Origin of the sequence: Streptomyces purpurogeneiscleroticus (assembly GCF_020024005.1) — a bacterium.
In the GTDB taxonomy this organism is placed as follows: domain Bacteria; phylum Actinomycetota; class Actinomycetes; order Streptomycetales; family Streptomycetaceae; genus Streptomyces; species Streptomyces purpurogeneiscleroticus.
Genome location: NZ_NHSG01000295.1, coordinates 1 through 52,296 on the forward strand (window position 1 = coordinate 1; position 52,296 = coordinate 52,296).

The following is a 52,296-nucleotide window of genomic DNA, read 5'->3' on the forward strand; positions in this document are numbered from 1 at the left end:
CCCCCCCCACATGAAAGGGAAAGCCCATGTCACTGGACCCCGTCGCGTACCTCCCCTACCAGGACCCGGACGACTTCATCCGTGAGGTCACCGACCGCATCTGGGTCGACCGGGATGTGTCGTACATCGTCGACAACTACGAGCCGGACTCCATTGTCCACGCGAGCCTCGGCACCGTCGTGGGCCGCGACGGTGTGATCGAAGGCAGCACGATGCGGATGGGCAGCACGCCGCAGCACATCGGCCAGGCCGAGGACGTGGTGTGGGAGGCCCGCGGGAACGACGCCTTCCTCAGCTCGCACCTGGTCTTCTCCGCCGACGAGCACCTCGTGAACGGCAAGATCATCCCCATCCGCAAGCGCACGGTCGCCAACTGCCGCTACCGCAGGGGCCGAATGGTCGAGGAGTGGGTCGTCCGCGACGAACTCGCCGACTGCCTCCAGCGCGGCTCGGACCCGGACGAGGCGGCCCGCGCCCTCACCTTCCAGGGCTACACCGGCTCGATGCTCGAAGCACCGCCGAAGGACGTACTTCTGGAAGGCGTCAGCGGCCCCCGTCCGGACGACTACCGGCCCGAGTGCGAGATGGTCCTCGAATTCATCGACGAGGTCTGGACCCAGCGCCGGCTGCAGAAGGTCAACGACTTCATGGTGCGGGACCTCTTCCTGCACACGATCGGCGACCGGACCGTCATCCGCCCCGACCGCTACCAGGCCGACCTGCTCTCGACCGTCGCCCCGTTCCCCGACGCACGCTTCGAAGTGCGCGACATCCAGACCAACTACGCCGAGCGTTACGCCGGTCTGCGGGTGGCCGTGCTGTGGACCATGCACGGCACCTACCGCGGCACCCCCGCATTCGGCCCCCTGACGGACCAGCCGATCACCATGCTCGGCGTCTCCCAGTTTCTGATCCAGAACGGCCGCATCGTACGCGAGTTCCGCGTCTACGACGAGATCGCACTCCGTGCCCAGATCAACAGCACCCGAGGCGACGGCCCAGCCGTCGAAGCCAACATCTACTGACCCGCGCCCGCCTTGTCGGACCGGAGGGGTTCCCGGCGACCGGGAACCCCTCTCAGGCACGGCAGCGCAGCATCACCAGCGGCGGGTGTGCGAGGAGGTCCGCCCAGAAGTCCTCGCCGAACTCATGGATGCCGGCCTCGGACACCTGCAGCGGGACCCACTCCACCGCACTGAACCCGGCCGTCCGCAGGCACTGCTCGTAGACCTCGCGGCGCGGGACCGTGCTGAGGATGCTGATCGGCTGCGGGTCGAGGAGCGCCGTGACCCGCGCCAGCGGACCGGTCTCGGCTTCCTCGCCGGTCGGCTCGCAGCGGAACCCGTACTTCTCCAGGGACGCGCAGTCGAACCGGTAGTCGGGCTTCTGGGCGAGCACGAAGAACTCGCCGCCCGGCACCAGGCTCCGGTGGATGTTGCGGCACATCCGCTCCATCGCCGCGATGTCCTCGGCGTAGTTGAGGCACTGCACTGCCACCGCGATGTCGAAGTTCCGCTCCAGAGGCCGCAGTTCGGCCACGTCGCCGACCTCGTAGCGGGCACCCAGCGGGTCACGCTGCTCGCTCTCCCGCGCGGCGGCGATCATCTCGACGGAGATGTCGACACCGAAGACATCGGCGGCGCCGCGCCGTTTGAACTCCCTGCTGTAGAAACCGGTGCCGCACGCCACGTCGAGAACCGACTTGCCGCGCACGTCCCCGACCATGCCCAGGAAGCTCGGCACCTCCCCGTAACGTGCCAGCGGCAGGGCCTTGAATCCCTCGAATGCCTCACCGATCTTGTCGTACTGCTGCACGCCCACGTGCTGCCCCTCTGCACTTCGTCCTGTACGTGGCCACACCGGCCCGCCGGCTGCAGAGGCTCGCCGGGCCGCGGTGGTGGCAGAAAGTCTCCACCCGCCCCGTCCGGACGCCGTACTGGCAGATGGCACAAGAGGTGGGCCGGGTCACCCTCGTAACATCCAACACCGCCTCGTGCCGGCCTGGGCGAAGCGGCCGGAGGTGCTGTGACGGTTGCTCTACGAGGCCACTGGTCCCATCGGAACCACTCATCTAGGCCGCGTCGGCGCCTACCGGCTCCGGCGCGGCGGCAGTGGGAACGACGGCGAGGAGCCGGCTCACACCGCTGTCTGCGAAGGCGGATACGACGGCGGGGGACGGTGCGACGATGAACAGGCGGCGGTGACGGAAGCGGGCCCGGCGGTCGGCTGCGATCAGTACTCCCAGGAGCTGCGCCGCGCAGTGCGTGACACCGGACAGGTCGACGTAGACGGACGCGCCGGGTTCGTCCGCACGCTTCATGAGCCGGTCGCGCAACTGCGGAGCGGTGGAAAAGTCCGGTGCGCCGCTGACGAAGACCGTAGCGGGGTGCCGCATTGGCTTGGGCAACGGCTCGGGCAACGGCATCGGCAGCTGGAGCGGCGGCGGAGTGTTGCGCTCGGAGGGCGAGTATTCGGTGGTCATCATGGACCCTGTCCCAGGCGCAGTGCGTGTGCGCCCGGTGTTGTGGTTCTTCGAGAACGAGGCCGGCACGGGCGCCGACTTTCGGGATGCCCTCTCTCGCCACTGTACTCTCCCGCCCTCCGCCGCCGACGGAGCAGCGCCCGCCCGCACCACCGCGTCACGGCACCGGGATCACCCGCCCGGCAGGGCATAGCGCAGGATGCGCCGCCAGGTGGCTGCGTACTGCTTGCGGAGGGGGCCCGTGGCATAGGGCAGGTCGTACTTCTCGCAGAGCTTGCGGACGGTGGGAGCGATCCGCGCGTACCGGTTGCTGGGCAGATCCGGGAAAAGGTGGTGTTCGATCTGGTGACTGAGGTTGCCACTGAGGATGTGGAAGAGCGTGCTGCCCTCGATGTTGGCCGAGCCCTGGATCTGGCGCAGGTACCACTGGGCGCGGGTTTCGTCGTCGAGCTGTTCCTCGGTGAAGGTCTGGACGCCGTCGGGGAAGTGGCCGCAGAAGATGATGGTGTGCGCCCAGACGTTGCGAGTGGTGTTGGCCGCGAGGTTGCCCAGCAGGCAGGGGAGTGCGGACGGCCCGGCCAGCAGCGGGAACAGCAGGTAGTCCTTGGCGAGTTGGCGTACCGCCTTGCCGGCCAGCCCTGCCACGTCGCGCAGGAAGGCGCGCGGTGTTTTGCGGCCGGCGGTGACGGCGTCCGCCTCCAGGTCGTACAGGGCGATGCCCCATTCGAAGACCGGGGCGAGCGCCAGGTTGTAGAACGGCTGGGCCAGGTGGACGGGGCGCCAGCGCTGATCGCCGCTCATCCGGAAGATCGTGTAGCCGAGGTCGCGGTCCCGGCCGACGACATTGGTCCAGGTGTGGTGCAGGTGGTTGTGGGTGCGCTGCCACGCCCTGGCGGGCGCGAGGAAGTCCCACTCCCAGGTGGTCGAGTGGATGGCCGGGTCGCGCATCCAGTCCCACTGGCCGTGCAGGACGTTGTGGCCGATCTCCATGTTCTCCAGGATCTTCGCCGCGGCGAGCATCGCGGTGCCCGCCGCCCAGGCGGGCGGGAACAGCGAGACCGCGAGGGCCACCCGGCCGCCCGTCTCCAGGCCGCGCTGGGTGGCGATCACCGTACGGATGTAACGCGCGTCGTCGGCGCCGAGCTCACTGAGGACCTCGGTGCGGATCCGGTCGAGCTCCGCGCCGAGTGCGTCGATGTCGGCGGGGTCGAGATTCGGGACGGTCACGGTCATGTCGGTCTCCTGGGAGTCGACGGACGGATCGGCGGAGGGAACGGTGGACGGATTGGCGGACGGAACGGTGGACGGATCGCCGGACGGATCCAGGGTGGATCGAGGGGCGGATCGGCGTACGGAGCGGAAGGCCATGGGCGTGGCCTGCCCGGCGAGGCCGACTAGACATCGAGGGCGACGCTTCCCGCGGCGGCCGAGACGCAGGTCTGGATCAACTGGCCGGGCTCGTCGTGCGTGTGACCGCTGCGCAGATCGCGTACGCGTCCTCTCGCCAGCGGGACGAGGCAGCCGAAGCAGATGCCACGGCGGCATCCGTACGGCAGGACCGCACCGGCGGCCTCGCCGACCTCCAGCAGGGGACGCGCCGGATCGGCGTCGGCCTCGATGCCCGACCGCAGGAAGCGGACGCGGCCACCGGACGACCCGTCGGCCGCTGCGTGGGAAGTGTCCGCCCGGGGGACGGGCGCGAGCGCGAATCGCTCGACGTGCAGCCGGTCCGGTGTTCCCGCCCGCGCCCAGTGGTCCTCCAGGGCGTCGAGCAGGGCGGCCGGGCCGCAGGCCCAGGTCTCGCGCTCGCGCCAGTCCGGGCACAGGCGCGTCAGGTGATCGAGGGTGAGTCGGCCGGCCCGGGCGGGGCCGTGTCGTGTGTGGTGTTCATGGAGCCGGAACCACGACAACTCGCTCTGCGCAAGACGGAGTTCGGTGCGGAAAATGACATCGGCGGGGCCGGGCGCGCTGTGCACGAGCAGCACGTCGGGGCGCGGGCCCGTCGCACGCCGCGCCATGAGCGTACGAAGAATGCCCATGACCGGGGTGATCCCACTGCCGGCAGTCACCATCAGCATGCGCCGCGGCAACGGGTCCGGCAGTGTGAAGGCGCCCTGAGCGGGCCCCAGCCGCAGCAGCGCGCCCCGGCGGATCCGATGCGCCAGATACGGTGAAACGGTCCCGCTGTCCGCGGCCTTGACCGTGATCGCCACCGGTCCACCGGGCCGCCCCGGTGGCGAGGTCAGGGAGTATGTACGCCAGTGCTGTACGCCGTCGATCTCCACCCCGACGGGGAGGTACTGGCCGGCCCGGTGCCCGTGCCAGCCCCTGCCGGGCGTGATGACCAGACTGGTCGCGTCCGCCGTCTCCGGCCGGATGGCCGTCACGCGTCCCGCCGGGTGGCGCGCACCGAGCAGCGGATCGACCAGTGCGAGGTAGTCGTCCGGGGTGCGCGGGCTGGTCAGCCAGCCGCAGGCCGCCAGGAGGTGATGGGCGGCTCGACCGGCCAACCGGTGAGCAGTGAGCGGGAGTTCGGGCATCGGCCGCCCCTTTCCTCGCGTCCCACGTCGGTTCGTCCCACGTCAGTGCGCTGTGCAGTTGCTCTGCTCCGCGTTGTCCCGGGCCCGGACGGTGCCGACCCTAACCGCGACCGCGTACCTGAGGGGAAGGCGAGGAGCCGCGTTCCCGCCACCCGTGGCAAGGCCGGGAGCATGGCGCTTCCGCGGCGGACAGGGAGGCAGGAGACACGCAGTGCCGTGATCTGAGCGGAAGCCACTGTTCAACGGCGACGGCGCGGGACGAAAACGACCGGATGGCAGCGGAACGCTTCAGAACGGTGACCGCCCCGCCCCACCGTGCCGCCCCCACCTACGACCGCAGCGCCTCCTACGACCGCAACGTCTCCGAAGCAGCGCCTCCTACGACCGCAACGTCTCCGAAGGCGACTCCCCGAACTGCTCGCGGTACGCGAGGGAGAAGCGGCCCGGATGGAAGAAGCCCCAGCGGGAGGCGACGGTGGTGACGGTCGTGGTGCCCGGGTCGGAGGCCAGGAGTTCCTTGCGCACGCGGTCCAGGCGGACCTCGCGCAGGTACGCGATCGGTGTCGTGTCGAGGTGCCGGCGGAAGCCCTCCTGGAGGGCCCGTACGCCGACGCCGACGCATTCCGCGATCTCCGCGACCGTGAGCGGCTCGGCGGCGTGCCCCTCGATGATCTCCATGGCGCGGCGGACCGCAGGCGGTGCGACGCGCGGTTGCTCGCCGAGCAGTGCCGGCGTGTAGTTGTTGGGCTGGGCCATCAACAGCTGGGTCATGAGGAGTGATTCGAGCTGTTTTGTCACGATGGGCTGGCTTGTCATGCCGCCGGGCCCCTCCGCCTCCCGGCGCATGAGGTCGACGATGTTGAGCCAGGAGCGGGAGTCCGGTGTGGTGAGGTTCATGCCGAGCGAGAAGACGATCGGGCGGCGCACGGTGCGGCCGAGCAGACTGCCCAGGTGCGATTCCAGCGACGATCGGTCGAACCACACGATCAGTTGCGGATTGCCGCCACCCCAGCGCATATCCAGCTTTCCGGTGGGAGAGGGGACAGAAGCGAGTTCGGGGGAGGAAATGATCTCTTCGCGGCCGCAGGTGATTTCGGCGTAACCGGCGAGCGGGATCTGGACGAGGAAAAAGCTCTCCAGGTCGCCCGGTGTGATCCGGACTTCCGTTCCGTAATCGAGGTAATACAGGCCCGTCCGGTCAAAGGGTGCGCCGTGCAGCCGGGCGTCGAGCGTCGCCGAGCGCTGCGTGATGCGCAGGTCATGCGGGCAGAAGGCGCGGCCGACCTCGGCCCGCGCCTCCCAAATGTCCGCTGTGTGGAACTGCTGGTGATTTGCGAGAGGGAGCTCTTCAGCGGCCATGTAAACCTCCACCTAAATCTCCACCGCCGAGGCGCGCGATCGGGACAGCGACCCGCGTGATCCGGATAGCGCAGATGATCTTGCCATACCAAAGTTGATCCCCGACCGCTGCGGACCCGAGAAGAAACCAGGGAATCAACGATGCAGGGAGTGCCGGGCCGGACTGCGCTCGTCACGGGCGGAGCCACGCCCAGCAGACAGCCCTTGCCTCCGCTGCCCCGGCTCGCCGGGTCCGCCGGGCCCCTTCAGCCCGCCGGGTGACCCAGGACCCATCCCCCGGTCGTACGGGTCACCCGGCTTCCCGCGGCTGCCCGCCGGATCCCCCCTCCGGCGGGCAGCCGCATTCCGCATCACCGCACCCCCACTCGTTGACGCCGCCACGTCCCCGGAACACCGAACCGGCGCACGGCACTGCACGGCACTGCACGGCATTACGCAGCGCTGCACAGGACAGCACTACACAGCATGGCACCACTCACAACCGCACAATCCGACCCCCCGGAGGTCCCCCTCATGCGCAAGATCACCATCGTCGGAGCCGGCCAGGCCGGCCTCCAGCTCGGTATCGGCCTGCTCGACCACGGTTACGACGTCACGATCGTGTCCAACCGCACCGGAGACCAGATCCGCGAGGGCCGGGTCATGTCCAGCCAGGCCATGTTCGGCACCGCGCTGGCCCACGAGCGCAACCTCGGCCTCGACTTCTGGGGCAACGCCTGCCCGCCCATCGCCGGGCTCGGCGTGAACATCGCCGACGGCCAGGGCGGCCGGGCGCTCTCCTTCGACGCCCGCCTCGAGGCCACCGCCCGCTCGGTCGACCAGCGCGTCAAGATGCCGATCTGGATGGGTGAGTTCGCGCGCCGCGGCGGCCGTCTGGACATCCGCGAGGCCGGCATCGCGGACCTGGAGCGCTACGCCGCCGAGTCCGACCTGGTGATCGTCGCGGCCGGCAAGGGCGAGATCGCCGGGCTCTTCGAGCGGGACGCCGAGCGTTCCCCGTACGGCGCTCCGCAGCGCGCGCTGGCCCTGGCGTACGTCAACGGCATGGCGCCGCTGCCCGACCGCCTCGGCGTCAGCTTCAACGTCATCCCCGGCGTGGGCGAGTACTTCACCATGCCCAGCCTCACCACCAGCGGCCCCTGCGACATCATGTTCTTCGAGGGCATCCCGGGCGGCCCGCTCGACTGCCTCGACGGGCTCACCCCCGACCAGCAGCTGGCGAAGTTCCAGGAGCTGCTGCGGACGTACGTCCCGTGGGAGGCCGAGCGCTGCGCCAATGTCACGCTCACCGACCAGAACGGCACCCTCGCGGGCCGCTTCGCGCCGACCGTCCGCAAGCCCGTCGCCACGCTGCCCTCGGGCGCGCAGGTGCTCGGCCTCGCGGACGTCGTCGTTCTCAACGACCCGATCACCGGACAGGGCTCCAACAACGCCTCGAAGTGCGCGGCCTCCTACCTCGCCACCATCCTGGACCACGGCGAGCACCCGTACGACGCGGCGTTCATGCAGCTGGCCTTCGGCCGCTTCTGGGACAACGTCCAGTCCGCCACGACCTGGACCAACGCGATGCTCGGCGCCCCGCCGCAGCACGTCCTGGAGCTCTTCGGCGCGGCGAGCGCCAACCCCCGTATCGCCGCCCGCTTCGCCAACGGCTTCGACGACCCGCGCGACTTCTTCCACTGGTTCATGGACCCGGCCGCCGCGAAGAACTACCTGGCCGAGGTCAGTGCCTGAGCGCCCGTCGGCATCGGCACTCTGACGGCGCGTCAGTGCTAGCACGTACGTAACGTAACGAGAGCAGGACAGCAGGACCATGAGAAGGATCGCGGTGATCGGCGCCGGGCAGGCGGGTGCCCAACTCGCCCTGGGACTCCAGGCGCACGGCTATGACGTCACCCTGGTCACCGACCGCGGCCCCGACGAAATCCGTCGCGGCCCGGTCATGTCCAGTCAGTGCATGTTCGACACCGCGCTGCAGAGCGAGCGCGAACTCGGCCTGCACCACTGGGAGGACCGGGCCCCGGACATCACCGGCATCGCGCTCTCTCTCATCGGTCCGCACGGCACTCCGGAAGTCTCCTGGCGTGCACCGCTGGAGGGGCCCGCGCACTCCGTCGACCAGCGGGTCAAGTGTGCTGCCTGGATAGAGCAGTTCGCGGAGGGCGGCCGCGGCGAGATCGTGCTGCACGAGGCGGGCGTCAACGACCTCGAGTGGTACGCCCGTACGCATGATCTCGTCGTGGTCTCCACCGGCAAGGGCGAACTGAGCCGGCTCTTCCCGCGCAACGCCGAACTCTCCCCGTACGACCGGCCGCGCCGCGCGCTGGCCCTGACGTACGTCACGGGAACGGCGCCGCGGGAGGGGGAGGCCGCCGTCCACTACCGCATGGTCCCCGGCGTCGGCGAATACTTCTCCTTCCCGGCCCTCACCACCACCGGACCCTGCGACATCATGGTCTTCGAGGGCGTCCCCGGCGGCCCGATGGACTGCTGGGACGACATCCGCACCCCCGAGGCCCACCTCGCCCGCTCGATGGAAATCCTCCACCGGTTCTTCACCGACGAATACGAGCGCTGCCGGCACGCCCAACTCACGGACGCAGGTGGTGTGTTGCGCGGCCGGATCACCCCGACCGTCCGCCACCCCGTCGCCCGCCTCGCCTCCGGCCGGCACGTCCTCGGCATGGCCGACGCCGTCGTACTCAACGACCCGATCACCGGCCAGGGTTCGAACAACGCGGCCCAGGCCGCGGCCCACTACCTCGACAGCATCCTCCGCCACGGCACCGCCGAATTCACCCCGCAGTGGATGCAGCGCACCTCCGACAACTTCTGGCGCGGCTGGGCACAATGGGCCGTCGGCTGGACCAACTCCCTCCTGGCCGACCTGAGCCCCCACCACCGCGAACTCCTCACCGCGGCAGCCGAAATACCCTCGGTCGCCGGCGCCCTCGCCGCAGGATTCGACGACCCGCGCACCCTCTACCGCTGGTGGTTCGAGGAGGCCGAGGCGCACCGCTTCCTCGCCGAGAAGCGCGCCCAGCACGCCGCCCGTTTCGACGGCCGCGAGCTGCGCCGCGCGCTGGGCCAGTACGCCACCGGCGTGACCGTGGTGACGGCCCGTGCCCCCGACGGCCGTAACGTCGGCATGACCGCGAACTCCTTCACCTCCGTCTCCCTGGACCCGCCCCTCGTCCTGTGGTGCCCCGGCAAAAACGCGCCGAGCCTCCCGGACTTCACCGACGCCTCGCACTTCGCCGTCCACGTACTGGCCGCCGACCAGCACCACCTCTCCCGTCAGTTCGCCACCCCGGCCGACGACAAATTCCGCGGCACCCCCACCACTCCCGGCATCGCCGGCACGCCTCTCCTCGACGGCGCGGTCGCCCGCTTCCAATGCCGCACCGTCCAACGCGTCGACGCCGGCGACCACATCATCTTCCTCGGCGAGGTCGAACAGTACGAGGCCGATGGCGGCGCTCCTCTGGTGTTCCACTCGGGCTACTACCACGTGGCGACGAAGCACCCGGATCTGTGAACGGGCGTGGCCGGATCTGTGCGGAGTGGTCATGCCCCGCAGGGATACCCGCACTGCAACGGCCTTCCGGCCGCGTTCGCTGCCCTGGCGAAGACGGTCGCGGCCTCCCCCAGTGGCATGAGGAGAAGCGATGAATTTTCCGATGCGGCGTCCCGGCGGTGGTCCGGAGCAGCGACAAGGAGCAGGGCTGTCCGCCTGGGATCCTTTCGCCGAATTCGAGAATCTGTGGAACCAGATGGGCCAGCTCTTCGGGCGAACCGTGAGCCCCGTCGGCCGCGAGGGCACCTGGATGCCGGCAGTCGAGGAGGAAGAGCTCGACGACGCCTACGTGGTGCGAGCCGAACTTCCGGGCATTCCTGAGCAGAACGTGAACATAGAGGTGGACGACAACGAGCTGCAGATCACGGGAGAGATCTCCGAAGAGCAGCAGGGGCAGACACTGTCGCGCCGCACCGGCAGGTTCTTCTACCGCACCAGTCTGCCAGGTGGCGTCGACAGCGAGCGGGCCGAGGCTGAGCTGACGGATGGCATCCTGCGGGTCCGCCTGCCCAAGTCGGGTTCGTCCAAGCGGCGCCGTGTCACTCTCGGCGGCAAGGAGTAGCAACCGGCCGTCGCGAGACCGTCCGTTGAGGCGCGAAGTGGCGACGCTTGAGGCGCGGAGTGGTGACACTTGAGGCGCGGAGTGGCGACGCTCCTGCCAGAAGGGAGACCCGGATGACTGAGCAACGTTCCTCCCTCGCCGGGGTCGACAGGCCGGTCGTGGGCTCGTACCCGACGTACGAAGGTGCCCAACGCGCGGTCGATTTTCTCTCGGACAACAAGTTCCCGGTGCAACACACTGCGATCATCGGTTCGGACCTGCGCATGGTCGAAACCGTGCTGGGGCGACTCACCCTCGGCCGGGCCGCTCTGGCCGGGGCAGGCACCGGTGCCTGGTTCGGCCTGCTGATCGGTCTGCTGTTGTCGGTGTTCGCCGCCGGCCGCCATGGCGTTCTGACGCTGGTACTCAGCGCTGTTGCCTACGGAGCGGTTTTCGGCACGGTGTTCGGCCTCGCGAGCCACGCCATGACCGGTGGACGCCGAGACTTCGCTTCCCGGAGCCAGATCGTCGCGGCCCGCTATGACGTCGTCGCCGACCACGAAGTCGCCGAAGAAGCCAAGAACCAGCTCATCAAGCTCGCCTGGCGAGAGGACTGAGCCCCGAGGCCGGTGCTGCCGGACTCGGTCCGGAACGCGTGCGCCCCGGCCCGGGGCCCGCCTCTTGACGTGCAGCTCGGCCGCGCTTCTCCCGCTACTTCGGGTCGCGGTTGAACAGTGACGTCGACCAGAAGTAGCCGAGCAGGGCCAGTCCCACGCACCAGGCGACGGCCAGCCACCCGTTGTGGCCGATCTCCGTACCCAGCAGCAGGCCGCGCAGGGTTTCGATGGCCGGGGTGAAGGGCTGGTATTCGGCGATCGGCTGGAACCAGCCCGGCATCGCGTCAATGGGCACGAAGGCGCTGGAGAGGAACGGCAGGATCATCAGTGGCATGGCGTTGTTGCTGGCCGCCTCGGCGTTCGGGCTGGACAGGCCCATCCCGACGGCGATCCAGGTGAGCGCCAGGGCGACGAGCGCGAGCAGCCCCAACGCCAGGAGCCAGTCCACGGCAGTGGCATCCGTGGCCCGGAACCCGATGGCCACCGCGACGGCCCCGACGAGTACCACGCTCATCACACACTGCAGCACGCTGCCGATGACATGCCCGACGAGCACCGACCCGCGGTGGATCGCCATCGTACGGAAGCGGGCGATGATGCCCTCGTTCATATCGGTGGCGACGGACACCGCGCTGCCGATCGTGGTGCCGCCGATGGTCAGCAGCAGGATGCCCGGGACGAGATACGCGAGGTACCTGGTCCGGTCCGCCCCGCCGGCCCCGATGCCGGCGCTCATCACATCACCGAAGATGTAGACGAAGAGCAGCAGCAGTATGACGGGCGTGAGCAGCAAATTCAGCGTCAGGGACGGGTAGCGCCGCGCGTGCAGCAGGTTGCGCCGCAGCATCGTGGACGAGTCGCGCACGGCGAGGGAGAGGGAGCTCATCGGACGTCCTCCTTGGGCTGGTCGGTCCGGCCGGGCGCGCCGGCGCCGGTCAGGGCGAAGAACACGTCGTCGAGGTCGGGCGTGTGCACGGTCAGCTCGTCCGCCTCGATGCCGGCCGAGTCCAGCCGGTCGAGGAGGGAACGCAGCTCGCGCTGGCTGCCGTCGCTGGGGATCTGCAGTGTGAGCGCCTCGTCGTCCGTGGTGGCCTCACGCAGCGCGAGGGCGGCGTTCTGGTACGCGGCCGGATCGGTGAAGCGGAGCCGTATGTGGCCGCCGGGGATGAGCCGCTTCAGCTCCTCGGCGCTCCCCTCGGCGGCGATCTTCCCGTCGTTCAGTACCGCGATACGGTCGGCGAGCTCGTCGGCCTCCTCCAGGTACTGGGTGGTGAGGAAGACGGTGACGCCGCCCGTGACGAGCTCGCGGATGATCTGCCACATGTTGTGGCGGCTGCGCGGGTCGAGGCCGGTGGTCGGTTCGTCGAGGAAGATGATCCGCGGGTTGCCGACCAGGGTCATGGCGATGTCCAGGCGGCGCTTCATGCCGCCGGAGTAGCTCTGAGCAGGCTTCTTGGCGGCGTCGAGGAGGTCGAACCGCTCCAGCAGCTCGGCGGTGACCCGCTGCCCCTCGCGCTTGGAGAGGTGGTGCAGGTCCGCCATGAGAAGCATGTTCTCCTCCCCGGTGATCAGCCCGTCGACGGCGGAGAACTGTCCGGTGACGCCGATCGCGGCACGTACCCCGTCCGGTGAGGTGGCGAGGTCGTGCCCCGCGACCTGGGCCTGCCCGCCGTCGGCGGTGATGAGTGTGGACAGGATCTTCACGGCGGTGGTCTTGCCGGCGCCGTTGGGTCCGAGCAGCGCGAACACGGACCCGGCCGGGATGTGCAGATCGATGCCGTCCAGGACGGTCTTGTCGCCGTACGACTTGCGCAGACCGAGAGCGGAGATGGCGGCGGCCGGTGACGGATGACCGTCATCCTGTCTGGATGTGGGCATGACAAAAGAAGGCATGGGCCCTCCCGTTCGAAGGCTGAAGGCTGAAGACTGAGGACTGAAGCGGCTGAGGTGGCCAAAGGCGCTGGGGGAGTGGGCGACGAGTTGCGACCAGTACTCCAGAGGTCACGCCTTGGCGCGGCGGATGTCGATGTTGCCGTACCGGGTGCGGGCGCGGATCTTGACGGTGTCCTCGGCCGTCTCCGGGCCCTCGGACGCGGTGAGCGCGTTGCGTACCTGACCCGAGCTCGAGCGGACGTCGAGCCAGGCGGCCGTACCCTCGCGGACGCCGACGTCGATGGCGCCGTATGAGGTCTCCAACTGGACGGTGCCGCCGGCCACTTCGTCCACCCGCACGGTGCCGTGGGCGGTCGTGGCGGTGACCGAATCCTCGGCACGCCGGATCTCGATGTCGCCGTTGGCATTGTTCACCCGCAGCTCGCCGGTCGCGGCGCCGACGGTCGTGGTGCCATGCGAGTTCTTCAGGACGGCGGGGCCGTCGAGGAGGCCGACGCGCAGGCTGCCGGTGCTGGTGGTGATCTCGGCCGTGCCCTCGACCCGGTCCACGGTGATGGAACCGTGCGACGCGGTCAACTGCAGCGGGCCGGTGGTGTCGAGGCGGACGTCGCCGGAGGAGGTCTTCACGCGTACTTCGCCGAGCCGGCCCTCGCCGAGCACCTGCGCCCAGGCGCCGGTCGTGTCGATGCGCGAACCCGTGGGCAGTTCGACCGTCACATCGACGGTTCCGATGCGACCGAGGCCGAACAGGTTGGGCTTGGGCGTCCTGACGGTCAGTACGCCACTCGCGTACGTGACCTCGGTCTGGTCGGCCGTCCGCACGTCCAGGTCCTTCTTCGGGTCGCGGGGCCGCACCTCGACGACCGTGTCGAGACGGTCGCCCGCGGTGAACTGGATGGAACCGGCCTCCACATGCGCGGTGGCCGAGATCGCTTCGGGAGTGTCGAAAGTAGGCATGGCTGTCCCGTCCTCTTGAGTCTTCAGGGCGTCCCCGCTGGTGGGACGTGGTGTGGGTGAAGTGGGCGAAGTGGTACGGACGGGGGCGCGGCTAGCGCACCCAGCCCGTGAAGCTCTGTCCGAAGGTCTGGGTCTTCTCCGTCGTGCGCGGCCGGGCGCCGCCGTCGACCGCTGCCGACACCGCGCGTACCAGCCACGCGTTGACCGACAGGCCCTCGCGGGCCGCGGCCTCCTCGGCGCGGGCCTTGAGGTGGGCCGGCAGGCGCAGGTTGACGCGGGCGGTGCCGCCCTCGTCGCCGTCGGCCGGGGCCTTGAGCGGTTCGGCGGGCGCGGCCGGCTCCGCGGGGGTGCCGCCGTCGGTGGGCGGCGGCGTCACCACGAAGTCGGGGTCGAGCCCGCGCAGCCGTACGTCGACCGAGCCGGGGGCGAGTTCGCGAGTGATCTCGTCCGCCGCGGCGGAGAGCGCATTGAGCATGGTCAGCCGGGCAGCCGACTCCAGGGGAGCGGTGAGCCTCTCGGCCAGCTCGCGGGCTTCGTCACCGCCGGCTTCGGCGGCCACCGCGAGTTCGCGGCGGAGGGTGTCGACATACGGGGTGAGGTCCATGACGCCATAGTGGCACCACAGTGGCGCCACGCGCAAGTCTTACGGTGACACCTCTGAGGCGTCAATCGATCCCAAGGCCCTGACCAGCGGAAACGTGCTGACGTCTAGCTGAGTCATAGTGGTGCCATGAGGTGGCACCGGAGGTGTCTAGTGGTGCCATCCGTCGCCGTGAATGGCGGCCCGCTCCGTCGGGCCCCAGGCGCCCCAGCCCTGCTGGCCCTCCGCTGGCCCTGCTGCTGACTCTGCTGGGAACAGATTTCCGGCACCGAACACCGGCAGAAATGGGCGTCACCCCATTGCAGGAAATCTGTCGTGGCGAGGGTAGACATGGGCGGGTCGCGGGGCTACCGTTCTGTCCGTAGCCACGAGGTCGAGTGAGGCGCGGCAGGGGACGAACTGCCGCGCACGCAGGTCCGATGAACAACGGCACGGCAGTGGAGTGAGGGAGCCGGAAGGCTGGAAGGGCTCCGTCACTGACTGCCGGGCCGGCGGCCCATCAGGGGCCGCGAAGCAGTACCGCACGTTCCATCCAGCAGTACGAAGCAGAAGTCCGGAAAGAAGGAGGCAGACGCCATCAGGATCGCCCGGGCGAGGAAGCATCACCGCCCGGGTACCGCAAGGCCCCGGATTGGAAGGTGGTCCCCGGTCACGCATCCGCGATCCCCGCGCCTCCGGCCTCCCAGGCGGAGACGCGGAACGAGAAGGCCGGCGCAGCTGTAAGCCGGCAGATGGTGTTGAAATCCCTCGGGGCCCTGGTGTCGTACGACACCAGGGCCCCTCGACGTATGACCGCAACGACGTATGACCGCAACGAGGTGCAGATGACAGCAGACAATCCGCTCGACCGTCTCGATGACGACGACTACCCCGCCTACACGATGGGCCGCGCCGCCGAACTCCTCGGCACCACCCCCGCCTTCCTGCGGGCGATAGGCAAAGCCCGCCTGATCACCCCGCTCCGCTCCGAGGGCGGCCACCGCCGGTACTCGCGCTACCAGCTGCGCATCGCCGCCCGCGCCCGCGAACTGGTCGACCAGGGCACTCCCGTCGAGGCGGCCTGCCGCATTGTCATCCTCGAAGACCAGCTCGAAGAGGCCCAGCGCATCAATGAGGAATTGCGCCGCTCCGGCTCGCAGTCCCACCGCACCACCGACGCCTGACCCCGCGCCTCGACCACCGACGCCTGACTCCGCGCCTCGACCACCGACGCCTGACTCCGCGCCCTGCTCAGGCTCACTCGTCCGGGTGAGCCGCACCGCCGGTGCCCCGGCCGGCTCCTCAGAAGCTGTGCCATATCCCCTGATCTATAACGTTGTGTAACTGCAGGGCAGTTCGGCCGTATGACAGCGCTCGCTCTGCGCCCCATCTCGCGCCGAAGGTACGAAATCCTGCGTATTTTCGGATGTCCTGGGCTTTTCGCAGGAAGTGTCGCGAAAGCAGTCTTTCTGGGTTGCTGGTGCGGTGCTTGACTCATTCCCCGCGTAGTGGCCGTCGGGGCGGCCGACCGGCCTGCCGACAGGCACGCGAGAGAGGAGTAACGCGATGAGCATGACCCAGAGCGGCAAGCTGAACCTGGACTCGTCACACTCCACCGAGACAAGGGGAGGGAAGACCGACACCTTCAAGCAAGTCAACTTCCCCACCCCCTTCCCCGCAGGATCGGACGTGATCATTCAGGTCACGGTGCAGACCTTCAACGGGCCCGAGACCCCCGGGGTCAGGCTGCACGACGTGACGAACACGGGATTCAAGATTCGTTTCAATGAGATCTACGGCGGGGGTATCTCGGCTGACGGCAAGCACACCACGGAGACCGTCGGCTGGACCGCCTTCACGGTCTGAACGCCCAGAGCAGACTGGTCGTTTGAAGAGTTCGAGCGGAACTGGAACAGCGTTCCGAGGGACCGGACGGGGCCAGGAGGGCGACGGCGTTGAAGCCGAGCGGCCGTACCGGCGCCACGGGCATCCTGCCTTGCCGACGCAGGCTCGGACACGGCTACCAGGGTCTTCGCATCCCTGATCGCACTTCTGCCAGGCAGCCGTGGTGGCTCCGATGTGTGGAGCCACCACGGCATCGTTTTCGGTGCGTAGCAGGAAACTCAAGGGATATGCCACAGCTCCTCAGAGGGCGGGCCGCCGCTGCTCGCTGCTGGCCTGGCGCAGGTCGTCGGTGTGGCGGGTGAGGGCGTCCACGCGAGCCGCGAGATCGGGGTGGCCGGCAGCGAGGTGGTCGCGGGCGCGGGTCAGCGGGCCGAGGAGCGCGGCGACGTCATGGCGGCCCAGCGCCTGAATGAGGGGCGTGCGGGCTTCCGCGGGCAGGTCGGTCACCGCGGTGATCTCTCCGGCGAGCCGGCGCAGGTCGGCGGCGTTGCTGCGGGCCCAGGTGGTGACCGTGCGGTCGGCGGCGCGCTGATCACGGGTGGCCTGGATGCGCTCTTCGCCGGTGGTGCCCGGCGCTCCGGGGCGCAGCCGCAGGTAGCGGCGTTCGGCTGACTGCCGGTTGGCGACCCCCAGGGGTTGGGCGAGGTCCGCCCAGCTGGCACCGGCCTCGCGGGCGATTTCGATCAGCCCCGTCTCCCAGCCGGCCAGCTGGTCCCGCAGCTGGCGCAGCAGCAACAGCGCGGCCAGCGCCTGCTCTGTGCTGGCTCCGGGCTCGGGCTGCCGGCCGGGCTGCGGCGTCTGGGCGGTACGTACGGCCTCCTCGATGGCCTCCAGCGCTGCTGCGGCGGCGGGGAAGGAGGCGGGCGGGGACACCGGTTTCTGGTCGTCTGCGGGCATGAGTCACCTCCGCTCAAGGGTGTCGCCCTTCAGGCGACGTGCTCACTTGTCATCGTTCGGATGACATGCTACAAGAGAAGCAGGTAACAGCGCATGGGCATGAACAGCCCGAGCGAAAACGGAGGTGTTTTCCCGATGCTGATGCGCACCGATCCCTTCCGTGAGCTGGACCGGCTCACCCAGCAGCTCCTCGGTACCAACCCGTCCGGCACCTGGTCGCGGCCCTCGGCGATGCCGATGGATGCCTACCGCGAGGGCGAGGAGTACGTGATCGCCCTCGACCTGCCCGGTGTCGACCCCGAGGCGATCGACATCGACGTCGAGCGGAACATGCTCACGGTCAAGGCCGAGCGCCGGCCCATCGCCAAGAGCGACAAGGTCCAGGTGGAGCTCTCCGAGCGGCCCCTGGGCGTCTTCTCCCGCCAGGTGATGCTCGCCGACTCGCTGGACACCGAGAACATCAGGGCCGACTACGAAGCGGGCGTCCTCACCGTACGCATCCCGATCGCCGAGCGCGCCAAGCCGCGCAAGATTTCCATCGGCGCAGGCTCGGGACGCAAGGAGATCAGCGGCTGAGGCCGACCCTCGACGTCACACCGGAGGACGGGCCCCTCCCGGCAACAGGGGATGGACCCTTCCCTCTGACACGTCACCCTCGCGGCGGCGGAGGGCGAGTTGATCTGCCCCTCAACACCCGCTCCTCCGCCGCCCCAGAACACACGTACCGACTCACGTACGACGGCGTACGGACCCATGAACGGAAGAGGGGATCGCGGTGGTCATGCAGCGGGAAGCGTTCCTGGATCAGGTCCAAGAACGCGGCGAGTACCCGACCCGTACGGAGGCCGATCGGGCGGCGCGCATCGTCCTGGCGCTGCTGGGTGCGCACTTGGTGGGCGAGGTGCGGGCCGAGCTGGCCGCGCGGCTCCCGGAGACCTTCTCCCTGATTCTGCTGAATCCGCTGCAGGCCGCCGAACCTCTCTCTGCGGAGCGGTTCGTGCGCGCCACCGCGGCGTGGATCGAGGGGGCCACCGAGCAGACCGCCGCCTGGGATGTCAGCGCCGTACTCAGCGTCGCCGCGGACGCGGCCGGCGAGGAGCTCACCCGCCGCATCCTGTTCCAACTTCCCCCGGGCTACGACCTGCTCTTCGGCCGTCCCCAGGAGACCACGGCTCCTGAACACAGCCCATCGAACCGCTGAGCCACGCCGCCCGTCACCGGCCGGCCGCCACCCGGATCCATCCCCTCACCGAAAGCCGCCGGAACGATCCCCTTACCACTTGACAACCCCCTGACCGAGAAAGGCACCCGTCCACCGATGCAGTCCCCCTCGCAGCAGACCGCGACCACGCCGGCCCTGTCCTACGCACAGATGCTGGAACGCGTCCGCTACGACGGCGCCTACCCCACCCGCGAACGAGCCGAAGAAGTCACCCGCGCCGTACTGGCCGCCCTCGGCCGGCGGATCACCGGCGAGGAACGCGTCGAACTCGCCGCCCGCCTGCCCCGCCAGGCCGCGCAGATCTTCACCTCGCAGATACCCGAAGCCGACTCCCTGACCGGCTGGTTCTTCATCAAGGACCTCGCCGCCCGCACGGGCGGCACCCTGGCCACCACGCGCTGGGACGCCGGCTCCGTCCTCGGCGTCGTCGCCCACCTGGCCGGCCCCAGCCTGCTGGACCGCATCCTCGTCCAACTCCCGTCCGGCTACGCCATCCTGTTCGGCCGCGCCGAACTCGTTCAGGCCGCTTGACGGACGCTCCGAGACGTCGTCCCATGCGGGATCAGGGGCCGGGCAGTCGCTCGAAGGCTGCCCGGCCCCTGAAGCTCGGTCGTTCGGCAGCCGGGCACGGCCCGACGGGAGAAGTGGTGGCCGGGCCGTGGGGTGCATGATGCGCCGAAGTGCCCGTCGGGCGTGTCCGGTTCACGCCAAGACTCTGCCGCACTGGTTGTTCGGCTCCTCCTACGCCGCTTAGGTAGCAGTCGCGGGCTCGGACAAGCGCCTCCAACGGCGCTGCTGCACCACTCGCCCTTGCTCGCGCCTCTGCCCACAGCTCGAAACGGAGTACCGTGCGCACACGCAACCTCATCGTCGGCGTCCTGAGCGTCGTCAGTCTGCTCGCCGGCTCGTTGACGACCGCCGGCCCAGCCCACGCCGACGCCCTCGACACCGTCACATGCACTGCGCCCAGCAGCAGCCAGATCAATACCTTCGACCCGCCTCTGACCCGGACCCCAGCGAGCACGACCGCCACTGTCAGCACTCAGTACGGCCCCTGTGTCTCCACAGTCCCGGGTGTGACCTCCGGTAGCCGCAAGGCTCGGTTCAATCGCCGGATGTCCTGCCAGCAGCTCCTCGACAGGGAAACTGCCAAGTTCACCATCACCTGGGACAACGGCCAGACCTCCACTGTCAAGGGCAAGCGAGTTGCCAACGTCGCGGGCGCGCTCTTCACCCTCACTCTGACCGGGACCGTCACCGAGGGCTTGTTCAAGGGCCAAGCCGTCTTACAACAGAACGTTGCGCCCTCCGTCGACATCACGAAATGCACACTCGGAGCCGGGTCGGTCAGCAGCCTCTACTCCGCCGTCACCCTGGAGATCCTCCCCAGCGGGCGATAGTCCGTTCGCCCCCGGTTGCGCACCGGGGGCGAGGGGAAGCTGGTGGTACGCGCTGCTCACCAAGGCTGTCGGCCTGTGGGTTGATTGCCCGTCAGGTTTCGTCCTGCACATCCGTGAGCGGGAAGGTCTCGCTCTCCTCGAAGTCCGGGACCTGGAAGGGGTTCGTCGTCGGAGGCAGCGATGCTGGAGTGGCGCGGCGGGGCGCCCCTTCCGGAGCGGAGAACAGCGAGGTCAGGTCGATGAGAGGTCTCCCATTCGTGACATGGACATGGTGGGGACCAGTGCGCCGTGACCGGGCACAGCGGTCTTACAGCTTGCTCATCTTGGCGTACGGACTCATGATCCGCTCTTGTGCGGAGGTGAAATCCACAAGAACCGCGATCCCGTCCTCGATGCCGATCACGCGGCCGAGGCCGTACACGTCGTGGGTGACCCGATCGCCCACGGCAAACTGCTTGAGAGGCAGCGTATCCGGGGCCTTGAAGGGGCTGGTAGGCAAATGGCGCTTCAGCGCGGCTGGCTTTGTCATTGCCACCAGTATGCGCCTGATCCGCTCGGTGAACAGCTTCAGGGCCTTTTGCTCCTCATCCGGGTGCGTGAAGCGTGACTCCCCAGGACGGTTCCGGGGGCATGGGGTGCACTCCCGGGACGCAGGGCTGCGAGCGCCCGCCGGCGGCATCGCGAGCGGCCCACGGCCGTCGCATGCGTCGATGCGGTGAAACATGGCGTAGAGTGAGGTTCACCGACGCGGGGTGGAGCAGCTCGGTAGCTCGCTGGGCTCATAACCCAGAGGTCGCAGGTTCAAATCCTGTCCCCGCTACTTGAGAGAGGCCCCCGACCACAGGTCGGGGGCCTTCTTGTCCCCACCGCCCGAAGCCGTTCATCCGAAGCTGTCCGCTCGAAGCTGTTCGAAACTGTTCATCCGAAGCCGGATCTCCTCCGGTTTTTCGTGTCAGCGCTCCCGGAAAACGTGCTGCGTACGGGATCTCGGCCGTGCCACGATGGCGGCGGGAAGCGAGGTCTCGTGGACGAGTTGAGGCGATTCCGCCTGGCGCTGGTCGCGTGGGCGGCCGGCGGAGCGGGGGCGGGCGCGGCAGCCGCGGCGGCGCGGGAGCTGGCCGGCGGTGTGCGGACGGTCGTGCTCGTCGAGGGGAGCAGTGATCAGGTCGCGCTCGAAGCGCTGGCCACGCGCTACGGTCGCGATCTTGGTGCGGAGGGCGTCGCGGTAGTACCGCTGGGAGGTGCGACGAGCATCGGACGCTTCCTGGACGTGTGCGGTCCTCCGGGACTCGGCCTCCCGCTGGCCGGTCTCTGCGACATCGGCGAGGAGCGGCATTTCCGGCGTCATCTGGAGCGGGTCGGGCTCGGGTCCGGTCTCACGCACGCCGGACTGGAGGCACTCGGGTTCCATGTGTGCGTCGCCGACCTGGAGGACGAGCTGATCCGCGCTCTCGGGGCCGACGGCGTGCAGCAAGTCATCGACGCCCAGGGCGAGATGCGCCCCTTCCGCATCTTTCAGGGCCAGCCGGCGCAGCGGGAACGGCCCGTGGAACACCAACTGCGGCGCTTCATGGGCACGCACAGCGGCCGCAAGGCGCTCTACGCGCAGGCGCTGGTCGCGCACCTGGATCCGGAGCGCGTTCCCCGGCCGTTGGACAGCCTTCTCGCGCACGTATGACCCGGCCGAGGGCGGCCGGAGGGTGTCCGAGTGGAGTGATTCGGCCGGGATCCCTCACGTCAGGAGCGTGCGCCAGCGGTCGGCCGACTCCCTCATGTCCAGGACGACCCGTTCCAGGAACGTGCCTCCCTTGGCCAGCCGCTGCCCCACGGGGCTGTCGGGCCCGAACCTCTCCGCCGCCGCCATCGCGGCCCGCGCCGACTCGAGCGTCTGCCGTGAGCTGATCACGACGGAGTTGTACCAGGCGTCGTCGTCGACCACATAGACGTCGCGACGCCGCTGCGGATCGCGCTCGCGCCGGACATACCCGTGCTGGACCAGGAAGTTGACGGCAACGGAGACGGAGGCCGGGCTGATGTTGAGCCGGCGGGCCAGCTCGGCTGCCGTGCGCCTGCCGTCCTCGGACAGCAACAGGTCGACGTGCACGCGCGCCGTCATCCGCGGCAGCCCCGACCTGACCGCCAGCTCGATGATCTCCTCTTCCGCCGTGCCGCTCGGCGCACTGGCCGCACGTGCGGGTGCCGGTGTGCCACGCCGCGCCCGCTGGACCGTCGCTTGGTGCGCCTGCTGGGGCCGGTAGCCGCCGGGGCCGCCGTTGCGTGCGACCTCCCGGCTGATCGTCGAGGTCGTACGGTCGAGCCGCCTGGCGATCTCGGCGTAGGAGAGCCCGTCGGCGAGTCCGGCCGCGATGCGCTGGCGGTCCTGCTGGGTCAATCGTCCTCCTGGCATGCCGTCAGTATTGCCTTCGCCGTCATTCATTGCAACGAAGCGTTGCATTCGAGCTCAGGGTCATTGCATCAATTTCCCGCCTCTCACCTGGGTGTATGGCATTCATTCAATTGACGCGATGCTGAATGCAACGTAGCTTTCGGATCGAGCCAAACACGTCCTATCGCGAGATGAGGAATGGCCATGGGGGAATCCCTGCACACCGTCACGACGCTGCCGACGACGCGTCAGTCCGGCTGCCCTTTCGACCCGCCGGCAGAGCTGATCGAGGCCCGCCGGCACAGCCCCATCAGCCGCTACACCTTCCCCGGCGGAAAGCCCGGTTGGCTGATCACCGGATTCGACCTGGTCAGGTCGGTGCTGGCCGATTCACGGTTCAGCTCGCGCAAAGAGCTCATGCGGTACCACCCGACCATCGACTACGGCGACATCGAGGTACCTCCGGCGCCGCCCGGCGAATTCCTCCTCATGGACGACCCGCAGCACAGGCGCTATCGCAAGCCGCTGATGGGCAAGTTCACCGTACGGCGGATGCGACTGCTCACCGACCGCGTCGAGCAGATCACCGCCGACTGCCTGGACGCCATGGAGAAGGCCGGGCCGCCGGCGGACCTGGTGACCGCGTTCGCCAAGCCCATCCCCGCCATCATCATCTGCGAGCTGCTGGGGGTGCCGTACGAGGACCGGGGCTCCTTCCAGGAGAACGTCGAGTCGTTCATGGACGGGGAGACGAGCGACGAGGAGCTGATAGCGGCGTACACCGCGACCCAGAACTACCTCGCGGAGCTGGTGGCCGCCAAGCGCGCGCACCCCACCGACGACGTGCTCAGCGACCTCACCGACAGCGATCTGAACGATGAGGAGTTGAAGGGGATCGCCCTGATTCTGCTGGCGGCCGGGTTCGACACCACGGCCAACATGCTGGCGCTGGGTACCTTCGCGCTGCTGCAGAACCCGGCGCAACTGGCCGCGCTGCGCGCCGATCCCGCGCTCGCCGACCGGGCCGTGGAGGAGTTGCTGCGGTATCTGAGCGTCGCCAAGACGTTCATGCGGACGGCGCTGGAGGACGTCGAGTTGGGCGGCCGGACCATCGAGGCCGGCTCGCCCGTCATCCTGTCGTACCACACCGCCAACCGTGACCCCGAGCGCTTCGCCGACCCTCACCGGCTCGACCTGCAGAGGCAGGACGGCGGACATCTGGCCTTCGGCCACGGCATCCACCAGTGCCTGGGCCAGCAGCTGGCCCGCGTCGAAATGCGGGTCGCGCTCACCGCCCTGGTCCAGCGCTTCCCCACACTGCGCCTGGCCGTACCGGCCGAAGAGGTCAGCCTGCGCCCGGAGACCGCGGACATCTTCGGAGTGAAGAGCCTTCCGGTCACTTGGGACGTGTGACCGCGAGCCGGTGACGGGTGAGGCCGCTGTCCTCGGCCCGCCCTCCACTCGGTACCAGCGGAAGCCGGAACCGAGTGGAGGGCAGCCAATTGGCCAATCGAGGGCAGCTAGGAATCGGGCTGGGTGCTGAGCGGTTCCGATGCGGTGTTCTGCAGCTCCGGTGGTCCGGGCTGCGGGGGCGGCGCCGCCGGTGCTGCCCTGGCCTTGGCGACGGCGGCCCTGAGCTGTTGCTGTACCGCCGGGGGCAACTCGGTGCCCTGAGTGGTGTTCACCAGGTCTCCGGCCAGCCGGTACAGCTTGGTGTTGGTGTTCTGTGAGGCCGTGACCAGCACATCCCAGGCGGCCTCGGGACTCAGACTGAAGGAGGCCATCAACATGCCGCGGGCCAGGTCGATGGTCGGCCGGGTCTGCATGGCCCGTCGCAGTTGGGCGACCAGGGCATGCAGATCCTGGTTGGTGTCCTTGGGCGGGCCCGCTTCGTGGGCGGTAGAGGATGTCATGTGCTTGTCGTCCGGGTTCGGAGGCGTGAACAGGTTCTTCGAGCTGGTCAGATCGAGCAGCCGCTCTACCGCGGGGCTGCTGCAGAGGAGGGTGACGGTCTTGCCCTGTTCCAGGGCGCGCTGGCGCAGGCTGAGCAGAAAGTTGAGGCCGGAACAGTCGCAGAACTCGACCTCCTGCAGGTCCAGATCGACGCCGGTGGCTGAGCGACTGAGGGCTGGGCACAGGTAAGTTCGGAGCCACTGGGCGGCGTCCAGGTCGAGCTCTCCTCGTATCGCTGCGGTCACCCGGTCGCCGTCCGGCAGGACATCGATCGCTGCCAGAAACGGCTGGACCGCAGTCGGCGGAAGGCAACCCTCCCCGTGCCCGGAACCCGCTCCGGCAGGGGGCTGCTCAGAGTACGCAGGCTCTGGCATGGCCTCTCCCTTGTCTGTGCCTACGACCGCTCTCAGGCTGCCGTCCCCGCCCACACACGTCAACTAATACCTGAAAAAGAGTACGTGTTTTTGAAAGCGTGCATGCCCGGTCGTTAAAGTGGGGGGATGGATGGAGTGCCCGAGCCCTACACCGGATGGACGTTCATCACCAATCACGCGCGAGTGCTGGCAGCCATCGCTGACAATCACAGCGCCCGCATCCGTGACATCGCGGCGTACTGCCGCCTTACCGAACGCGCCGTCCAGAAGATCATCGCCGACCTGGAGCAGGACGGTTACCTCTCCCACACCCGGGAGGGGCGCACCAACCTGTACCGCATCGATCCCAGCAAGGTCCTGCGTCACCCGGCCGAAGCCGGCCTGACGGTGGCCTCCCTGCTCTCCCTGCTCGTCCAGGACGAAGCCAACCGCACCACACCCGCGTTCTCCGACAACACCAGCCGACCCCGCTCCAGGGCTTGACCGCCGCAAAATCGTGCCTGCGGACCCCCTCCTGGAGGAGGCGCCTCCCTTCTGCCGGTGGTGGCCAAGCGGCGCGTGAAAGCTCTCGATTACGGCTCTGGATCACGACGCGGACGCCCTGCGGAGCCGATGCTTAGCCAGCCCGTTGCTCGTTACCCGTTGCCTGTCGCCCGTCGACCTGCCGGCCGGGTGGGTCGCGGAGCGCAACGGGACGGTCTCCCGTTCGGGTCACCGGGTCTCCGGTTCACATCACTGTTCACCGTTCACTGGGTGGCGACCTTGTGGACGGTGGTGTCATCAGGGTCCAGCCGCCGCCCGTCCGCGGACAGAACTTCCAGCGCGCGGAGGGGATGTCCCTGTCGGCGGTCGACCAACTCCGAGTGTGGTTCGTCGGGGTCGAAGAAGTGCTGCTCGCCCCACTGCCGCAGCGCCACGATGACGGGGAAGAGCGCCTTGCCCTTCGGAGTCAGTACGTACTCGCGGTAGGCGCTGCCGTCCGAGGCGGGGACGGATTCGAGTACACCGCCGGCGACCAGGGTGCGCAGCCGCGTGGTGAGGATGTTCTTCGCCACGCCGAGGCTGCGCTGGAACTCCCCGAAGCGACGGCTTCCGTCGAAGGCGTCCCGCACGATCAGCAGGGACCACCAGTCGCCGATCGCGTCCACCGACCGGGCGACGGGGCATTCGCTGTCGTCGAAGCGCGTCCTGGTCACCATGGCGTCCCTCACTCTCACAACGGTTGCAACATGCTACCAACCGGGCTACCGTCGCCGTCATTATTGGTAGCAAGATGAAACCAGATGTGCGGGGGAGTGCCGGTGCCCGGAAACGATGAGGCTGTGACGCGACGGACCGAGACACGACGGGCCGAGACGCGACCGGCCGAGGCTCGAAGCGGCGGCGGAGAAGGCTCCGCGTTCGTCCTCTCCCGTGGCGTCGTCGCACTGTTCGCCGTCGCCTGCGGGGTCGCGGTGGCCAACGTCTACTTCTCCCAGCCGCTCCTGGTGACCATGGGCCGCGACCTGGCCATGAGCCCGGCGCTTGTCGGCAGCGTGGTCACCCTCACGCATGTCGGATACGGGCTGGGGCTCTTCTTCCTCGTGCCGCTGGGCGACGTGACCGACCGCAGCAGGCTCATCGTGTCCCAACTGCTCCTTCTCGTACTGGCGTTGGTCGTGGTGGCCGTCGCCCACAACGCGGCGATGCTGCTCGCGGGCATGGCCGCGACGGGGCTTCTCGCGGTCGTCACGCAGACGCTGGTGGCCTTCGCGGCATCACTCGCCCCGAGTGCCGGGCGCGGCCGGGTCGTCGGTCTGGTCACCAGCGGCGTGGTCATCGGGATCCTGCTCGCCCGCACCGCATCCGGCCTCATGGCCGACCTCGCGGGCTGGCGCTCCGTCTACCTGGCCTCGGCGTCGCTCACCGCGCTGCTCGCCCTGGTCCTGTACCGAGTGCTGCCGCGCCACAGCGCCGCGCCGCCGGCGACTCTGCGCTACGGACAGCTCCTGCGCTCCACGATCACCCTGTTCGCACGGGAACAACTGCTGCGACTGCGGGCCCTGTTCGGACTACTGATCTTCGCCGCCTTCAGCACCCTGTGGAGCAGCGTCGCGCTGCCGCTCAGCGAAGCCCCGTACTTCCTGCCCCACAGCGCGATCGGGGCGCTGGGGCTGATCGGTGTCGCCGGCGCCCTGGCCGCGACCGCGGCGGGCCGCCTGAACGACCGCGGACTCTCCCGGCGGACCACCGGCATCGCCCTGGCGCTGCTCACCGCCTCGTGGCTGCCTCTGGCCTTCACCCGCAGCTCACTCTGGGCCCTGGTCGTCGGAGTGATCCTGCTCGACCTCGCCGTGCAGGCGGTCCATGTCACCAACCAGACGCTCATCTACGCGCTGCATCCGGAAGCGGGCAGTCGGCTGATCGGCGGATACATGGTCTTCTACTCGCTCGGCAGCGCCACCGGCGCCATCGCCGCGACCTCCCTCTACTCGGTGGCCGGCTGGGGCGCAGTATGCGCGCTCGGTGCCGCATTCAGCTGCCTGGGACTGGCGCTGTGGGCATGCACTCGACACGGCGCCGCGCCGCTTCCTGTGCGGCATACGCGAAGTCGTACACGGCGAAGTCGGTGAGCGGGACGTAGCCGATGCGCTGGTAGAGAGCGTTGCTGGTGGGGTTGGCCGCGTTCGTGTACAGCACGACCTCCTTGGCGCCTGCGGCGAGCGCGGCGCGGCTGACCTCGACCGTCACGGCGCCCGCGTAGCCGCGACCGCGCAGGTGGGCCGGGGTATAGACGGGGTCCACCCGGACCATGCCGGCGACCATCGGGTTCGCACCCGCCATGGAGACGGGCGTGCCGTCCGGGGTCTCCCACCACGTATAGCGCTTCTCGGCGAAGCGGGTGCCGGCCCAGGAAGCGGCGTTGATGGTGACGTCCTCCCCGACATCCGCGGCGAACTCCCGGCACCAGCGCATGAGGTGCTCATGGTCCCGCTCGCCCACGAGTCGGCCCTGGCCTGCTGGGACCGGCTCCGGCGGGATGAGCGTGCCGAGGCGGTACAGGTGGAGCCGCACGCGGAGCGTCGGCGTTGCGCCTGTGTGCCGCTGCCATGCCTCGGCGAAAGCAGTGGCGGTGCTGTGGTCCGCGCTGACGTACGGAAGGGCGTGCCCAAGGGCAGCCAGGCGGGCGGCGAGCGCATCGGCCTGCTCCGGAGTGAGCGAGGTGGTGCTCAGGCCGCGGGAGGGGAGGCGGTAGAAGGTGGCATCAACTTCGCCCGCTCGCTCCAGCCGGCCGAAGACGGGGACTCCGGCGCCGTACGCGGCGGCACCGAGCGTGCGGAGTTTCTCGGTCACTGTCAGCGGTGTGTTGTGCAGAGCGGGGCGCGAGCGCAGGAATTCCCCGGCTCGGTCGAGGAATTCGTCGACGTCTTCGGTGAGGTACCAGCCATCCGGGCGCATGCTTCATGATCCCTCATGCACTCGACTTCGGGGCTCCGGCTGGCGCGGGAGACTCACGCTCAGCCCGCCTCCGGACGCTGCGCGAGAAAGACGAACTCCCGGCCCGGGCGGTCAGGGGCTTCACGTACGTCGTCGATCGCATACCCCTGCGCGAACAGGTCCGCCTCGACCTCCTCCCGCTCACGGAAACGCAACGTCGAAGCCGAGGTCAGCACTTGGCCGTCCGCCGCGAACACGTAGGTCCAACGAAACGTCACCAGCGGCCGACTTACGTCGGTCACCTCGACCCAGCTCTCGACCGCGCCGACGCCCGGGATCTCCGTCACGTGGTAGGAATCCACCCGGTTCCACTCCTCCCAGGCACGCCTGGCCGGATCCCGGGTCTCGAACATCAAGCGCCCGCCTGGCCGCAGTGATTCGTACGCCCTGCCCAGAGTCTGCTGCCACAGATCCGGGTCCACGATGGCCTGAGCCACGTTCGCCGTCATGGTCGCGAGATCGACCTGCAGTGGTGGGAGTGCCGACACGTCACCGCAGATCCACCGCACCCGTTCACTGCCCGGCTTGCCCCGAGCCACTTCGATCGACGCCTCGGCGGGGTCCACCCCGACAACCTCGATCCCGCGATCGGCCAAGAGCAGCGCGAACACTCCCGTCCCGCATCCGATGTCCAGTACCCGACGTGCTCCGGCCTCTTCCGCCATGTGTACGTACGCGTCGAGATCGCTGCGATCAGGGTCGAGCGAGTCATAGATCGCGGCGAGCCGTGGATGCCCGAAACATTCGTCAGCCATGCAGTCGAAGGTACGTGGCTCCGGTTACTGAGGCCATGCGTGAGCGGCATGTTGCATTAGGAGGGAGCCCCGCCGGTCGGGCCGGCGGGGCTGTGAGGCGTCAGATCATCAGCAGGAGCCGCGTGTGCGGTACTAGCTTGCGGTTCACGCTGGTGCTCTGCACGAAGATGGTGAAGTCGTCGTTGTGGTCCGGCTTCACGCGGACTTCCGTGTCCGGCAGGCCGAGCAGGGCTCGGGCCTGCGGGCCCGTGTACACCCGGTCCGTCTTCTTCTCCAGCACCGCGATCTGCTTCCGTGCCTGGATCTTCTCCGACTTACTCAACTGGTAGAACGCACAACCGGTGCGGTAAGTGTGCCCGCATTCGATGACCCAGTCCCGAATCGCCGCCGCGCGGGCCACCGGTATCAGCTGGTACTCCGACGGCTTCACCGGCGTGAGGCCGGCTGCCTTGATGGTGTCCTTGTTGACTACCTCCGCCCCCGTGGAGAACACCGCCCGCGAGCCCCGGATGCCCTGGGCGCGGCCCATCATGAAGTTCTCGGTGGCCTGCTGGATGACCTGCCCGGCCTCCTCCAGGCCCTGGGTGCTCGTGGCGTCCCAGATGGCGATGTTGTCCTTCGGGAAGCCGCACTGCATGGCCTCGCGCTTGCCCATCTGGTCCGGCACGAGGACGGCCAGCGTCCAGTTGTCCTCCTGCGTCTCGCTCATCGTGGCCACGGCCTGCACCAGCTCCCGCGTGTTGCCGGCAGGGGCGTCCGGGCAGCGATGGCTTGCGTTCTCCTGCCCGTCGGTCAGTACGAACGTCAGGAAGCTGTGGTCGCCGTACAGTTGAGCGGTCTGCGCCAGCTCCCGCTGCGACTTGAGTGTGGCCGCCAGGAGAGCCGTCATCCCACCGACCCGGTACAGCTGCTTCAGGGACGGCATCCGCAGCACGTCCTTGTCGTAGATGACGCACTCCACCTTGTCCGCGAAGACGTACACCGTGACGCGGGTCTCCTGGTCCAACTCCTTCGATCGGCGGGCCAGATAGGCGATCTGCTGGTCGGCGACCTCAACGACCTTGCGGCTCAGGTGTGACATGGACGAGCTGGCATCCAAGACAAGAGCAACGTGGTTGATGTAGTTCTGGCTTCCGGACATGACTGTGTTCCCCCTCTTCCCACTGGATGCTTCCAGCTTCTCACCCACCACTGACAATCGATCTTGGAAGCCGGGACGACGGCAGGGCGCAGGGGTCGGCGGGCAGGTCCCACGGGTGCTTCTACGGGGGCAGTCGAACGGCTGCCCCCACCGCACCTTCTGGTGTCAGTGGTCGTCGGTACCGTCGGTGTCGTGATGGTGGGTAGCGAGGAGACCCGGCTGGTGTTCCTGCGCGGGAACAGCGCCTCGGGGAAGTCATCCGTTGCGGCCGGTCTGCGCAAGCGGTTCGGCCGGGGACTGGCGCTGGTCGGACAGGACAACCTGCGCAGGGTCGTCCTGCGTGAGCACGACCGGCCGGGCGCGGCGAACATCGGCCTGATCGATCTGACGGCCCGCTACGCCCTGGACGCCGGTTACCACGTCGTCGTCGAGGGCATCCTCTACGCCGATCACTACGGGCAGATGCTCACACGGCTGCGCACGGATCACCGGGGGCCGACCCACGGTTATTACCTGGACGTGCCCTTCGCCGAGACCCTGGTCCGGCATGCCACCAAGCCGCAGTTCAGCGGGGTCGGGGAAGCGGAGATGCGCGACTGGTACCGGCCCCTCGATCTGCTGCCCGACGGCATCGAGACCGTCATCGGCGCCACCAGCACCCTGCGTGAAACCGTCAGCCGGATCATGCTCGACACCGGCCTGGCCCACCTGCCCGCGCGGGAAGACTGATCCCGTGCTCGCGGGCGAGGGTGAAACGGCGAAACCCAGCGAGAAGGGAACCGTGACCATGAAACTGACGACCGTCACGCACGTCTCCGTCGACGGCGTGATGCAGGGACTCGGCGGGGCCGATGAGGACCGCAGGGGCGGATTCGAGCGGGGCGGATGGGCTCTGCCGCTTTTCGGCGAGGACAACGAGGCCGCGGCGTTCGTCAACCGGGTCTATCAGCGCGCCGACGCGTTCCTGTTCGGCCGGCTGACCTACGAGATCTTTGCCGGCTACTGGGGAGCGAGGGCTGACTCGGGCGATCCCGTCGCAGCGGCGTTGAACACGCGGCCCAAGTACGTGGCATCGACCACGCTCACCGACCCGCAATGGGCGGACACGACCGTGCTCTCCGGTGACGTCGCGGCGGCCATCGCTGAGCTGAAAGCCGAGCAGGCGGGTGAGCTGCAGGTACACGGCAGTGGCAACCTGGTCCGCCGGCTGTTCGACAATCAGCTCGTCGACGAGATCACCCTGCTCACGTATCCCGTGATCATCGGCCAGGGCACACGGCTCTTCCCCGACACCGGCCCGGACACAGCACTCGAACTGGTCGACTCGCAGTCCACTGCGAAGGGGGTGACGATCCAGGTCTACCGGCCCGCCGGGCGCCCGCAGTACGCAACGGCCACGCCCGACTGAAGGCCGCCGCCGAGACGGTGGCCGAAGTAACCCGGCAGAAGGACCCGGTCGTCGTACGGGCCGTGAGCACAGGGCTGAGGTGGAACCGGAACTTTCGATCAGCCGCTCACCTCGGATTCTGCTGCGTGGACTGCGTGGGATTTTCTCCCGCTCGGACCAATCCTTCCGGGCGTCGGCTCCGAATCACTTCTGTCCGTACGGGATGCTCCGAGGTAGGGCCGATGAGGGAGTTGCATGAGATCCGCTGACACCGCCGCCGACTCGCCGGCCGAGCCACGGGGGCCCGATCTGGAAGCGTTGCTGAACCGGGTCGCAGGCGGTGACCTGGAGGCTTTCAGCGCGGTGTACGACCGGGTGAGTGGTCCCGTGCTGGGCGTGGTCCGCCGCATTCTGCGTGATCCGGCCCAGTCCGAGGAGGTCACCCAGGAGGTGCTCATCGAGGTCTGGCGCTGTGCGGCCCGCTTCCGTGCCGACCGGGGCCGGGCGATGACGTGGGTGATGATGCTGGCCCACCGGCGTGCGGTCGACCGAGTACGGGCGGCGCAGGCCCAGGCCGAACGCGAGCACAAGGCGGCGCTGCTCGACCACACCCCCGCGTACGACGAGGTCACCGAGCAGGTCGAAAGCCGCTGGGAGCGGCAACGGGTGCGCCGGTGCATGGGCGCCCTGACGAAGCTGCAGCGGGAATCGGTGACCCTCGCCTACTACCGGGGACTGACGTACCGCGAGATCGCCCAGCTCCTGTCGCTGCCGTTGGGAACGGTGAAGACACGGCTGCGCGACGGGCTGATCCGGCTCCGTGACTGCCTGGGGGTGAGCGTATGACCAGCGCCGATCTGCACACCGCGACCGGAGCGTACGTACTGCACGCGCTGCCCCCCGCGGAACGCCACGAGTTCGAGCGGCATCTGGCCGTGTGCGAGGCGTGCACGCAGGAGGTGCGGGAGTTCTCCGCCACCGCCGAACGGCTGGGGCTGGCCGTCGCCGAGACCCCGCCGCCGGAGATGAAGGACCGGGTGCTGCAGGCGATCGACTCCGTACGGCAGGAACCGCCGCAGGTCGCGGCGCGCGGCGGCGCCCGGGGGTGGAGCCGCTCGCTGTCGCGCTTCGCGCTGGCGGCGTGCGTGGCGGCAGCGGCGGCATTCGGCGGGGTCGCCGTCTGGCAGCACCAGGCGGCCCAGGACGCGCGCAGCCGGGCCCACCAGGCCGAGGAACAGGCGGCCCGGCTCAGTGCCGTGTTCACCGCGCCGGACGCCAAGGTCACCAAGGGCCGGCTCAAGGACGGGGCGACCGGCACCGTGGTGGTCTCCCGCGCCCGGGACAAGGCGGTGTTCCTCGCCTCGGGGCTGCCCGCACTGCCCGAGGACAAGGTGTACCAGCTGTGGTTCAACGACGGCGGCACCATGCGGTCCGCCGGATTGATGGGCGCGGACGGCGGCGCCCGCGCCGCGCTGCTGGAAGGCCCCGTGGGCAGGGCGTCGGGGATGGGCATCACCGTGGAACCCGATGGCGGCTCCGCCCAGCCCACCTCCGCACCGATCGGTCTGCTGGAATTCCCCGCGTGAGGAGAGAACCGCGGACAGGCCCGCGGAGAGAGATGAGGTCGGGCATGGCTGACGCTTCGCGGGTGGCCGGAGTGCGCTCCGCGTTGGTGACGCGTACCACCGTCCGGGTGCCGGAAGCTGCCGTACTGGTGCTCCACGGCGGGCGCTCCGACGGACTCGGCCCGCCCCCGCGCTGGAATCCGGCCGGAGCCCGGATGCGTCCTTTCACGCGGGCGACAGCGCGGGCGACGAGGGGGGACGGCGTCTTTGTGGGGGAGGTGCGTTACCGCCACCGCGGGTGGAACGGCGACCGGAACGACGCGGCGCTGGACGCGCGGCGCGCGCTGGACGAGTTGGCCCAGCGGGTGGGGGAGGTGCCCGTCGTGCTGGTCGGGCACTCCATGGGCGGCCGCGCAGCGTTGCGGGTCGCCGGGCATCCGCTGGTCCGCTCGGTCGTGGCCCTCGCCCCGTGGTGTCCCGAGGACGAGCCGGTGGCGCATCTGCACGGCCGCCGCCTCGTCCTCGTACACGGTGACCGGGACCGTACGACCCGGCCCGACGCCTCCTGGCGGTTCGCCGTGCGGGCCACGGACGCGGGCGCTCGGTCGTGCGCCGTGCTGATGCGCGGCGGGGACCATGCGATGCTGCGCCGGGCCGCCGACTGGCACCGGCTCACCGTGTCCCTGGTCACGGGCCTGCTGGGGCTGACGCCACTGCCGCCGGTGGTGGCGGAGCAACTGTCCGGCGACGCGGCGTCGCCGGTCACCCGGGAGTGGTGACCGCGAAACAGTGACCGCGGCCCGGCGGGGAAGAACCCGCCGGGCCGCGGCATTTTCAGGAGCGGGGCAGCACCGTCCGTCGCAGTCGCCTCGACAGCGCCGGCGGCAGGGGTACGAAGCCGCTGGTGCGGGCCCGGTACTCGGCGTAGCCGGGCCGGTCGGCCAGGTGTCGCTCGAGCAGGGCTTTCCCGCTGCCACGGGTCAGCAGGTACGAGATGACCAGCGGGCCGGCCACCGCGACACCGGCGGCTGCCACCGAGGCGTCGCAGGCGATCAGGAAGAGCCCCCACCAGATACAGAAGTCCCCGAAGTAGTTGGGGTGCCTGGTCCAGGACCACAGGCCGCGGTCCATGATCTTCCCGCGGTTGGCCGGGTCGGCTTTGAAGCGGTACAGCTGGGCGTCGCCGATCGCTTCGAAGGCCAGGCCGAGCAGCCACACCGCGGCCCCGGCGGCGGCGAGCGGGCCGAGGGGGCCCGGTGCGTACTGTGCGGCCTGGACGGGCAGTGACACGCACCAGACCAGGCCGGCCTGCAGCAGGTACACGGTGCGCAGGGCGTAGGCCGTGCGGCTGCCCGGTGCCTTGGCGAGCAGCCGCTCGTAGCGAGGGTCCTCACCGTGGCCGCGCCCGCGCCGGGCGATGTGGAAGGCCAGCCGGAGCCCCCAGACGGCGGTGAGCACGGTGACCAGCAGGCGTCGGCCGCCGTCCCCCACCCCGGCCGACAGCCCGTAGGTCGTCAGGGCCACGGCGGTGAAGCCGAGGCCCCAGGCGACGTCCACGATCCGGTGCAGTCCGCGGCGGAGGGCGAGGGCGAAGGTGCCGAGCATGACGGCGAGCGCCGCGCCGGCCACGGCCGCGAGGTTCCAGCCGAACGCACCCCAGGCGAAGCCGGTCATCGCGCGCCCGCCGTCCGGTGCCAGGCCGGTGGCGCGGTGGCCGGTCCACTACCGGAGCCGCCGCGCGCGTCAGGCCGTACGGTCAGGATCTGGTCGACGCCCATCCGGCGTTCTTCGAAGGCAAGCGCGCCGCCAACCAGGTACAGCCGCCACACCCGGGCGGTGACCGGGCCGACCAGGTCCACCGCGTCCTGCCGGCGGTCCTCCAGGGTGCGGTGCCAGGCTTCGATGGTCCGTACGTAGTGTTCGCGCAGCGATTCGGTGTGGCGCACTTCGAGTCCGGCCCGCTCCAGCAGGCCGATGGTGTCGGCGAGGGGGCGCATGTGCATGTCGGGGGCGATGTAGGTCTCGATGAACGGGCCGCCGCCCGGCGCGTTGACACCCCGCGACATCTGCTGGATCAGGACCCGGCCGTGCGGGCGGACCATGTCGTGCAGCTGGGTGGCGAAGGCGGGGTATTCGGCGTCACCGACGTGCTCGCCCATTTCAATGGTCGCGACGGCGTCGTAGCGGCCGGGCGCGATGTCGCGGTAGTGACGCAGTTGGACGTCGATGAGGTGGTCCAGTCCGCGCTCCCGGGCCCGTTCGCGGACGGCGGTGTACTGGGCGCGGGCCAGGGTGACCGCGGTGACCCGGACCTTGTGGTGTTCGGCGGCGTGCAGGGCCAGCGAGCCCCAGCCGCAGCCGATGTCCAGCAGCCGGGCGCCCGGTTCCAGCGCCAGCTTGCGGCAGATCAGCTCCAGTTTGTCGTACTGGGCGTCGGCCAGCGTGTAGTCGGGGTCGTCATCGCTCCAGTAGGCGCAGGAGTACGCCATGGACGGATCCAGGAACAGTTCGTAGAAGCGCGCGGTGAGGTCGTAGTGGTGGCTGATCGCGGCTCGGTCGCGGTCGGTGCTGTGCAGGCGGCCGCGTAGCCGGGCGCGGCTGCCGGGAGCGGGCGGCGGCGGGCCGAACGCACCGAGTCCGACGGCGGTGAGGGCGGCGCGGGCCAGCCCGGCAGGGTGGGGCCGGCGTGCGGACAGGCCGGTCTCCCGGGCGGCCCGCCAGATGGCACGAAGCCCGTCCGCGAGGTCGCCCTCGATGTCGATCTCACCGTTGATGTATGCCTCGGCGAGACCGAGTTCGCCGGGCTGCCACAGGAGCCGGCGCAGTGCCCGGCGGGAGCGCAGGCGGACGAGGGGAGCGTCGGCCGGGCCGGCCTCGCTGCCGTCCCAGGCACGGATCCGTACCGGGACCGGGCCGCCGAGGAAGCTCTCCAGGAGAGGGGCGAGGCGCTGGGCGACGGGGGTCATCGGGCGGCTCCGTTCTTGGTCAGCTGGAGGTGGTGGACATCGAGGTAGCCGGAGCGGAAGCCGGCCTCGGAGTAGGCGAGGTAGAAGGTCCACATCCGGCGGAAGACGGCGTCGAACCCCAGCGCATCGACATCGGCGGCGTGCTGGACGAAGCGCTCCCGCCACAGCCGTAGGGTTTCCGCATAGTGCGGGCCGTACCCGGTGCAGTGGGTGAGGCGCAGTGACGTGTGCGCGGCGGCGGTGTCCTCCATCGCGCGCAGCGAGGGGATGATGCCGCCGGGAAAGATGTACTTGTGGATCCAGGTGTAGGTGGCGCGGGTGGCCAGCATCCGCTCATGTGCCATCGTGATCGCCTGGAGCGCGACGCGGCCGCCGGGGGACAGCACCCGGTCCAGCGTGCGGAAGTACTCCCCCCAGTACTCGGCACCGACCGCTTCGATCATCTCGACGCTCACCACGGCGTCGTAACGACCCGTCACCTCCCGGTAGTCGCACAGCTCGACGCACACCCGGTCCTGCTGCCCCGCCGCCCGAGCACGCTGCAGTGCCCGGTCACGCTGTTCGGCGGAGAGGGTGACCGAGCGGACGTACGCACCTCGTGCGGCAGCCCGGATCGCCAGCTCACCCCAGCCGGTACCGATCTCCAGCAGCCGGGTGCCGGGACCGACGCCTGCCAGGTCCAGCAGCCGGTCGATCTTGCGGTGCTGCGCCTCCCGGAGCTGGGACCAGTCGGCCGGCAGGTGGTCGAAGACGGCGGAGGAATAGGTGAGGGTGGGGTCCAGGAAGGTGGCGAAGAGGTCGTTGGACAGGTCGTAGTGGCGTTGGATGTTGGCGCGCGCACCGTCGGCGGTGTTGCGTTCGGCGGCCGGCCGGCGCGCCGCCCACCAGCGGCGCAACCGTTGCAACGGGGCGGGCACAAGGGTGGTGATGTGCTCGGCCAGCACGGTGAGCACGCCGGTGAGATCCTCCGCCTCCCACTCGTCCGCCATGTACGACTCACCGAAACCGATCAGGCCGTACGCGGCGATCCGCCGGAGGAACGCCTCGGGGGCGCGTACCTCCATCAGCGGGCCGCCGGTGCCCAGCAGCCGGCCTTCGCCCATGGCCACGCGCAGCGGCAGCCGGTCCAGGGCGCGCTCGATGATCCACTGAGCGACCGCGGCGCGCGCGGCGGAGCAGTCGGGCACGGCGACGACGTCCGGCCAACATGCTTCAGAAGCAGGGGAGTTGGAGTCTATGGGGTCGAACGTCGGAGCGCTTGTATCGGGCGTGCTCACTTCATGCCTTTCTGGGGTCGGTGGCGGGGGCGGGGCCGGACGGGCAGTCCGCGCAGCCACAGCCGGATGCCGTGCGCCCGGATGCCGAGGGAGACGGCAGCGGTGGACCAGGGGCTGCGGACCGCGGTACGGAGGAGGCCGAGGGCGGTACCGGGCCGGCGCGTGCCGCGCACCGTGGCCGTCAGTCGCCGTCCCTCCTCCCCGTCGAGATGGATTGCGAGATCGAGCCGCGCGTCCGGCAGGGGCAGCCGCATCTCGTAGCCGCCGTCCACGGGAAAGAACGGCGAGACGTAGAACTCCTTGGCTGTCCGCGCCCGTTGCTGATCGTCGGTGTACAGCAGATAGCAGTGCCGCCGGCCGTAGGTGTTGTGCACCTCGGCCACGACACAACGCAGCGCGCCGTCCGGCGCGTGGCACCAGTAGAGCGACAGTGGGTTGAAGACGTGCCCGAAGACCCGTGCGTTGGCGAGCATCAGTACCCGCCCGCCGTCCAACGCGATCCCGCGGGCCTGGAGAAATGCCTCCAACCCGGCCCGGACGGTGGGCTGCCCGCCGCCGAAGTGGTCGCGGGACTCGAAGCGGGCGAGCGACCGCAGCAGCCGGGGCAGCCGGGGCAGAGCGTCGAGATCGACCAGCCAGAGGTACGTGCGGTGCCTGAAGGCGTACTGCCGCGGGCGGGTCCGCACGTGCGTGACGACACTCGGATACAGCGCCGGTACAGGTGCCGGTATCGGTGCCGGGCCGGATCGGGTCACCATGCCACTCCCAGGGACCGGGCGGCCGCGACCCCCGAACGGCAGCCGTCCTCGTGGAACCCCCAGCCGTGATAGGCCCCCGCGTAGGCCAGCACCGAGTCGTTCAGCTCGGGCAGTCGTCGCTGCGCGGCGACCGACTCCGGGGTGTAGACGGGGTGTTCGTACACCATGCGGGCGAGCGTGCGCTGTGCGGGAATGCTGCCGTCGTCGTTGAGTGTGACGACGTGCTGTTCCGGAGCGTCCAGCCGCTGGAGCCGGGTCATGTCGTAGCTCACGCGGACGTATCCGGTGGTGGCCGCGCAGGTGGGCAGCAGGTAGTTCCACGAGGCCCGGGCTCCGCGGGCCCGGGGAAGGAGCGAGGTGTCGGTGTGCAGCACGGTCGGGTTGCGGGAGTACCGGAAGGCGCCCAGGACCTGGCGTTCCTGTACGGTCGGCTCGGCGAGGAGGCGCAGCGCCTGGTCCGGGTGGACGGCCAGCACCACCGCGTCGTAGGTGGTGGTCGTGCCGTCCTCGGTGGTGACCCGGGCGCCGTCGGCACAGCGGGCGACCGAACGAACCGGGGTCGCGGTGTGCACGGCGTGGAGCCGCTTGGCGATGCGCTCGACGTAAGCCTGTGAGCCGCCGGTCACGGTCCGCCAGACCGGCGAGCCGCCCACCGAGAGCATCCCGTGATGGTCCAGGAAGCGGAAGAGATAGCGGGCCGGGTAGTCCAGCGCAGTCCCCGGCGCGCACGACCAGACCGCCGAGACCAGGGGCACGGCGAAGTGCTGGACGAAGTACGGGCTGAACCGGTGCCTGCCGAGAAATTCGCCCAACGTCCGGTCACCGGAGCCATCGGCGGCGCCCGTCGCCACCCCGGCGAGTTCTTCCCGCGCCTTGCGGTGGAAGACCGGCACCTGCGCGAGCATCCGCAGGAAGCGGCCGTTGAGGGCGTTGCGGGGCTGGGCGAACAGCCCGCGAGGGCCACGCGCGCCCGCGTACTCCAGGCCGCATCCCTCGCACCGTACCGACATGCTCATCTCGGACGGCTGGGTCGCCACGCCCAGCTCGTCGAAGAGCCGCAGCAGGTTCGGATAGGTGCGTGCGTTGTGCACGATGAACCCGGAGTCGACCCGGTGTATCCGGCCGTCGGCCGAGGCCAGGTCGTGGGTATGGGCGTGGCCGCCCAGCCGCCCGTCCGCCTCGTACAAGGTCACCTCATGGTCCTGGTTCACGATGTACGCGCTGGTCAGCCCGGCGATCCCGCTGCCCACCACGGCCGTCCGCCGCCGTCGGTCCCTCATGTCACTCCCTTCGCAGCGGCGCGCATGGGCACGCCTGTCCCTGTGATTCGGAGCCGTGCCGGGTACGGATTGGTCGGCTCGGGCGTGACCTGCGAGGACAGCAGCGGAATTCACCCGGTCGGGTGATCGGCCAATCCGCCTGCCCAGCGGCTCCGAATGCAGGGTGTGAGTACACGAGGAAGGGCGGCGGCGCGGACCGCCGCAGCGGCGGTGAGCGGACTGCTGGCCGGCTACGCGGCACTGGCCGTGGCCGAGTTGGTGTCCGTCGCCGTCAGGCCCGAGGCGAGTCCGGTCACCGCGGTGGGCGGTGCGGTCATCGACCGCACTCCCGCGCCGCTGAAGGACTGGGCGATCCGCCAGTTCGGCACCCACGACAAGCTGGTGTTGCAGCTCGGCATCCTGGCCGTACTGGCACTGTTCGCCATGGCGCTCGGCGTCCTCGCGACCCGCGTACGGCGTACCGCCTCCCTCGGCGTGCTCGTCGTCGGGGTGGTGGGAGCACTCGCCGCGACAAGCAGGCCCGACTCGACGGAGGCGTGGGACGCGATCCCGTCGCTGGTCGGCGCGCTCGTCGGAGCAGGCGTGCTGTACTGGCTCGTCGGGCGGCTCGCTGCCGGCACCCACCGTCCGGAGCGGACCGGGGAGCCGCGGATGGAGCCGGAACCGGAGCTGGAGCCGGAGCCGGAGTCGGAACCGGAGCCGAAGCTGGAATCGCAGCCGGAGCCGGAGCCGGAGCCGGAGCCGGGGTCGGCACCGGCACCGGAGCCGCCGACGGACACGGCCGGCCGCGCGCAGCACGCAGCGTCCGCCGGTGGACCGGGACGCAGAGGCTTCCTCCTCGGTGCCGGTGCCGTGGCGGTCGTCTCCACCGGGGCAGGGGCCCTGGGACGCGGCCTGAACGCGGGTACGGCCGCCGAGGCCGAAGCCTCCCGCGCCGCGGTCCGGCTGCCCGCTCCCGCCTCGCCCGCGCCAGAACTGCCGCGCGGGGTCGACGAGCGGCTACCAGGGCTGACCCCCTTCACCACCCCCAACCGCGACTTCTACCGCGTCGACACCGCCCTGACCGTCCCGCGCCTGGACGCCGGACGCTGGCGGCTGCGCATCCACGGCAAGGGCGTGACCACGCCCCTGACGCTGGATTTCCAGGACCTGCTCCGGCGGGAGCTGATCGAACGCGACATCACCATGACATGCGTGTCCAACGAGGTCGGCGGGCCGTACGTCGGCTCCGCCCGGTGGCTGGGAGCGCCGATGGCGGCGCTGTTGCGCGAGGCGGGCGTGCGGCCGCCGTCCCAGGGCGGGCCGGCCGACCAGCTCGTCGCCCGCTCCGTGGACGGCATGACCATCGGGACCCCGGTGGAGACGGTCATGGACGGCCGCGACGCGATGCTCGCGGTCGGTATGAACGGCGAGCCGCTGCCGTTCATCCACGGCTTCCCGGCCCGGATGCTCGTTCCCGGCCTGTACGGCTACGTATCGGCCTGCAAGTGGATCCAGGACATCGAACTGACCACCTTCGACGCGTACGACACCTACTGGGTCAAGCGGAGCTGGGCACGCAAGGCCCCCATCAAGACACAGTCCCGCATCGACACTCCGAAGCCGTTCGCCTCGGTCAAGGCCGGCACTGTCACGGTCGCCGGCGTCGCCTGGGCCCAGCACAAGGGCATCGACCGGGTGGAGGTACGCGTCGACGGCGGCCGCTGGCAGCAGGCCACACTGGCCACCGAAGGCCCCCGGGACACCTGGCGCCAGTGGCTGTGGGAATGGCCCGCCCGACCCGGCACCCACACCCTCGAAGTCCGTGCCACGGACCGCACCGGCTACACCCAGACCGGTAAACGCGCCCGGCCCATCCCCAACGGGGCCTCCGGCTGGCACTCGGTGGTGGTCACCGTGACCTGACCACCTGACCCCGCGCTTCCCACCTCAGGCAATCAACCGTCACCTCAGGCAATCACCCGTCGTGACCACCTCTCCGGAGACAACCATGAACACCACCATCACCACCATCCGTCGCGCCGCCCTGGCCCTCACCGCGGCTGTCGCACTGCCCCTCTCGCTGGCCGCCTGCTCCGGCGGGGACAGCGGCAAGTCCGAGCCCTCCAGCAGCTCCTCGGCGGAGCAGTCCGAGGGAAGCGGCGGAGCGAGCGCCATGTCGGGCCCGTTCGGCCCCGCATGCTCCTCCGTACCCAAGGACGGCAAGGGCAGCTTCGACGGCATGGCCCAGGACCCGGTCGCCACCGCCGCCTCCAACAACCCCGCCCTCTCCACACTGGTCACCGCCGTGAAGAAGGCCGGCCTGGTCGACACGCTCAACAACGCGAAGAACATCACGGTCTTCGCGCCCACCAACGACGCCTTCGACAAGATCCCCAAGGACCAGCTCAACAAGGTCCTCAACGACAAGGAGCAGCTCACCAAGATCCTGACCTACCACGTCGTCGGCCAGAAGCTCACACCGCAGCAGCTGGAGAACGGCTCGTACCCCACCCTGGAGAAGAGCGAGCTCACCACCTCCGGCTCCGGCACGAACTACACGGTCAACGACAGTGCCAAGGTGGTCTGCGGCAACGTGCCCACGGCCAACGCCACGGTCTACATCATCGACAACGTCCTGATGCCGAAGACGTGACCCCAAGGCCCAACGGCCCCGGAACGACGCGACGCTACTGATTCGCCCCCTGCTACGGCGTTTCCACCGCAGCAGGGGGCGATCGCTTGCCGAGTGGCGCCGGCGGCTCCTGGGTCACCGGCTGGCGTCGCCGCCCACCGACGGTAGGTAGTGCGGTGCCCGCCATGCGGCGAGCCGGTGTTCCACCGACGCGCCGAGCGAGAGCAGTTCGGCGTCCTGGCGGTCACCGGCCATCAGCAGCACGCCGACGGGCAGCTCGCCCACGAAGCCGGCGGGGACCGACAAGGACGGGTAGCCGGCGACGGCCGCCGGGGTGGAGGACGGGATCACGTCGTTGTCGCCGCGTGCGCAGTCGGTCGTCCAGGCGGGCGGGTTCGTCGGCGAGGCGATGGCGTCGAGCCGGTGGGCGGCCATGGTCTCGTCGATGGAACGCCGGGAGAGGTCGGTCAGCTCCGCACGCATGGCCCGGTATTGCGGGTCGGTGGTCGACGGCGCGGCGAGGGCCTGTTCGAACAGCTCCTGTCCGGCGAAACACGTCCGCTCCGCGGGGTGGGTGCGGTTGAAGTCGATGAGCCCGGTGAGATCCCGCGGCCCGTGGCGGGTGGCGAGATAGGCGTCGATGTCCCGGTGGAACTCGCTCAGCAGCGCAGGGAATTCGAGTTCGGCGAGTCGCTTCTGATACGGCGGTGTCACCTCGACGACCTCGGCCCCTGCCGCGCGCAGCTTCTTCGCCGTACGAGTCATGAGGGCATCCACCTCCGGCCCGAGCGAGGGCAGCCGCCACAGGCCGATGCGCTTGCCCCGCAGGCCGTCGGGGCGGGGCAGTGCGTCCGTGAGGCCGGCGGCACCGCCGGCACGCGCGATGCGCCCATCGCTGATCACCGACAGGGTGAGCGCGGTATCGATCACGTTGCGGGCCATGGGGCCCGCGGTGTCCTGCTCGGCGGAGATCGGCACCACGCCGTCCTGGCTGACCAGGCCGAGGGTGGGCTTGTGGCCGACCACCCCGTTCATACCGGCCGGGCACACGATGGAGCCGTCCGTCTCGGTACCGATCGCCACCTGGGCCAGCGACGCGGCGAGCGCGGCAGCCGAGCCGGAGGAGGAGCCGCACGGATTCCGGTCCAGTACGTACGGGTTGTTGGTCTGCCCGCCCACCGCAGACCACCCCGAAGTCGGCTTTGCCGCGCGGAAGTTGGCCCACTCGGACAAGTTGGCCTTACCGAGGAGCACTGCCCCGGCCTGCCGCAGCCGGGTCACGAGGGCGGCGTCGGTACCGGGAGGCTTCCCGGCCAGCGCCAGCGACCCGGCCGTCGTGGCCAGCCCGCGGGTGTTCACGTTGTCCTTGATCAGGACGGGGATGCCGTCGAGCGGGCCGCGGACGGCACCGCGCCGATGCCGGGCATCGCTGGCGGCGGCCTGGCGCAGCGCCGTCGGGTCGGTGCGCAGCACCGCGTTGATCCGGGGATCGATGGTTTTGATCCGGTGCAGGTAGGCGGTGGTGAGCGCCGACGAGGTCAGTGAACCGTCCCCCATACGCGCCTGCAGCTCCGGGATCGTCACCGTATCGAGGTCGATGCCGAGCCGCGTGCCGGCACCGGCCGACGACGCACTACCCGTACCGGCACCCGTACCGGCACCTGTAACGGCATCGGTGGCCGCCGCCGGTGGATGCGGTGCGGCGACGAGAAGGGACGACGCAAGCAGAGTGGCGGCCAGCGCGGTGGTGCTCCTGTTTCTTACGTTCCTCATGACGGGTAGCGGACTACACCGCCAGGCCCGACCGCAAGACCGCCACCCCTTCACCAATTGCCAACGCCGAGCGCCCTGAGGAGAGTTGGTCCCCCATTCACGGCGAAATCCGCGGCACCGCGTCGCGCAGATTCCGTGTGGCGGGGTGCCGGGGCTTGCGCAGCACGTCGGTGAGGGGGCCCTCCTCCACGGCGCGCCCGCGGTGCAGTACGACCACGTAACGGCAGAGCTGCTCCACCACCGCGAGATCGTGCGAGATCAGCAGCAGGGAGAGCCGGTGCTCGGTGCGGAGTGTGTTGAGGAGGCCGAGGATCCGGGCCTGCACGGTCGTGTCCAGGGCGCTGGTCGGCTCGTCCAGGATCAGGAAGCGCGGCCGTACCGCGAGGGCGCGGGCGATCGCCGCACGCTGACGCTGCCCGCCGGAGAGCTGGTGCGGGAAGCGCGCGGCGTGCTCGGCGCTCAGTCCCACGTCGGCCAGCAGTTCGGTGACGCGCCCGCGCTCGGTGCCGCGCGGGACCATCCGGTGTGCCCGCAACACTTCGGTGATCACCGTGCCCACCCGCATACGGGGATCGAGGGCGCCCTCGGTGTCCTGCACGACGATCTGCACTGCACGCCGATAGGCATCCGACCGCCGCACCCCGCTGACGTCTTTCCCACTGACGTCTTCACCACTGACATCTTCACCGTTGACGTTTTCACCGCGGAAGAGGACCGTGCCGTGCGTCGGCGTCACCAGTCCCGACAAGCACCGGGCCACCGTTGTCTTGCCCGAACCGCTTTCGCCGATGAGTCCCAGGCCGTACGGGCCCTCGGGCAGCGTCAGACTCACCCCGTCCACCACGGCCGTACTGCCGTGCACCACTGTCAGGTCGCGCGCCTCAAGCACCGGCGGCCTCCTCGTCGCGCCCGTCGCGGGGCCCGGGGGTCGCCGGGGTGCCCGGCCGGGGTACCGCGGCCAGCAGCCGCCTGGTGCAGTCGGCCCGCGGCGCGGCGATCAGCTCCGCGGCGGGGCGGTCCTCGATCACCTGCCCGTGATGCAGCACCGCGATCCGGTCGCACAACCCGGCCAACAGTGCGAGGTCGTGGCTGATGAACAGGACGGCCGTCCCGTGCGCGTCGCGCAGCTCCGCCAGCAGCGCGCAGATCTCCGCCTGGACCGTCACATCCAGTGCGCTGGTCGGTTCGTCGGCGATGAGCAGCCGTGTCCGCAGGGCCGATGCCAGGGCGATCGCCACCCGCTGGAGCTGCCCGCCGGAGAGCTGGTGCGGGAAGCGGGTGAGGTGTTCGGCGGGCAGCCCCACGCGCTCCAGTGCGGCGGTGGCGCGGCGCCGGGCCTCGGCGCGAGTGCATCCGTGCAGCCGCAGCGCACGCAGTACGGTCGTCCCGACCGGCAGTACCGGACTGAACGCGGCGGCCGGGTTCTGCGGGATCAGCGCCATGGTGGTACCGCGCAGCTGCCGCAGCCGCCGTTCCGGCGCGGACACCAGCTCCTCGCCGGCCAGCCGGATGCTGCCGGTCACCCGGGCACCCGCATGGCGGGTCAGCCCCAGCACCGTCAGCCCGGCCGTCGTCTTGCCCGCGCCGCTCTCCCCGGCCAGGCCGAGGAACTGCCCGCGGAGCAGGGTGAGTTGGTCGATGCGGACCGCCGGGGAGCTGTCGGCGGCGCCGTACCGGACATGCAGGTTGCGCAGGTCCAGGAACGGGGTGTCGTCGGCGGTGGTCATGGGTCAGGTCCTGGTGGTGTGCCGGGGGTCGAGGCGGTCGCGCAGGGCGTCACCGAGCAGGCAGCACAACGCCGCGACCACCATGATGGCCAGGCCGGGGAAGGTGCCGAGCCACCAGTGGGTGGTGAAGTAGTTCTGCGACTGTTCCACCATCAGCCCCCAGTCGGGCGTCGGCGCCTGCGGACCCAGCCCGAGGAAGGACAGCCCGGAGGCGACGAGCAGGACCCCGCCGATATCGGTCGAAGCCTGCACCAGCAACGGGGTCGAGGCGTTGGGCAGGACGTGGCGGAGCAGGATGCGGCGGTGGCCGAGCCCGAGGGCGCGACAGGCTTCGATGTACGCACGTCCGGTCACCGACGCGGCTTCGCCGCGCACCAGCCGGGCGTACCAAGGCCACCAGGTCACGGCCAGCGCCACCGTCAGCCCGGCCGGACCGGGAGCCAGCACCGTGGTCAGGGCCAGCGCCAGCAACAGCGCGGGCACCGCCAGGAAGACATCGGTCAGGCGCATCAGCACCTCGTCGAGCCACCCGCCGAAGTACCCGGCGACCAGCCCGGTCGCGGTACCGACCAGCAGGGCGACCGTCACGACCACCACCGCGACCAACGGCCCGATCCGCGCGCCGTACAGCACTCGGGAGAACACGTCGCGGCCCAGCTCGTCGGTGCCGAACCAGTGGGCGGACGAGGGAGGACGCAGTGCCTGAGCGGTGTCGGTGGCGCCGGTCGCGTGCTCCGGGTACGGGGCCAGTACGGGCGCGAGCAGCGCCAGTACCGCGATGAGCAGCAGACCGCCGACTGCCAGTACCAGCGTCGACCGGCCGCGCAGCGCGCCGGGCGCCCGGCGGGTGGGGGAGGGGCGCGAGAGGGAAGGCGAGGTCGTCATACGCGATCACCGCAGTCGGATGCGTGGGTCGAGGGCGGCCTGTGCCAGGTCGACGGCCAGGTTCGCAGCGAGGTAGAGCAACGCGACCAGGAGGGTCACACCGAGGACGGCCGGCACGTCGAGGGCCTTCACCGCGTCGGCCGCGTACCGCCCGAGCCCCGGATAGTTGAACACCGCCTCCACCAGAAAGGTGTTGACCAGCGAGTATCCGAAGACCAGTGCGCTGAGTTGCAGTACCGGGTTCCAGGCGAGCCGCAGCGCGAAGCGGCCGAGTACGGTGCGCTCGGGGAAGCCCAGGGCGCGCACCATCTGAATGTGGGTCTCGCCGAGTGCGTCCATGACGCTCGCCCGCACCAGGCGGGCGACGACGGCGGCCGGATAGGTGGCCACCACGAGGGCGGGCAGGATCAGGTGGTCGAGGAGGCTGGCGGCCGCTGCCCGGTTGCCGGTGAGGACTGCGTCGAGCAGCGGCAGGCCGGTGACGCCGGTCACGGGATGTTGGGTGAGCACCGTGCGGTCGTGGCTGCCGGCGATCGGCAGCAGTCCGAGCCGGCTCGCGAAGAACATCTGCAGGAGCAGCGCCAGCCAGAACACCGGCATCGAAGCACCCAGCAGTGCGCCGAACCGCACCAGCGCGTCGGGGAACCGCCCGTGCCACCGCGCCGCGACCAGCCCCGCGGGCACCCCCACGACGAGCCCGACGGCCAGCCCGGCGAGAACCATCTGCAGGCTGTTGGGCAGCAGCCCGAACAGATCACTGCGCACGGGGCGGTGGGTGCGTACGGAAACACCCCAGTCGCCGCGCCACACGCCGGTCACGTAGGAGACGATCTGCTCATGGACCGGGTGATCCAGACCCAACTCACCACGAATACGGGCCCGTTCGGCGGCCGTGGCCCGTGGGCCCGCCCACACGCCGGCCGGGTCGCTGGGCACCACGCGGGCGATCAGGTACGTCAGTACCACCACACCGAGGGCCACCAGAAGCGACAGCCCCGCCCGGCGCGCCGCGTAACGGAGCACCGGCATTCCGCGGCCGTTCCCGGCGCGCACCACGTCCGCACCCCGGCCTAGCGGTGGGTGAGGTCATGGACGAACACGACGTTGGCGTAGGCCGGGTTGTCGGTGAATCCCTTGACGTCGCTGCTCAGCACCCGGTGGTAGACCGTGGTACCGAGCAGGAGGACGAGCGCGTCGTCGATGACGGTCTTCTGCATGGTGCGGTACGTCCGCACGGCCCGGGCCGGGTCGGTGGCCGTGAGTGCGCCGACCCGGTCGATGAGCCGGTCGAGTCCGGGGTTGGAGTAGTAGGCGAGGTTGTAGGAGATCTCCTTCTCGGTACGGAACACATTGCGGAAGTAGGAGAGCGACTCGGCGTCGTCCGGCCACCAGTACATGACGAAGATGTCCTGGCGCTCGTCCGGGTCCTTGTTCTTGGCGCGCGGCCACTGGGCCGAAGACCACGTCAGGCCCCGGACCTCGAGGTCTATGCCGAACGGGCGCAGCTGTGCCGTCATCAGATCGCCGAGGGTGCGGATGGTGTCGTCGCCCGCCGGGTAGGTCAGCTCCAGTTCGACGGTCCGGCCGCTGCCCGGGCCGTACCCGGCCTCCTTCAGCAGCTTCCGCGCACGCTTGCGGTCGTCGGCCAGGTCGTCGCCGGGCAGGTCGAGGTCGTTGGTGTGCCCGAGCAGGCCCTGCGGGATCACACCGTCGGAGCGTACGAGTGCGCCCCTGCTCGCGGCGATGAGCTCCCCGTAGTCCAGCGCAAGCACAACGGCCCGCCGCACCCGTACGTCGTCCAGTGGTTCCTTCTCGGTGTTCAGCAGGCCGATAAGGGTCTGCCATGAGGGCCGTTCCCGCACGGAGAGGCCCGGCCGGCCGCGCAGGGTGTCCACCAGCTGCGGCGGCAGCCCGCCGGCGTAGTGCCCTTCCCCCGAGCTCATGAGCTGCGCCGTTGTGGACGACTGCGGTGCCGCCTGGAAGATCACCTTCTTGTAGCGGTTGCCGTGCCAGCCACCCCAGTAGTCCTCGAACGCCGTCAGCTCCACCTCGTTCTCGCTGCCCGGCCGCCACGCGCTGACGGTGTACGGACCGGTGCCCCGGTCCGTGGCCCGGTAGTCCTCCGCGTCGTCCATCACCTCGTAGATATAGGCCGCGTACGTGGCGGAGGCGGCGATGTCCAGGGGCGCCGGCCGGGACAGCTCGAAGCGGACCTGCCGCGTCCCGAGCGGGATGATCTTCTCCACCGGGTCCCACACGTAGGAGGCGCTGGCCTTCAGCTTCATGGTGCGCTCGATGGCCGCCTTCACCGCCTCGGCGGTGAGCGGCCGCCCGGAGTGGAACCGCACGCCGTCCCGCAGGGTGAACGTCCAGGTCCGACGGTCCTTGGACGAGGACCACTCGGTCGCGAGCACCCCCTCCGTCCGGCGGGTGTCGGCGTTGTAACGGGTGAGCGTCTCGTACACGTTCGCCAGCACGACCACTTCGTCGGAGTACGAACGGGCCGGGTCCCACTCCGTGACGAGCCCCTTGGGGGAGAGGTACACGAAGGTGTCGTCCTCTTCCGCCCTACCACCCCCACCGGAGCAGCCGGCCGCCAGGACCGACAACACCACGGCGACGGCCACTCCCACGGCACACAGCCGCAGGCGCGCCCCCGACCAGCGCTGAGCGGAACAAGGAGCCAGGAAGGGCCGCAACGACATGATCGAGCCTCCCCGAACAGTACGTCAGGTACTTCGCACCGGCACCGGCCCTGCGGTAGCAGGTGCGTTGTGGGGACAGCATGGCACGCGGCTCTCCGGACGGGCAGGCGTCATCCGGGCTGTTCAGGGAGCGAGGTGTGGGGGACTGACTGATTTCTGAGGGTGTTTGTTGGGGTGGGGGAGTGATGGGCGGTGTGGGCTCGTGGCGTCGATCGTTGCGCAGGAGGGCCGAGAGGCTGTGCATGTTGGGGGCTGGATGTCTATCGAGACGGGCAGGCCGTTGTGGGACCGGATGATGTGAATCTTCCCCCTGTTCTTGCCGCGATCGGTCGGTCTGTCGGACGACTGTCGGACTCGGTCCTGTCAGGGGGCCCTTTGGCGGCACAGACGCTTCAGGTGATCGGCGACCATCTGCTGGTCGTTGGGCAGGTGGACGACGGAGGCGGTGACGACGGGACCACCGGTCTGGTTCACTACGCAGGCGCCTTCGCCACAGCCGGCGCGCTCTGGCCGGGCGACGGCGACGGGCGCGGATAAGCCGACTACCGGGGCCCGCCGACTCGGTCATCCCCGACCACGCCACGTACTCTCGATGCGCTCCGCGCCCGGGCCGGGCTGATGACCAGCAGCGCGCGCTGGGCCTGCACCTTGCCTGAGCCGGCGGGATGGCTCCGTGTCAGTGAACGCCTTCTCTCATGCCTGCCCAGAGGCGGCGGCCTACTTCTGTGGGTCGTCCTCGATGAGGCGCCGTAGTGAGGGGAGCAGGGCGTCGAGGTCCTGGCCGGTTCTGAAGGCGATGACCGTGGTGCCGCCGTCGGCCTCCGGCAGAGGACCGGGCGTCGCAAAGAGGGCGAGCACTTCGCGCATTGCCTCGTCCAGTTCAGCGACCGGGTCGGAGGACTCTCCCCTCAGCCATCGACGAAGTACGTGGTTGTGGGCGGCGACCACGTTCGCGGCCATGAGTTCGGCCCTCAGCGACGCCGACTCGGTGGGGTCGCCCATCCAGTCCGCGATGAACTCCCGAAAGAGCCGCTGGTAGCGGGCCACGCTGGCGATCTCGCGGTCGCGTAGCGCGGCGACCTTGCTGGTGAGCGCGTACCGCCGCCGTGCGAGGTCGCCCTCCTCGATGTAGTGCAGCAGTACCAGGCGGACGGCGTCGGAGACGGTGACCAGTGCGGTGCTGTGGCTGGAGGTGGCCAGCCGGTCACGGATCAGGTCGAGCAGCCGGTCGTGATCGGGGAAGATCACTTCTTCCTTGGACCGGTAGTGCCGGAAGAACGTCGTGCGCCCCAGCCCGGCCCGTTCGGCGATGTCGTCGACTGTCGTCTGCTCGTATCCACGCTCGTCGAAGAGGGCGAATGCGGCGTCCGCGAGTCGGATCCGCGCAGGTGGCTTGCTCATGAGCGCCCATCCTCTCCTGTCTCAGGCCCCGGATGCCACTTGCCACCGCCGATGGTACTGAGTACCGTCACAGTGATATCGAGTACCAGGAGGGAGTCTGGCGTGGGTTCCGTTGCGCAGAGCGAGTCCGGTCTGGCGATCCAGCCGGTCTACGACGGCTCGGCACTGGAGGGCTTCGACGCGGACGCCAAGCTGGGCGCTCCGGGGAGATTTCCCTACACCCGTGGTGTGTATCCGACGATGTACACCGGCCGGCCGTGGACGATGCGGCAGTACGCCGGGTTCGGCACGGCGAAGGAGTCCAACGAGCGCTACCACGAACTGGTCGGCGCGGGTACCGGCGGCCTGAGCGTGGCCTTCGACCTGCCCACGCAGATGGGCTACGACTCCGACGAAGCCATCGCCCGCGGCGAGGTGGGCAAGGTCGGCGTGGCGATCGATTCGATCGAGGACATGCGGACGCTTTTCCAGGGCCTGCCCCTGGGCAAGGTCTCGACGTCGATGACGATCAACGCACCCGCGTCGACGCTGTTGCTGCTGTACCAACTGGTGGCAGCCGAACAGGGCGTATCCGGCGACCAGTTGACCGGCACGATCCAGAACGACGTGCTTAAGGAGTACATCGCCCGCGGGACCTACATCTTCCCGCCGAAGCAGTCCTTGCGGCTGATCAGCGACATCTTCGCCTACTGTCACCAGGAGCTGCCGCGCTGGAACACCATCTCCATCTCCGGCTACCACATGGCGGAGGCCGGGGCCACGCCGGCGCAGGAGATCGCGTTCACCCTCGCCAACGCGAAGGAGTACGTGCGCGCGGCGATCGCCGCGGGCCTGGACGTGGACGACTTCGCACCGCGGCTGTCGTTCTTCTTCGTCGCGCGGACCACGCTGCTGGAGGAGATCGCAAAGTTCCGCGCCGCCCGACGCATCTGGGCGCGCATCATGCGCGACGAATTCAAGGCCGAGAACCCCAAGTCGCAGATGCTCCGCTTCCACACCCAGACCGCCGGCGTGCAGCTCACCGCGCAGCAGCCCGAGGTCAACCTCGTCCGCGTCGCCCTGCAGGGGCTGGGCGCGGTGCTCGGCGGGACGCAGTCCCTGCACACCAACTCCTACGACGAGGCCATCGCCCTGCCCACCCAGAAGGCTGCCCGGCTCGCGCTGCGCACCCAACAAGTCATCGCCTACGAGACCGATGTGACCAAGACGGTCGATCCCTTCGCCGGGTCGTACGTCGTGGAGTCGATGACGGACGACGTCGAGGGGGAGGCTCTGGAGCTGATCCGGGCCGTCGAGGACCGCGGGGGAGCGGTGGCGGCGATCGAGCAGGGCTTCCAGAAGTCGGAGATCGAGAAGTCCGCGTACAAGATCGCGCTGGAGATCGACAACGAGGAGCGGACCGTCGTCGGGGTCAACAAGTACACCCTCGACGAGGAGGAGCCGTACGAGCCGCTGCGCGTCGACCCCCAGATCGAGACCGACCAGTGCGAGCGCCTCGCCGCCCTGCGCAAGGAGCGTGACAACGACGCCGTCGAGGGCGCCCTGGACGCACTGCGCGACGCCGCGCGGGGCACCGACAACGTGCTGTACCCGATGCGTGAGGCCCTGCGCCTGCGCGCCACGGTCGGCGAGGTCTCCCACGCGCTGCGCGACGTGTGGGGCATGCACGTCCCGCACGACACCTTCTAAAAGCGATGAGCCTCGGGATGGAACAACCAGTGAGCGACACCACCATTCACACCACCGCGGGCAAGCTGGCGGATCTTCAGCGCCGTATCGAAGAAGCCACCCATGCCGGTTCCGCGCGGGCCGTGGAAAAGCAGCACGCCAAGGGCAAGTTGACCGCCCGTGAGCGGATCGACCTGCTGCTGGACGAAGGGTCCTTCGTCGAGCTGGACGAGT

The 52,296-nt window shown here is 69.6% G+C and carries 52 protein-coding genes, 1 tRNA gene and 2 pseudogenes; 26 read left to right on the top strand and 29 right to left on the bottom strand.

Features of this window, described 5'->3' with window-relative positions; translation table 11 throughout:
• The first annotated feature begins 26 nt into the window (after positions 1-26).
• Positions 27-1,025 (top strand): nuclear transport factor 2 family protein, encoded by a 999-nt coding sequence (locus tag CCS38_RS18880; protein WP_223734467.1) that lies wholly within the window; start codon positions 27-29, stop codon positions 1,023-1,025.
• Positions 1,026-1,077: 52 nt separating this feature from the next.
• On the opposite strand, the gene CCS38_RS18885 is transcribed toward CCS38_RS18880, so the two are convergent.
• The 5 genes from CCS38_RS18885 to CCS38_RS18905 form a co-directional block, all read right to left on the bottom strand.
• Positions 1,078-1,821 (bottom strand): class I SAM-dependent methyltransferase, encoded by a 744-nt coding sequence (locus tag CCS38_RS18885; protein WP_223734468.1) that lies wholly within the window; start codon positions 1,819-1,821, stop codon positions 1,078-1,080.
• A gap of 250 nt (positions 1,822-2,071) precedes the next feature.
• Positions 2,072-2,485, bottom strand: a complete 414-nt coding sequence (locus CCS38_RS18890; protein WP_223734469.1) for an STAS domain-containing protein — start codon at positions 2,483-2,485, stop codon at positions 2,072-2,074.
• Positions 2,486-2,653: 168 nt separating this feature from the next.
• Positions 2,654-3,715 carry a fatty acid desaturase family protein gene (locus CCS38_RS18895; RefSeq protein ID WP_223734470.1) on the bottom strand — a complete coding sequence of 354 codons (1,062 nt, stop codon included), beginning with the start codon at positions 3,713-3,715 and terminating at the stop codon, positions 2,654-2,656.
• Positions 3,716-3,876: 161 nt separating this feature from the next.
• Positions 3,877-5,022: a ferredoxin reductase gene (locus CCS38_RS18900; protein WP_223734471.1), complete on the bottom strand. Its 1,146-nt coding sequence runs from the start codon at positions 5,020-5,022 to the stop codon at positions 3,877-3,879.
• Positions 5,023-5,400: 378 nt separating this feature from the next.
• Positions 5,401-6,381 carry an AraC family transcriptional regulator gene (locus tag CCS38_RS18905; protein ID WP_223734472.1) on the bottom strand — a complete coding sequence of 327 codons (981 nt, stop codon included), beginning with the start codon at positions 6,379-6,381 and terminating at the stop codon, positions 5,401-5,403.
• A gap of 513 nt (positions 6,382-6,894) precedes the next feature.
• Here CCS38_RS18905 and CCS38_RS18910 point away from each other — a divergent pair.
• From CCS38_RS18910 to CCS38_RS18925, 5 genes and pseudogenes are all read left to right on the top strand, one after another.
• Entirely contained in the window at positions 6,895-8,115 is a 1,221-nt protein-coding gene (locus CCS38_RS18910; RefSeq protein WP_223734473.1) for a styrene monooxygenase/indole monooxygenase family protein, read from the top strand.
• A gap of 79 nt (positions 8,116-8,194) precedes the next feature.
• A pseudogene (locus CCS38_RS18915) lies at positions 8,195-9,409 on the top strand (styrene monooxygenase/indole monooxygenase family protein); the annotation flags it as partial.
• 69 nt (positions 9,410-9,478) lie between these two features.
• Positions 9,479-9,919 (top strand): annotated as a pseudogene (locus CCS38_RS35725) (flavin reductase family protein); the annotation flags it as partial.
• A gap of 130 nt (positions 9,920-10,049) precedes the next feature.
• Positions 10,050-10,520, top strand: a complete 471-nt coding sequence (locus tag CCS38_RS18920; protein ID WP_223734475.1) for an Hsp20/alpha crystallin family protein — start codon at positions 10,050-10,052, stop codon at positions 10,518-10,520.
• Positions 10,521-10,633: 113 nt separating this feature from the next.
• Positions 10,634-11,116 (top strand): YflT domain-containing protein, encoded by a 483-nt coding sequence (locus CCS38_RS18925; protein WP_223734476.1) that lies wholly within the window; start codon positions 10,634-10,636, stop codon positions 11,114-11,116.
• A gap of 94 nt (positions 11,117-11,210) precedes the next feature.
• On the opposite strand, the gene CCS38_RS18930 is transcribed toward CCS38_RS18925, so the two are convergent.
• The 4 genes from CCS38_RS18930 to CCS38_RS18945 form a co-directional block, all read right to left on the bottom strand.
• Positions 11,211-12,002, bottom strand: a complete 792-nt coding sequence (locus tag CCS38_RS18930; RefSeq protein WP_223734477.1) for an ABC transporter permease — start codon at positions 12,000-12,002, stop codon at positions 11,211-11,213.
• The gene (locus tag CCS38_RS18935; protein ID WP_223734478.1) at positions 11,999-12,994 is read right to left on the bottom strand and encodes an ATP-binding cassette domain-containing protein; all 996 of its coding nucleotides are present in this window, start codon (positions 12,992-12,994) and stop codon (positions 11,999-12,001) included. Before CCS38_RS18935 ends, CCS38_RS18930 begins: the two co-directional genes overlap by 4 nt.
• 123 nt (positions 12,995-13,117) lie before the next feature.
• The gene (locus CCS38_RS18940; protein ID WP_223734479.1) at positions 13,118-13,966 is read right to left on the bottom strand and encodes a DUF4097 family beta strand repeat-containing protein; all 849 of its coding nucleotides are present in this window, start codon (positions 13,964-13,966) and stop codon (positions 13,118-13,120) included.
• A gap of 91 nt (positions 13,967-14,057) precedes the next feature.
• Entirely contained in the window at positions 14,058-14,570 is a 513-nt protein-coding gene (locus CCS38_RS18945) for a toxin-antitoxin system HicB family antitoxin (RefSeq protein ID WP_223734480.1), read from the bottom strand.
• 821 nt (positions 14,571-15,391) lie between these two features.
• Here CCS38_RS18945 and CCS38_RS18950 point away from each other — a divergent pair.
• Together CCS38_RS18950 and CCS38_RS18955 are read left to right on the top strand one after the other, a co-directional pair.
• A complete protein-coding gene (locus tag CCS38_RS18950; RefSeq protein ID WP_223734514.1) occupies positions 15,392-15,730 on the top strand; it encodes a MerR family transcriptional regulator in 339 nt (112 codons plus the stop codon).
• Positions 15,731-16,112: 382 nt separating this feature from the next.
• A complete protein-coding gene (locus tag CCS38_RS18955; RefSeq protein WP_223734481.1) occupies positions 16,113-16,412 on the top strand; it encodes a hypothetical protein in 300 nt (99 codons plus the stop codon).
• A 279-nt stretch (positions 16,413-16,691) separates the two neighbouring features.
• Here the strand turns inward: CCS38_RS18955 and CCS38_RS18960 are convergent, their stop codons facing one another.
• Positions 16,692-17,348, bottom strand: coding sequence for a type III effector protein (locus tag CCS38_RS18960; RefSeq protein WP_223734482.1), 657 nt, complete (start codon positions 17,346-17,348; stop codon positions 16,692-16,694).
• 135 nt (positions 17,349-17,483) lie between these two features.
• Here CCS38_RS18960 and CCS38_RS18965 point away from each other — a divergent pair, with 135 nt between their 5' ends.
• The 4 genes from CCS38_RS18965 to CCS38_RS18980 all read left to right on the top strand — a co-directional run bounded on the left by CCS38_RS18965 (position 17,484) and on the right by CCS38_RS18980 (position 19,970).
• Positions 17,484-17,924, top strand: a complete 441-nt coding sequence (locus CCS38_RS18965; protein WP_223734483.1) for an Hsp20/alpha crystallin family protein — start codon at positions 17,484-17,486, stop codon at positions 17,922-17,924.
• Between the two features lie 205 nt (positions 17,925-18,129).
• Positions 18,130-18,549 carry a DUF2267 domain-containing protein gene (locus CCS38_RS18970; protein ID WP_223734484.1) on the top strand — a complete coding sequence of 140 codons (420 nt, stop codon included), beginning with the start codon at positions 18,130-18,132 and terminating at the stop codon, positions 18,547-18,549.
• Between the two features lie 117 nt (positions 18,550-18,666).
• Positions 18,667-19,101, top strand: coding sequence for a DUF2267 domain-containing protein (locus CCS38_RS18975; RefSeq protein WP_223734485.1), 435 nt, complete (start codon positions 18,667-18,669; stop codon positions 19,099-19,101).
• 317 nt (positions 19,102-19,418) lie between these two features.
• The gene (locus tag CCS38_RS18980; RefSeq protein WP_223734486.1) at positions 19,419-19,970 is read left to right on the top strand and encodes a hypothetical protein; all 552 of its coding nucleotides are present in this window, start codon (positions 19,419-19,421) and stop codon (positions 19,968-19,970) included.
• 307 nt (positions 19,971-20,277) lie between these two features.
• Here the strand turns inward: CCS38_RS18980 and CCS38_RS18985 are convergent, their stop codons facing one another.
• Positions 20,278-20,499, bottom strand: a complete 222-nt coding sequence (locus CCS38_RS18985) for a hypothetical protein (RefSeq protein WP_223734515.1) — start codon at positions 20,497-20,499, stop codon at positions 20,278-20,280.
• Between the two features lie 217 nt (positions 20,500-20,716).
• Here CCS38_RS18985 and CCS38_RS18990 point away from each other — a divergent pair.
• Positions 20,717-20,790: transfer RNA gene (locus tag CCS38_RS18990), tRNA-Met, on the top strand.
• Between the two features lie 204 nt (positions 20,791-20,994).
• Positions 20,995-21,648 carry an ATP-dependent endonuclease gene (locus CCS38_RS18995; RefSeq protein WP_223734487.1) on the top strand — a complete coding sequence of 218 codons (654 nt, stop codon included), beginning with the start codon at positions 20,995-20,997 and terminating at the stop codon, positions 21,646-21,648.
• 54 nt (positions 21,649-21,702) lie between these two features.
• On the opposite strand, the gene CCS38_RS35730 is transcribed toward CCS38_RS18995, so the two are convergent.
• Entirely contained in the window at positions 21,703-22,377 is a 675-nt protein-coding gene (locus tag CCS38_RS35730; RefSeq protein WP_372457115.1) for a GbsR/MarR family transcriptional regulator, read from the bottom strand.
• A gap of 183 nt (positions 22,378-22,560) precedes the next feature.
• Between CCS38_RS35730 and CCS38_RS19010 the strand changes: the two genes are divergently transcribed.
• A complete protein-coding gene (locus CCS38_RS19010; RefSeq protein WP_223734488.1) occupies positions 22,561-23,769 on the top strand; it encodes a cytochrome P450 in 1,209 nt (402 codons plus the stop codon).
• A 107-nt stretch (positions 23,770-23,876) separates the two neighbouring features.
• On the opposite strand, the gene CCS38_RS19015 is transcribed toward CCS38_RS19010, so the two are convergent.
• The gene (locus CCS38_RS19015) at positions 23,877-24,683 is read right to left on the bottom strand and encodes an ANTAR domain-containing protein (RefSeq protein ID WP_223734489.1); all 807 of its coding nucleotides are present in this window, start codon (positions 24,681-24,683) and stop codon (positions 23,877-23,879) included.
• Between the two features lie 126 nt (positions 24,684-24,809).
• Here CCS38_RS19015 and CCS38_RS19020 point away from each other — a divergent pair, with 126 nt between their 5' ends.
• Positions 24,810-25,166, top strand: coding sequence for a helix-turn-helix transcriptional regulator (locus tag CCS38_RS19020; protein WP_223734490.1), 357 nt, complete (start codon positions 24,810-24,812; stop codon positions 25,164-25,166).
• A 263-nt stretch (positions 25,167-25,429) separates the two neighbouring features.
• Here the strand turns inward: CCS38_RS19020 and CCS38_RS19025 are convergent, their stop codons facing one another.
• Complete coding sequence (locus CCS38_RS19025; RefSeq protein ID WP_223734491.1) at positions 25,430-25,882, bottom strand: winged helix-turn-helix transcriptional regulator; 453 nt, start codon at positions 25,880-25,882, stop codon at positions 25,430-25,432.
• Between the two features lie 84 nt (positions 25,883-25,966).
• On the opposite strand from CCS38_RS19025, the gene CCS38_RS19030 reads away from it, so the two are divergent.
• On the top strand, positions 25,967-27,295 hold the full coding sequence (locus tag CCS38_RS19030) for an MFS transporter (protein WP_263302283.1): 1,329 nt from the start codon (positions 25,967-25,969) through the stop codon (positions 27,293-27,295).
• Here CCS38_RS19030 and CCS38_RS19035 read toward each other — a convergent pair.
• The 3 genes from CCS38_RS19035 to CCS38_RS19045 form a co-directional block, all read right to left on the bottom strand.
• Positions 27,198-28,121, bottom strand: coding sequence for a GNAT family N-acetyltransferase (locus CCS38_RS19035; protein ID WP_223734493.1), 924 nt, complete (start codon positions 28,119-28,121; stop codon positions 27,198-27,200). The two genes, CCS38_RS19030 and CCS38_RS19035, sit on opposite strands and share 98 nt — an antisense overlap.
• Positions 28,122-28,180: 59 nt before the next feature.
• Entirely contained in the window at positions 28,181-28,915 is a 735-nt protein-coding gene (locus tag CCS38_RS19040) for a class I SAM-dependent methyltransferase (protein ID WP_223734494.1), read from the bottom strand.
• Between the two features lie 100 nt (positions 28,916-29,015).
• Entirely contained in the window at positions 29,016-30,056 is a 1,041-nt protein-coding gene (locus tag CCS38_RS19045; protein WP_223734495.1) for a vWA domain-containing protein, read from the bottom strand.
• 195 nt (positions 30,057-30,251) lie between these two features.
• Between CCS38_RS19045 and CCS38_RS19050 the strand changes: the two genes are divergently transcribed.
• The 5 genes from CCS38_RS19050 (at position 30,252) to CCS38_RS19070 (ending at position 33,787) form a co-directional block, all read left to right on the top strand.
• The gene (locus CCS38_RS19050; protein WP_223734517.1) at positions 30,252-30,785 is read left to right on the top strand and encodes a P-loop NTPase family protein; all 534 of its coding nucleotides are present in this window, start codon (positions 30,252-30,254) and stop codon (positions 30,783-30,785) included.
• A 58-nt stretch (positions 30,786-30,843) separates the two neighbouring features.
• Positions 30,844-31,464, top strand: a complete 621-nt coding sequence (locus tag CCS38_RS19055; RefSeq protein WP_223734496.1) for a dihydrofolate reductase family protein — start codon at positions 30,844-30,846, stop codon at positions 31,462-31,464.
• A gap of 234 nt (positions 31,465-31,698) precedes the next feature.
• Complete coding sequence (locus CCS38_RS19060; protein ID WP_223734497.1) at positions 31,699-32,289, top strand: sigma-70 family RNA polymerase sigma factor; 591 nt, start codon at positions 31,699-31,701, stop codon at positions 32,287-32,289.
• The gene (locus CCS38_RS19065; RefSeq protein ID WP_223734498.1) at positions 32,286-33,029 is read left to right on the top strand and encodes an anti-sigma factor; all 744 of its coding nucleotides are present in this window, start codon (positions 32,286-32,288) and stop codon (positions 33,027-33,029) included. The genes CCS38_RS19060 and CCS38_RS19065 overlap by 4 nt, the downstream gene beginning before the upstream one ends.
• A gap of 44 nt (positions 33,030-33,073) precedes the next feature.
• Positions 33,074-33,787, top strand: coding sequence for an alpha/beta hydrolase (locus CCS38_RS19070; protein WP_223734499.1), 714 nt, complete (start codon positions 33,074-33,076; stop codon positions 33,785-33,787).
• 55 nt (positions 33,788-33,842) lie between these two features.
• On the opposite strand, the gene CCS38_RS19075 is transcribed toward CCS38_RS19070, so the two are convergent.
• The 5 genes from CCS38_RS19075 to CCS38_RS19095 are packed head-to-tail and all read right to left on the bottom strand — an operon-like array spanning position 33,843 to position 39,289.
• Positions 33,843-34,682, bottom strand: a complete 840-nt coding sequence (locus tag CCS38_RS19075) for a DUF1295 domain-containing protein (RefSeq protein WP_223734500.1) — start codon at positions 34,680-34,682, stop codon at positions 33,843-33,845.
• Positions 34,679-35,974, bottom strand: a complete 1,296-nt coding sequence (locus CCS38_RS19080) for a class I SAM-dependent methyltransferase (protein WP_223734501.1) — start codon at positions 35,972-35,974, stop codon at positions 34,679-34,681. Before CCS38_RS19080 ends, CCS38_RS19075 begins: the two co-directional genes overlap by 4 nt.
• Positions 35,971-37,251: a class I SAM-dependent methyltransferase gene (locus tag CCS38_RS19085; RefSeq protein WP_372457116.1), complete on the bottom strand. Its 1,281-nt coding sequence runs from the start codon at positions 37,249-37,251 to the stop codon at positions 35,971-35,973. Before CCS38_RS19085 ends, CCS38_RS19080 begins: the two co-directional genes overlap by 4 nt.
• Positions 37,248-38,009: a DUF1365 domain-containing protein gene (locus CCS38_RS19090; RefSeq protein ID WP_223734502.1), complete on the bottom strand. Its 762-nt coding sequence runs from the start codon at positions 38,007-38,009 to the stop codon at positions 37,248-37,250. Before CCS38_RS19090 ends, CCS38_RS19085 begins: the two co-directional genes overlap by 4 nt.
• Positions 38,003-39,289 (bottom strand): NAD(P)/FAD-dependent oxidoreductase, encoded by a 1,287-nt coding sequence (locus tag CCS38_RS19095; protein WP_223734503.1) that lies wholly within the window; start codon positions 39,287-39,289, stop codon positions 38,003-38,005. The genes CCS38_RS19090 and CCS38_RS19095 overlap by 7 nt, the downstream gene beginning before the upstream one ends.
• Before the next feature lie 156 nt (positions 39,290-39,445).
• On the opposite strand from CCS38_RS19095, the gene CCS38_RS19100 reads away from it, so the two are divergent.
• Both CCS38_RS19100 and CCS38_RS19105 read left to right on the top strand, forming a co-directional pair.
• Positions 39,446-41,194, top strand: a complete 1,749-nt coding sequence (locus CCS38_RS19100; protein WP_223734504.1) for a molybdopterin-dependent oxidoreductase — start codon at positions 39,446-39,448, stop codon at positions 41,192-41,194.
• A gap of 85 nt (positions 41,195-41,279) precedes the next feature.
• Positions 41,280-41,924 carry a fasciclin domain-containing protein gene (locus tag CCS38_RS19105; RefSeq protein WP_223734505.1) on the top strand — a complete coding sequence of 215 codons (645 nt, stop codon included), beginning with the start codon at positions 41,280-41,282 and terminating at the stop codon, positions 41,922-41,924.
• Positions 41,925-42,038: 114 nt separating this feature from the next.
• On the opposite strand, the gene CCS38_RS19110 is transcribed toward CCS38_RS19105, so the two are convergent.
• From CCS38_RS19110 to CCS38_RS19140, 7 genes are all read right to left on the bottom strand, one after another.
• Positions 42,039-43,676 carry an amidase gene (locus CCS38_RS19110; RefSeq protein ID WP_223734506.1) on the bottom strand — a complete coding sequence of 546 codons (1,638 nt, stop codon included), beginning with the start codon at positions 43,674-43,676 and terminating at the stop codon, positions 42,039-42,041.
• 97 nt (positions 43,677-43,773) lie between these two features.
• Positions 43,774-44,565 carry an ABC transporter ATP-binding protein gene (locus CCS38_RS19115; protein ID WP_223734507.1) on the bottom strand — a complete coding sequence of 264 codons (792 nt, stop codon included), beginning with the start codon at positions 44,563-44,565 and terminating at the stop codon, positions 43,774-43,776.
• The gene (locus CCS38_RS19120; protein WP_223734508.1) at positions 44,558-45,403 is read right to left on the bottom strand and encodes an ATP-binding cassette domain-containing protein; all 846 of its coding nucleotides are present in this window, start codon (positions 45,401-45,403) and stop codon (positions 44,558-44,560) included. Before CCS38_RS19120 ends, CCS38_RS19115 begins: the two co-directional genes overlap by 8 nt.
• A gap of 3 nt (positions 45,404-45,406) precedes the next feature.
• Entirely contained in the window at positions 45,407-46,288 is an 882-nt protein-coding gene (locus CCS38_RS19125; protein ID WP_223734509.1) for an ABC transporter permease, read from the bottom strand.
• 6 nt (positions 46,289-46,294) lie between these two features.
• The gene (locus CCS38_RS19130; RefSeq protein WP_223734510.1) at positions 46,295-47,317 is read right to left on the bottom strand and encodes an ABC transporter permease; all 1,023 of its coding nucleotides are present in this window, start codon (positions 47,315-47,317) and stop codon (positions 46,295-46,297) included.
• Between the two features lie 41 nt (positions 47,318-47,358).
• The gene (locus tag CCS38_RS19135) at positions 47,359-48,993 is read right to left on the bottom strand and encodes an ABC transporter substrate-binding protein (protein WP_223734511.1); all 1,635 of its coding nucleotides are present in this window, start codon (positions 48,991-48,993) and stop codon (positions 47,359-47,361) included.
• A 717-nt stretch (positions 48,994-49,710) separates the two neighbouring features.
• Positions 49,711-50,394: a TetR/AcrR family transcriptional regulator gene (locus CCS38_RS19140; RefSeq protein WP_223734512.1), complete on the bottom strand. Its 684-nt coding sequence runs from the start codon at positions 50,392-50,394 to the stop codon at positions 49,711-49,713.
• A gap of 102 nt (positions 50,395-50,496) precedes the next feature.
• Between CCS38_RS19140 and CCS38_RS19145 the strand changes: the two genes are divergently transcribed.
• Positions 50,497-52,083 (top strand): acyl-CoA mutase large subunit family protein, encoded by a 1,587-nt coding sequence (locus tag CCS38_RS19145; RefSeq protein ID WP_223734513.1) that lies wholly within the window; start codon positions 50,497-50,499, stop codon positions 52,081-52,083.
• A 17-nt stretch (positions 52,084-52,100) separates the two neighbouring features.
• A partial coding sequence (locus tag CCS38_RS19150; protein WP_308050835.1) for a carboxyl transferase domain-containing protein occupies positions 52,101-52,296 on the top strand: 196 nt, incomplete at its 3' end.

Bases quoted from the DNA above. Each gene is read 5' to 3' on its own strand.
- CCS38_RS19040 (WP_223734494.1), bottom strand. From the start codon at position 28,915: ATGGCTGACGAATGTTTCGGGCATCCACGGCTCGCCGCGATCTATGAC.
- CCS38_RS19095 (WP_223734503.1), bottom strand. From the start codon at position 39,289: ATGAGGGACCGACGGCGGCGGACGGCCGTGGTGGGCAGCGGGATCGCC.
- CCS38_RS18955 (WP_223734481.1), top strand. From the start codon at position 16,113: ATGAGCATGACCCAGAGCGGCAAGCTGAACCTGGACTCGTCACACTCC.
- CCS38_RS18935 (WP_223734478.1), bottom strand. From the start codon at position 12,994: ATGCCCACATCCAGACAGGATGACGGTCATCCGTCACCGGCCGCCGCC.
- CCS38_RS19065 (WP_223734498.1), top strand. From the start codon at position 32,286: ATGACCAGCGCCGATCTGCACACCGCGACCGGAGCGTACGTACTGCAC.
- CCS38_RS18960 (WP_223734482.1), bottom strand. From the start codon at position 17,348: ATGCCCGCAGACGACCAGAAACCGGTGTCCCCGCCCGCCTCCTTCCCC.
- CCS38_RS19020 (WP_223734490.1), top strand. From the start codon at position 24,810: ATGGATGGAGTGCCCGAGCCCTACACCGGATGGACGTTCATCACCAAT.
- CCS38_RS19125 (WP_223734509.1), bottom strand. From the start codon at position 46,288: ATGACGACCTCGCCTTCCCTCTCGCGCCCCTCCCCCACCCGCCGGGCG.
- CCS38_RS19110 (WP_223734506.1), bottom strand. From the start codon at position 43,676: ATGAGGAACGTAAGAAACAGGAGCACCACCGCGCTGGCCGCCACTCTG.
- CCS38_RS19060 (WP_223734497.1), top strand. From the start codon at position 31,699: ATGAGATCCGCTGACACCGCCGCCGACTCGCCGGCCGAGCCACGGGGG.
- CCS38_RS19050 (WP_223734517.1), top strand. From the start codon at position 30,252: ATGGTGGGTAGCGAGGAGACCCGGCTGGTGTTCCTGCGCGGGAACAGC.
- CCS38_RS19015 (WP_223734489.1), bottom strand. From the start codon at position 24,683: ATGCCAGAGCCTGCGTACTCTGAGCAGCCCCCTGCCGGAGCGGGTTCC.
- CCS38_RS19120 (WP_223734508.1), bottom strand. From the start codon at position 45,403: ATGACCACCGCCGACGACACCCCGTTCCTGGACCTGCGCAACCTGCAT.
- CCS38_RS18930 (WP_223734477.1), bottom strand. From the start codon at position 12,002: ATGAGCTCCCTCTCCCTCGCCGTGCGCGACTCGTCCACGATGCTGCGG.
- CCS38_RS18975 (WP_223734485.1), top strand. From the start codon at position 18,667: ATGCAGTCCCCCTCGCAGCAGACCGCGACCACGCCGGCCCTGTCCTAC.
- CCS38_RS19135 (WP_223734511.1), bottom strand. From the start codon at position 48,993: ATGTCGTTGCGGCCCTTCCTGGCTCCTTGTTCCGCTCAGCGCTGGTCG.
- CCS38_RS19140 (WP_223734512.1), bottom strand. From the start codon at position 50,394: ATGAGCAAGCCACCTGCGCGGATCCGACTCGCGGACGCCGCATTCGCC.
- CCS38_RS19080 (WP_223734501.1), bottom strand. From the start codon at position 35,974: ATGACCCCCGTCGCCCAGCGCCTCGCCCCTCTCCTGGAGAGCTTCCTC.
- CCS38_RS18970 (WP_223734484.1), top strand. From the start codon at position 18,130: ATGCAGCGGGAAGCGTTCCTGGATCAGGTCCAAGAACGCGGCGAGTAC.
- CCS38_RS18880 (WP_223734467.1), top strand. From the start codon at position 27: ATGTCACTGGACCCCGTCGCGTACCTCCCCTACCAGGACCCGGACGAC.
- CCS38_RS18925 (WP_223734476.1), top strand. From the start codon at position 10,634: ATGACTGAGCAACGTTCCTCCCTCGCCGGGGTCGACAGGCCGGTCGTG.
- CCS38_RS18900 (WP_223734471.1), bottom strand. From the start codon at position 5,022: ATGCCCGAACTCCCGCTCACTGCTCACCGGTTGGCCGGTCGAGCCGCC.
- CCS38_RS18910 (WP_223734473.1), top strand. From the start codon at position 6,895: ATGCGCAAGATCACCATCGTCGGAGCCGGCCAGGCCGGCCTCCAGCTC.
- CCS38_RS19010 (WP_223734488.1), top strand. From the start codon at position 22,561: ATGGGGGAATCCCTGCACACCGTCACGACGCTGCCGACGACGCGTCAG.
- CCS38_RS19035 (WP_223734493.1), bottom strand. From the start codon at position 28,121: ATGCGCCCGGATGGCTGGTACCTCACCGAAGACGTCGACGAATTCCTC.
- CCS38_RS18895 (WP_223734470.1), bottom strand. From the start codon at position 3,715: ATGACCGTGACCGTCCCGAATCTCGACCCCGCCGACATCGACGCACTC.
- CCS38_RS18985 (WP_223734515.1), bottom strand. From the start codon at position 20,499: ATGACAAAGCCAGCCGCGCTGAAGCGCCATTTGCCTACCAGCCCCTTC.
- CCS38_RS19130 (WP_223734510.1), bottom strand. From the start codon at position 47,317: ATGCCGGTGCTCCGTTACGCGGCGCGCCGGGCGGGGCTGTCGCTTCTG.
- CCS38_RS19090 (WP_223734502.1), bottom strand. From the start codon at position 38,009: ATGGTGACCCGATCCGGCCCGGCACCGATACCGGCACCTGTACCGGCG.
- CCS38_RS19030 (WP_263302283.1), top strand. From the start codon at position 25,967: ATGTGCGGGGGAGTGCCGGTGCCCGGAAACGATGAGGCTGTGACGCGA.
- CCS38_RS18940 (WP_223734479.1), bottom strand. From the start codon at position 13,966: ATGCCTACTTTCGACACTCCCGAAGCGATCTCGGCCACCGCGCATGTG.
- CCS38_RS19100 (WP_223734504.1), top strand. From the start codon at position 39,446: ATGCAGGGTGTGAGTACACGAGGAAGGGCGGCGGCGCGGACCGCCGCA.
- CCS38_RS18965 (WP_223734483.1), top strand. From the start codon at position 17,484: ATGCTGATGCGCACCGATCCCTTCCGTGAGCTGGACCGGCTCACCCAG.
- CCS38_RS19105 (WP_223734505.1), top strand. From the start codon at position 41,280: ATGAACACCACCATCACCACCATCCGTCGCGCCGCCCTGGCCCTCACC.
- CCS38_RS19025 (WP_223734491.1), bottom strand. From the start codon at position 25,882: ATGGTGACCAGGACGCGCTTCGACGACAGCGAATGCCCCGTCGCCCGG.
- CCS38_RS19075 (WP_223734500.1), bottom strand. From the start codon at position 34,682: ATGACCGGCTTCGCCTGGGGTGCGTTCGGCTGGAACCTCGCGGCCGTG.
- CCS38_RS18905 (WP_223734472.1), bottom strand. From the start codon at position 6,381: ATGGCCGCTGAAGAGCTCCCTCTCGCAAATCACCAGCAGTTCCACACA.
- CCS38_RS19055 (WP_223734496.1), top strand. From the start codon at position 30,844: ATGAAACTGACGACCGTCACGCACGTCTCCGTCGACGGCGTGATGCAG.
- CCS38_RS35730 (WP_372457115.1), bottom strand. From the start codon at position 22,377: ATGCCAGGAGGACGATTGACCCAGCAGGACCGCCAGCGCATCGCGGCC.
- CCS38_RS18945 (WP_223734480.1), bottom strand. From the start codon at position 14,570: ATGGACCTCACCCCGTATGTCGACACCCTCCGCCGCGAACTCGCGGTG.
- CCS38_RS18950 (WP_223734514.1), top strand. From the start codon at position 15,392: ATGACAGCAGACAATCCGCTCGACCGTCTCGATGACGACGACTACCCC.
- CCS38_RS18890 (WP_223734469.1), bottom strand. From the start codon at position 2,485: ATGATGACCACCGAATACTCGCCCTCCGAGCGCAACACTCCGCCGCCG.
- CCS38_RS19045 (WP_223734495.1), bottom strand. From the start codon at position 30,056: ATGTCCGGAAGCCAGAACTACATCAACCACGTTGCTCTTGTCTTGGAT.
- CCS38_RS18920 (WP_223734475.1), top strand. From the start codon at position 10,050: ATGAATTTTCCGATGCGGCGTCCCGGCGGTGGTCCGGAGCAGCGACAA.
- CCS38_RS19070 (WP_223734499.1), top strand. From the start codon at position 33,074: ATGGCTGACGCTTCGCGGGTGGCCGGAGTGCGCTCCGCGTTGGTGACG.